A 54,322-nucleotide genomic window follows, 5' to 3' on the forward strand; every position below is an offset into this window, starting at 1 on the left:
TCCTCGCCCTGACGTATCGGCTGTTCCAGATCAACCAGGCCGCCGAAGAGGAAGAGCCGCTGCCCGGCCAGGAGATCGCCACCGACGACGAGGTCGGCGACGACGAGGAGGACATCAAGATCCTCACCGGGTCGTTCGAGTCGCTGCCCGACCGCGACCGCAGCGACGATCCGTCGACGGGCGCCGACACCGTGGTCGGCGACCTCTTCGACTCCCGCGGCAACCCGATCACCGCGGAGGAGTTCATCGCCTCGCACGTCAACGTCCACGAGCCGGACCTGATGCCGGAGGACGCCAACGTCCTCGATCATCTGCCCGACGACGGCGACGAGATGCCGTCCGACGCCGACAGCCCAGACGACCTCGACAACGACGATGCGGAGGTGAACCGATGAGCCCGCAACCCTCGTGGATCACGACGCTCATCGTCCTGCCGACGCTGGTCCCGTTGGTCGCCGCCGCCGTCACCCTGCTCGCCGGGCGGAGTCCGCGGGTGCAGCGGCTGGTGACCGTCGTCGCCCTCGGGATCGCGCTCACCGCGTCGTGCCTGATGATGTATCTGACCAGCGCCCACGGAACGTTCGCGGTCACCATCGGAGGCTGGGACGGGCACGGCCTGGTCGGCACACCGCTCGGCATCACGCTCGTCGTGGACCGACTGGCCGCGCTGATGCTGGTGATCTCGCTGACCGTGCTGCTGTGCGTGGTGGTCTACGCGATCGGGCAGGACGTCCGCGACGGCACCACCGAACAGCCGGTGTCGATCTTCCTGCCGAGTTACCTGGTGCTGACCGCGGGCGTCTGCAACTCGTTCCTCGCCGGCGACCTGTTCAACCTGTACGTCTCCTTCGAAGTCCTGCTGGCTGCGAGCTTCGTCCTGCTCACCCTGGGTGCGAGCACCGATCGCGTCCGCGCGGGCGCGTCGTACATCATGGTGTCGATGGTGTCGTCGCTGATCTTCCTGGCGGGCATCGCCTTCGCCTACGCGACCACCGGGACGCTCAACCTGGCCGAGATGGCGATCCGGCTCGACGAGGTCCCCGACGGCACGCGCAACGCCCTGTACGCCGTCCTGCTGGTCGCGTTCGGAATCAAGGCCGCCGTGTTCCCGCTCTCGACGTGGCTCCCCGACTCGTACCCCACCGCACCCGCACCGGTGACCGCGGTGTTCGCCGGCCTGCTGACCAAGGTCGGCGTGTACGCGCTGATCCGCACCCACACGCTGCTGTTCCCGGGCGGCACGATGGACAACGTCCTGATGGTGGCCGGCCTGCTGACGATGCTCGTCGGCATCTTCGGCGCCATCGCGCAGTCGGACATCAAACGACTGCTGTCGTTCACACTGGTCAGCCACATCGGCTACATGGTGTTCGGCATCGCCGTCGGTTCGCAGCTGTCGACGTCGGCGGCGATCTACTACGTCGCCCACCACATTCTGGTGCAGACCACGCTGTTCCTGGTGGTCGGCCTGATCGAACGACAAGCGGGCTCGGCGTCGCTGCGCCGCCTCGGCGGCCTCATCGCGAGTCCCCTGCTCGCGGTGCTGTTCCTCATCCCCGCGCTGAACCTGGGCGGCATTCCGCCGTTCTCCGGATTCATCGGCAAGGTGGCGCTGCTGGAGGCCGGCGCTCAGGACGGGTCGGCGCTGTCGTGGGTGTTGATCGCGGGCTCGGTCATCACCAGCCTGCTGACGCTGTACGTGATGGCCCGCATCTGGACCAAGGCGTTCTGGCGCGCGCGGGCCGACGCCCCCGAGGGCGCGATGGCCTCGAGCACCGCGTCGGCGCTGATCCTGGAGGGTGAGGACGTGCTGCTCTCCGAACGCGAGGACGTCGGCCGCATGCCGGTGACCATGGTGGTTCCCACCATGGCGATGGTCGCGGCCGGGTTGGCGCTGACCTTGTGGGGCGGCCCCATGTTCCACTTCACCGACGACGCCGCAGACGGCGTGATCGACCGCAGTCAGTACATCTCCACGGTCCTGCAGAAGTCCGAGGCAGCGATGCATCCGAGCGGAGGTCAGGGATGAGTCCGGCGCCGTTTCCCGATCGACCGCACGCCAAACCGGTGGGCAAACGCCCGGTGGCCGCGTTCTTCGGCAACCTGTGGCGGGTGGCTCTCGTCAACTTCGCGTGGCCGGTGGTGCGGCTCTACGTCTGGTTGAGCGCACGCCTACGCGCCCCCAGGTGGATGGGCGGCTCGCTCCGCGAGATCGGCTTGCGGCTGTGGGGGTTCGCGTGGCTGACCTCGGTCTGGGTGCTGCTGTGGGGCGACGTGACCTGGAGCAACATCGTGGCGGGCGCCGTGATCGCACTCCTGGTGATGGTCCTGCTGCCGCTGCCGCGCGTCGCCGTCGAAGGTCGGTTCCATCCGCTGTCGGCGCTGAAACTGGTCGCGACCATGCTCTACAACTTCTTCATCTCCAGCGCCCAGGTGGCGTGGGCCGCGGTCAAGCCCGGTGAGCCGCCGCTCGGCGTGGTGGTGCGCGTGCACATGGCGATCAAGTCCGACCTCACCCTCACCCTCGCCGTCGACTACATCAATCTGGTGCCGGGCACGATGGTCGTGGAGATCGATCAACCGGCGCGCATGCTCTACATCCACGTCTTCGACGCGCGCCAGCAGAAGCACGTCGACAGTTTCCTGAGCCAGGTGGCGTACATCGAGCGCGAGTTCATCCGGACCTTCGAGCGCGACGAGGAATGGCATCCCAGCCCGCTCCACGGCATCGACGACGACTACCACCACGTACCGTTCGCCGACCGTCAGCGCGTGGCCGAGCAGGACGCCTCCCGAAAGGAGAAGCGATGACCGTCGTCTGGATTCTCAGTGCAGCGATGGTGCTCACCGCCGCAGCGCTGACCGCGTACCGGACGCTCCGCGGACCGACGACGCTCGATCGGCTCGTCGGCGTCGACGCGCTGGTCGCGATCGCCATCTGCGGGCTGTCGGTGTGGGTCGCCTACACCTTCGACACCACGGTCGTCCCCGGCATCGTCGCCCTGAGCCTGGTCGGGTTCATCGGGTCGATCGCCGTCGCTCGGTTTCGTGTGCGGGATGATCAGCGATGATCATCGACGTGGTCTCCGCGGTCCTGATCCTGACCGGATCACTGCTGGCGCTCACCGCTGCGATCGGCATCGTCCGCTTCCCCGACACCCTCAGCCGCATGCACGCGGCCACCAAACCGCAGACGTTCGGGATGATCCTGGTCCTCACGGGCACCTTCATCCGCCTCAACGGTCACGTGGACGGTGGAATGCTGATCCTGACCGGCCTGTTCACGCTCATCACCGCCCCCGTCGTCGCCCAGCGCGTCGGCCGCCTGGTCTATCGCGAGCAGTCCCTGGGCGACGAGGTGATCGACGAAGGAGATTTCACGGCGCGGCGGGAATAGCCTTCGATGATTGATTCCCGGTGACGGTCGTCCCCGACACTGGTCGTGGGGTGGCTGCGGGCGGAGCGAGCACGCAGTTATCGAGACCGTGAGTTCGCTGGAACCGCGGGCCTTCCGCCGCCATCATGTGGTGATCCCGCCAGTGCTCCGACGGATCTTGGGCCGGCGCCTCCGTGGCGGGAAGCGGTGGTCTTCATCGGCGAGGCCTCGTCCGACTGACGATCCCTGCTGAGAACTGCCTGCTCAGGCGCTTCCGACGGAATATTGCCGCCGGAGGGCGCTGAGCAAGCAGTTCTCAGCACCATGTGACAGCAGGCGGCGCGGCGCCGACATCAGATCAAACGGAGGCCTCCCGCGACCACCGCGTGCGTGCTCGGCTCCGCTCGCAGGCAGCACTCGACCAGCGTGGAACGACCATCCCTGGGAATCAATCGTTCAGTGCAGTTCGCGAACCACCGAGTCGACGACGGCGCGGAGATCGCCGGATTCCTCGAACACGATCCGCTGACGCTGGTAACTGGCGGCGCCGTCGATGATCTCGTGCACCAGCCCCAACTCGTCCAGGCAGCCGAGCGACGCCGCGACCGGCTCCAACCGGACCAGCAGGTCGGCGAAGTCCTCGGTCACCAGTCGTTCGGAACACGCAGAGTCCTGGATGATGATCGCATCGAGTCCGTACCGCGCGGCGCGCCACTTGTTCTCCTGCACCAGCCAGGGGGCCATCTGCGGCAGGGTCTCCCCCGCCGATAGCCGCCGGTCCAAGTCCACGATCAGGCAGTGGGTGAGCGCCACGATTGCGGCCAGCTCTCGTCGATTCGAGACGCCGTCACACACCCGAACCTCGATGGTGCCCAGATGCGGCGACGGCCGGACGTCCCAGCGGATCTCGTTCAAGTGATCGATGATCCCGGTGGTCTTCTGGTCGTGGACAAAGCCCTCGAACTCCGACCAGGTCTCGAACTGGAACGGAAGGCCTGCGGTCGGCAGCTGCTGGAACATCATGGCGCGGTTGCTCGCATAACCGGTCGACCGACCGGCCCACATGGGCGACGACGCCGAAAGCGCCAGCAGATGCGGGTAGTACTTGAGCAGTGACGACTGGATCGGCAGCACCTTGTCACGGTCGTCGATGCCCACGTGCACGTGTACGCCCCAGATCAACATCTGCCGACCCCACCACTGGGTGCGCTCGATCAACTCGGCATACCGGCTGCCGTCCGACAACTGCTGGGCCGACCATTCGGCGAACGGATGCGTGCCCGCGCCGTAGAGATCCACGCCGATCTCGTCGGCGAGACCACGGACCACCTCCAGCGAACCGCCGAGATCGTCCATCGCCTCACCGACGGTCGTGCAGATGCCGGTGACGAGCTCGACCGTGTTGCGGAGGAGCTCCCGGTGGATTTTGCCCCGCTGGTCGCCTGCCCGTTCCTCGACGAGGTGGAACAGCTGGTCGGCCGCGTTCGAGAGGTCCCGTGTGGTCTGGTCGACCAGCGCCAGCTCCCACTCCACGCCCAGCGTCGGCCGCGGGGAGGCGCTGAAGGCGATGCCCGCCGGGGAGGTCATCGTCGTCCGAATCGCTAGCTGGTCTGGCGCAGGATGCCGCAGGCGAGGCGCGGAGCCTCGGTGCCGGTGCCCGCGAGGTCGTGCAGGATCAGGGCCTTGCCGCGGATCTGCTGCACCGTGAACGCATCGGTGGTGTAGGTGTTGCTGGCCGTTCCGTCCTTGAGGACGTTCATGCTCATCAGGTCACCGGACTCCGGCTTCTCCGTGCGGCCGTCCACCTGGAAGTGTCCGCCCGCGCTGGCGAAGGCGGTGGACGCCTCACACTTGCCGACCGTGTGGATGTGCAGCCCGTGCTCGCCCGGCTTGACCCCGGAGACGCGCGCCGCCACCTTCACGGCGTCGCCCTCCTGCGAGAGGCTCACGAACCCGACGCGGTGCCCGTCCTTGTCGACCAGCGTCGCGGACGCGGACTCGGCCGACGGGATCTGGTCCATGTTGACGACCTCGCCGGGAGCCACCTGATCGCCGGTCACGACGGCGGGCGTGGTGCCCTTCACGTCGGACGGGTGCTCATTCGGCGTACACGCCGACAGCGCCAGTACTGCGCCGCCCGCGGCGGCGACTGCTGCGATGGCCCGAACTGCCGAAGCGCGATTGGTGCTACGGACGGTCATGAGTGCTCCTTCGTCGGTCGGCAGGGGCGGACGCAGCTGTATCGCTTCGCTCGCACCGGGCTGATGCCGTGATCGGAATTGATTCTGTTCGCCAATGATTATGACCGGTCCGTCTGGGCCGCGCGCTACCGGCTCACCACGACGACCGCCAACTGCCCCAGGCACCGGGTGAAAGCATCGGGCCGCGGATTCAATTCGGCACCGCCCGGAACCTCCTCGGCGACCTTCTTGGCCGCGTCCTCCTGGTCCGGCGTGTAGAAGATGGTGTTCTCGCTCACGCTGGACGTGCTGAGGTTCGACGTCTCCTCGACGGTGAATCCCTGGTCGGTCAGGGTCTTGGCCACTTCGCCCGCCAGACCCGTCACCCGGCCCGCGTTGAGAACGCACAGGGCGGGCATATCGGCGGCGGCACCGGGCTTGGACGATTCGCTCGCTGCGGTGGTCGTGGTGGCCGACGGCGTCGGTGTCGCCGACTCTGCGGCCGCCGCACTCTCCGACGCCGCCTTAAGACCCGCTTCGGGATCGTCTCCGCCGGAGGTCAGCTGATGGATTCCGAGACCGATGCAGACCACGGCGATCGCCGCCAGCAACATGGCACCCGCACGGAACGGCAGTCGGTTGGATTCTTTTTCAGCATTCATCACGGCAACTCTAACTCACACCCAGCTCAGGCAGCTCGAGCGTCGCACTGCGGTCACTGGGTGATGTCGAAGCCGAGACGACGGGCCGCGCGCGCCTTCTGACGCGAGGCGCGCAGCCGGCGCAGACGCTTCACGAGCATGGGATCGGCGGCGAGTGCCTCCGGCCGATCGACGAGCGCACCGAGCACCTGGTAGTACCGGGTCGCCGAGAGATTGAAGAGTTCCTTGATCGCGTCCTCTTTGGAACCCGCGTACTTCCACCACTGTCGCTCGAAGCCGAGAATGTCGCGTTCACGGCGGGTCAGGCCGTCGTCACCGACCTCGTGCGGGTCGAGGTTCGCCTGGTCCTGGGCTCCATCGACCGCTGTGGGATCGTCGCCCTTCGGGCTCCGCGCCGTTGCGCCGCTCATTTCGCTCCTCAAACAGCTGAACCATGCATCCACACCACGTTCGCAGCAGTCCCCCGGCGAACGAATGACATCAGTGTGGTTCCGTCGAACATCTAACCACGATCGGTCGCCGCATCCGCGGTGACGCACCGCAGCACCGCACGACGTGTCGGGCAGTAGAATGCCGTCTCATGGCAATTCTCCCGATCTGCATCATCGGTGAACCCGTGCTCCATCAGCCGACGACGCCCGTCGAACTCGACGCGGACGGCAAGCCGTCGGACGAGATCGTCGCGCTGCTCGACGACATGTACGAGACGATGGACACCGCGAACGGCGTCGGCCTCGCCGCCAACCAGGTCGGCAAGGGCCTGCGGATGTTCGTCTACGACTGCCCCGACGCCCAGATGCATGCCAGGCGCCGCGGTGAGGTGATCAATCCGGTCCTGGAGACCTCAGAGATCCCCGAGACCATGCCCGATCCCGACGACAACGACGAGGGCTGCCTCTCCGTTCCGGGCGAGGGCTTTCCGACCGGACGCGCGGACTGGGCCAAGGTGGTCGGCACCGACCGGCACGGTGAGCGCGTGGAGATCGAGGGCACCGGATTCTTCGCCCGCATGCTGCAGCACGAGACCGGGCACCTCGACGGGTATCTGTACGTCGACGTGCTGATCGGCCGCAATGCGCGCGCTGCCAAGAAGGCCGTCAAGCGCAACGGCTGGGGCGTTCCCGGACTCACCTGGCTCCCCGGCGCAGTCACCGATCCCTTCGGCCACGACGACTGACATGCCGCCCGGTTCCTCTCCCGCTCAGCCCGCGGTCGGCGACCGCGTCGTCATCCGCTATCGACTCGGCGACGATGCCCCCGCGGACTGGCGGGACGCGCCCAATCCCCCGGTCGCGGACGGCCCCAGCCAGTCGGACATCACCGGGATCCTGCGGGAGCGGACCGACGACGCGTACGTGATCGAACGCGACGGTCGCCTGCACCGACTGCCCGTCACCGCCATCTCGTCGGTCCGACTGCTGTCGCGGCGGGTGGTGCGCAACTCCGAGATCCGCGAGGTGGAGCGCGCCTTGATGCTGGCCGCGCCTGCCGCCGAGCGGGACGAGATCGACGGTTGGCTCCTCAACGCGCCGGGCGACGACGCCGGGCACGTCCGCTCCGGAGTCGCCGCACCGATCGACTTCGGCTCCACGTCCGCCGGACTGCCGGGCGCCGTCGCCTGGCTCACCGTCCGCGGTCTGCCCGCCCGGGTGATGCTCGCCGAACGCCTGCTCCGCCCCTCGGCACTCGGTGCGGCCATCGGCGTCGACGCCGCCTACGAAGTGTTGATCGGGCCCGAACCCACCGGGCCGACGCCGACCGGCGACTGGTCGCTGATCGCCGACCGCGTGGCCGCCGCGACGGTGTCCACGGCCGACGACCCCGCTCGCGACGCCTGGCGCGCACGCGGATTCGAGCTCCATCACACCTGCCGACTGCTGACGCTGTAGCGCCGGCAGCATCAATTACGGTGGAGTGCGATGTCGAACTCCAGCACTGACCCCGATCTGACCAAACGGCGAATCGTCGCCGCCGTTCTGTCCGTCCTCGCACTGCTCGGGGTCCTGGCGTTCACCTGGTGGATCGACGGTCAGGACGGCCCCGACGAGACCTCGGCCGCCGCCTCGTCGACGGCCTCGGCCGCTGCAAGCGACTCCGCGCCGGCCAGTGACTCCGCGTCGACGACGGCATCACGAGCGACGACCTCCGCGCCGTCGTCGGCCCCCGACATTCCCGACCACGTCCTGGCGACCCTCGACGAGATCGACTCCGGCCGGTGGCCCGAGTCCGCGAACGCGCCGGGCACCCGCGGCGGCGACACCTTCCGGAACCGCGAAGGCAATCTCCCGACCAGGACGGCGACCGGCAAACGGGTGACCTACAAGGAATGGGATGTCAATCCCCGCAAGCGCGGCCAGGGGCGCGACGCGGAACGCATCGTCACCGGCAGCGACGGCTCGGCCTGGTACACGGCAGACCACTATCGCAGCTTCGACCAGATCCGAGGACCGTCCGCATGAAGCTCACCCTCCCCGCCGACTTCCTGACCGCGGTGCCCGGCGTCGCACTCGGCGTCGGCGACGTCGACACTTACCGCACCGGCGCCGCAGTCCGCAGGGTGTCCGGTGCCGCGATGCGGACTGTCGACGACCTCTATGACGCCTTCGCCGCGGCGTGGGACTTTCCCACCCATTTCGGCTACAACAAGGACGCCTTCGACGACGTGATCGGCGATCTCCCTCCCGGCCTGCGCACCGCGACGGGCGCCGTCGCCACCGGAGTCCTGACGATCATCACCGACGCCGATCGCCTGTTGGTCGACGCCACCGACGACGACCGCGAGTGGTTCGCCACCAGCCCGCCATTCTGGCAGGAGCGCTGCGCGCGCGATCACCGCGGGTTCGGCATCGTGCTGCTCGCCGATCAGGCCTCCGCGGGCGCCGTGGAGCACCGCTGGAGGGCCGCCGGTGGCGAGCTGATCCGTCTCCGGCAGGATTGACCGCATGCGCCTGGCGACGTGGAACGTGAACTCGATCCGCGCCCGATCCGAACAGGTCGTGGCATGGATGAACCGGCATGCGATCGATGTGCTCGCCATGCAGGAGACCAAGTGCTCCGACGATCAGTTCCCGGTGATGAGCTTCATCGCCCACGGATACGACGTCGCGTTCCATGGGACCGGCGGCTACAACGGCGTCGCGATCGCCTCACGGGTCGGGCTGCACGACGTCCACATCGGATTCGACGGCCAACCGCAGTACGACGGTGAGACGGAGGCCCGCGCCCTGTCCGCGACCTGCGGCGGCGTTCGGGTGTGGAGTCTCTACGTGCCCAACGGCCGCGAGCCCGGCCACCCACATCTCGACTACAAGCTGCGCTGGCTGAGCGCCCTGTCCGATGTGACATCGCTGGAGCTCTCCCACGACCCCGCCGCACAGGTAGCCCTGCTCGGCGACTGGAATGTGGCGCCCACCGACGACGACGTCTGGGATCCGGAGTATTTCACCGCGCGTACCCACACCTCGGAGGCGGAGCGGGCGGCGTTCGCGAAGTTCGTCGAAGGCGGCTTCGCCGACAGCGCGGGCCCGTACACGCCAGGGCCCAACACCTACACGTTCTGGGACTATCAATCCGGACGGTTCGCCCGCAACGAGGGCATGCGCATCGATTTCGGTCTCAGTTCCCCGGCGCTGGACGACCGGATCCACGACGCGTTCATCGACCGGAATGCGCGTGCGGCAGAAGGCGCCAGCGATCACGCACCGGTCGTCTTCGATCTGAGCTGAGGCGACACCCCCGCCGTCAGGCGGCGAGCAGCGGAGCCGTCGTGACCATGCCCGGGTGAGCGTCCAGGAAGTGCCTCGTGAACGTGCAGAGCGGCCGCACCTTCCGTCCATTCTCACGCATGTACTGCATCGTGACCCCGGTCAGCTTGGTGGCCAGCCCGTGCCCGCTGTACTCGTCGTACAGCACGGTGTGCAAGATAGTCACCACCTCGCCCTGCGGCTCGTCGTCGATCCGATAGCTGAGGACGCCGACGAGGTCGCCGGCCACCCAGAGCTCGAACCGATCACGGTCCGCGTTGTGCACCACCTCGGAGATCTGGTGCAGCAACGATCTCGCGGACTGCGGGGGATGATTCCGACGGGCCTTGCGATACATACAACCTCCTGTGACTAGCATCACACTTTAGGTCTGGACTGGCCGTCTGGCAAGCCTCATCAGTCGCAGGAGCATCACGATGCCGCGTCGATCCGGACGCCGGGTAGGGTGTGTTCTGCACAACTTCACACGCGGGGGCTCCCACGATCACCGGGGGCTGAGATGGCGACAGGCGGTCGTCGACCGCCTGAACCTGTCCGGATAATGCCGGCGTAGGGAGGATGATCATGGGTACTTCCATGCCTGAAAACACGCAGCCCAAGGGCAACGACGCCCCCGTCACCGAGATCACTCTCGGCCCCATCCAGGGAAGCGAGAAGACGTACGTCGACGTCGACGGGATGGCCGTCCCGTTCCGTCGCGTCAGCCTGACGAACGGCGAGCACCTCGACCTGTACGACACCTCGGGGCCGTACACCGACGCCTCGGCTGCGATCGATGTGGAAGCCGGTCTGCCGAAGACCCGCGACGCGTGGAACCGTCCCGAGCCGGTCCGCATCGAGGCCACCGGAACCGTCGCGGCCACCCAGCTCGCCTGGGCCCGCGCCGGCCTCGTCACACCCGAGATGGCGTTCATCGCGGCGCGCGAAGGCGTCCCGGAAGAACTGGTGCGCGACGAGGTCGCGGCCGGCCGCGCGGTGATCCCGGCCAACCATCGACACCCCGAGTCCGAACCGATGATCATCGGCAAGGCCTTCGCGGTGAAGGTCAACGCGAACATCGGCAACTCCGCGGTGACGTCGTCGATCGCCGAGGAGGTGGAGAAGATGGTGTGGGCCACCCGGTGGGGCGCCGACACCATCATGGACCTCTCCACCGGCAAGGACATCCATCTGACCCGCGAATGGATCATGCGGAACTCGCCTGCACCGGTCGGCACGGTCCCCATCTATCAAGCGCTGGAGAAGGTCGACGGCGACCCGACCCGACTCACCTGGGAGCTGTACCGCGACACCGTGATCGAGCAGGCCGAGCAGGGTGTGGACTACATGACGGTGCACGCGGGAGTGCTGCTACGGTACGTGCCGCTGGCCGCCAAGCGCGTCACCGGCATCGTCTCGCGCGGCGGGTCGATCATGGCGGCGTGGTGCCTGGCACACCACCGGGAGTCGTTCCTGTACACACACTTCACCGAGCTCTGCGAGATCCTCGCCCGCTACGACATCACCTTCTCGCTCGGTGACGGTCTGCGCCCCGGGTCGATCGCCGACGCGAACGACGAGGCGCAGTTCGCCGAACTCCGGACGCTGGGCGAGCTCACGAAGATCGCGAAGAGTCACGGCGTCCAGGTGATGATCGAAGGCCCCGGCCACGTGCCGATGCACAAGATCGCCGAGAACGTCCGCCTCGAGGAGCTCTGGTGCGAGGAGGCCCCGTTCTACACCCTCGGACCGCTCGCGACCGACATCGCACCCGCCTACGACCACATCACCTCGGCGATCGGCGCCGCGATGATCGCCCAGGCCGGCACGGCGATGCTCTGCTACGTGACCCCCAAGGAGCACCTCGGGCTCCCGAATCGGGACGATGTGAAGGTCGGCGTCATCACCTACAAGATCGCCGCCCACGCCGCCGACCTCGCCAAGGGCCACCCGCGCGCCCAGGAGCGCGACGACGCCCTGAGCAAGGCCCGATTCGAGTTCCGCTGGCACGACCAATTCAATCTCGCGCTCGACCCGGACACGGCCCGCGAATACCACGACGAGACCCTCCCCGCCGAGCCGGCGAAGACCGCGCACTTCTGCTCCATGTGCGGTCCCAAGTTCTGCTCGATGCGCATCTCGGCCGACGTCCGCGCCTATGCCGAGGAGCACGGTCTGGTCACCCAGGATGACATCGACGCACGCATCGCTGCGGAGATGGACGCGAAGTCCGCCGAGTTCGCCGCCGCGGGCAACCAGGTGTACCTGCCGATCGCGGAGGTCACGACGGAAGCTGCGGCCGCGCAGTGACCGGTCCCGCGGACACTCCGCTCCTGCCGCTGCCCGCCCCGGGCGCCACGCCCGAACGGGTGATGACGATTGCCGGTTCGGACTCCGGGGGCGGTGCGGGCATTCAGGCCGACATGCGCACCTTCGCGCTGCTCGGCGTGCACGCCTGCGTCGCCGTCACCGCCGTCACCGTGCAGAACACCACCGGCGTCACCGGGTTTCAGGAGATCTCCCCCGACATCGTCGCCGCCCAGATGCGGTCGGTGGTGCCGGACATCGAGGTGTCCGCGGTCAAGACGGGGATGCTGGCGTCCGACCCGATCATCACCGCGATCGCCGAGACGGCACCTGATCTCGGGATCGGACGCGACGCCGACGTGCCCCTCGTCGTCGACCCCGTCTGCGCGTCGATGCACGGCGACGCGCTCCTCGCGACCGAGGCGCTCGGCGCTCTGAAGGAACTGCTGTTCCCGCTCGCGACCGTGGTCACCCCGAACCTCGACGAGGTGCGGCTCCTGACCGGGATCGACGTCGTCGACGCTGCGAGCCAGCGGCAAGCGGCCGTCGCCCTCCACGCACTGGGACCGCAGTGGGCGCTGGTCAAGGGCGGGCACCTGCGCGGCAGCGATCTCAGCCCGGACCTGCTGTACGACGGCGACTCGTTCCTCGAGTTCCCCGCCCGACGCATCGACACCGCGCACGACCACGGCGCCGGTGACACCCTCGCCGCCGCCATCACCGCCGCCCTGGCACACGGCTACCCGCTGCCCGACGCCATCGCCTTCGCGAAGTCGTGGGTCACCCGCGGACTCGCGGCCGCGTATCCGCTTGGCGCGGGCCACGGCCCGGTGAACCCCCTGTGGCGGCTGACCGCAGACTGATCGCCCCCGAGTCCCGCGCCGCGGTGGTACACCCTGGTCGTTCGGCGGCGTGGCGCAGTTCTCACCGGCGCTGAGTTGATCTCCCGGTCTCGGTTGATCGCCCGGTTTCGGCGTTGAGCCGAGACCCGTCGGCGACACCGGGCAGTCGACAGCTCACGAAACGCGTGACGACACCGATCCGTGGTCACGGTATTCCACCGGGCCGACGCCGTAGCGCGCTTTGAAGCGGTTGCGGAACGTCGCGACGGTCGGGAAGCCGGAGGACAGCGCCACCGAGCTGATGGAGGCGGATGCGTTGCCGACAAGCACCTCGTGCGCGCTCTGCAGGCGACGGTCGGCGATCTGACCGGCGATCGAGTTCTCGCAGTTCTCGAAGTAGCGGTACAGCTGGCGGCGCGACAGGTGCAGATGCTCGGCGATCGAGTCGGGTGTGAAGGTCGCATCGCGGTGGTGCCGTTCGATGAGATCGCGCGTGGCCTCCTGCACGAAGAGCGCGTTGTCCTCCATCGCCGAGGGCACACCGTCCAGTTCGGACAGCACCGCGACGATCAGATCGACCGCCGCCTGCTCGGAGACGGCGCCGGGCGCCGTGTTGAGCGCCGAGGTCTCAGCCGCGAACCGCCGAACGAAGACCGACGCGGCTCGCGCGAGCGGAGTATTCGCCGCCACTGGCCGTTGCAGTCGTTCCGCCACGTGACGGTGCTTCCCAAGGCGACTGAACGGAATCCGCATGCCCGCCGGATCCGACACCGCCGACGAGACGACGCGGTACGGCGCGGCGTCGCTGATGAAGACCAGGTCGCCCGGTCCGTACGCGAACTCGCGACCGCCTTGGCTCACCAGCGACTGCCCGCGCATTCCGCTGACGCTGACCAGCAGGGTGTCGGACGGATCGCTGGCCACGCGCTCGGCGGTCCGCTCCAAGGTCACCGCGGGCTGCAATGCACAGTAGGTGACGATCGACGAGAGCCCTGCCGCGAAGCGCATCGCGTGGAAGTGCTCGGGTTCGGCGACGTGGACGTCGAGCTTCGGGGTGTAGGCGACGCTGCCTGCCTGTCCGGTGAACCGTTTCGGCCGGGTCCGCGTCGGCGAGTTCGCCACTCCGAGTCTGGCCTCCCACTCCGCGACCGCCCGCGGCGACAGGCGCGTGGCCAGTGCGGGACGGCGCGCGGCGGGAGCCGCCGCGCGAGAGCGGGACAACGCCGCAGTGGACGTCGCCGTGGGAGATATCGCTGTTGGGGGCATCAAAGACCTTCTACGCATGGGGACATGACAAGAGCGGCCTGGCTTTGGGAGGGAGCCGTGCAATCTCATCTGACATACTCGCACATCACATTTTCAGTGTCGAGTAGGTCACTCGAATCGCCCCGAGGACGCGGGATCACATCGCCGGCGCCGGCCGCCCTCGGACGCCGGAGGTTCATCGGTCACAGACAACGAAGGGCGAACACCGACCAGCGCGCCAAACCCGACGCGGTACTGTGACTTCAGCACTGCGGCACCGGGCGAGGGTCGCAGCACCATCGATTCTCGTCTGAGGAGTACCCCGTGACCCAGCCGCCGAACGACGGGCCGACGGTCCCGCCGCCAAGCGACCAGCCGCCCGGTTCTCCGACCAACGGCTCCAACGCCTACTCCGAGCAGCATCCGTATCCGGAAGCGAACATCTACGGCGTCTACCCGGACGGCACCGTCCAGCCGAACGCCGCCAACGCTGCCACCGCCACCGCAGCCGGTGAGTCTGCGGCCGTCCGCCGGTGGCGGATCATCACCGCGATCGCCTGCGCCGCCGCGGCGATCGTGATCGTCAGCTTCTTCCTCGTCGCCGAGAGCCGGTCCACCACCAGTCCGCCGGCCGCGGACACGGTCACCGAGACCACCACCGACGTCTCGACCGTCAACAAGACTGCGACGGAGACGAGGACCACGACCGAGACCGCGACGGCCACCAGCGTCGGCAGGCACACCGACACGCAGACCAGCATCCGAACCAAGACGGTCACGAAGACGGCGACCGAGACCGCGACGGTCACCGAGACCGCCGAGGTTCCCGTTCCGGGGCCGCCGTCGCAGGCGGGGAGCACCACCACCTCGTGGCACCCGCCCGGCATGCCCTGAATCACGGGCGACCCGATCCCCTGCCCTGACCCACGACCTCAGTGGTGGAAGTGCGACTCGGTCCCTTCCCGCGGCATCGGGGCGTCGAGACGTTCCAGGAAGTCCACCTCGGCGCGCAGATCCGTCAGCAGTCGCGACGCGAGGTCGTGACTCAGCCCGGAGCGGACCACGATGCGCTGCACCGTCAGGTCGGCGAGGTCGTCGGCCAACGGGTACGCGGGCACCTGCCAGCCCTTCATCCGTAGCCGGTCCTGAAGGTCGTAGAGATTCCAGTTCGGGTTGGCGTCGGGGCGCAGCCGCCACGCGAACACCGGGATGGTGTCGCCCCGGCTGATCAGCTCGAACGGCCCCATCTGTTCGATCGCCACGGCCAGGTACTGGGCGACGTCGAGCGAACCCTGCTGCACCGCGGTGTAGCCGTCACGCCCCAGGCGCAGGAACTGGTAGTACTGCAGCAGCACCTGCGCACCCGGTCGGGAGAAGTTCAGCGACAGCGTCGGCATGTCGCCGCCCAGATAGCTGGCGTGGAAGATCATGCTCTCGGGCAGCGCCTCGGCGTCGCGCCACACGATCCACCCGACGCCGGGATAGACCAGACCGTATTTGTGTCCGGAGGTGCTGACCGACGCCACCCGGTCGACGCGGAAGTCCCACTCCAGATCGGGCTGGCAGAACGGCGCGACCATGGCGCCGGATGCGCCGTCGACGTGAATCCGTACGTCCAGCCCGGTGTCCGCCTGAATCTGATCGAGCTTCGCGGCGATCTCCTTCACCGGCTCATAGGCGCCGGTGTAGGTCTGCCCCATGATCGCGACGACGCCGATGGTGTTCTCGTCGACGTACGCCTCCAGGTCGTGCCCGTCGAGGAACAGATGGTCCGGCGTGACCGGCACCCAGCGCGGCTCCACCTCGAAGTAGTTGGCGAACTTCTCCCAGCAGACCTGAACCGCCGTCGACATCACCAGGTTCGGACTCTCCGTCGACTTGCCCGCCGCCTTGCGGGCCGCCTGCCACCGCCGCTTGAGCGCGAGGCCGCCGAGCATGCACGCCTCTGACGAGCCGATGGTCGACGTCCCGATGGCCTGATCGACGTCCGGGTTGTGCCACAGGTTGCCGAGGATGCGCCAGCAGCGATCCTCGATCGCGGCCGTCGCCGGATACTCGTCCTTGTCGATCATGTTCTTGTCGACGGTCTGCATGTAGAGCTTCAGCGCCTCGTCGTCCATGTAGGTCGAGACGAACGTCGCCAGATTAAGGCGCGCATTGCCGTCGAGCATCGCCTGGTCGTGGACCAACTGGTAGGCGGTCCCGGGCAGCATCATCTCCTGCGGCATCTCGAACCGCGGGAGTTCGGTCGCCTCCCCGCCGCGCGTGAACACCGGACTCAGAATCAGCGAATCGTCAGAATCGAACTCGGTCATGCTCTCTCCTTCGGTGTTGCCGCGCGGCGGCGAGGGATCAGCCCAGCGCGCGGAGTTTGGGGACGACGTCTTCGGTGAAGGCTTCGAGGAAGCGGCGTTGGTCTTGGCCGGGGTTGTGGAAGACGAGATGGTTGAGACCTGCGTCGAGGTAGGCCTTGATCTGTTCGACGGCGTCGTCGGGGTCGGAGGCGACGATCCAGCGTTTGGCGACCTGTTCGATGGGGAGTTCGTCGGCCAGTCGTTCCATCTCAACGGAGCTGTTGACGGAGTGCTTCTGTTCGGGGGTCAGTGACAGCGGCGCCCAGAAGCGGGTGTTCTCCAGGGCGACGGCGGGGTCGCGGTCGTAGGAGATCTTGATCTCGATCATCCGGTCGATGTCCTCGAATTGCCGCTCAGTCTTGGCCGCGCCCTCGGTGACGGCGGGAATCAGTTTCTCGGTGTAGAGGTCCATGCCCTTGCCGGAGGTGCAGATGAAGCCGTCGCCGCTGCGTCCTGCGTAGCGGGCCACGACGGGGCCGCCTGCGGCGATGTAGACCGGGACGGGGGTGGCGGGGATGTCGTACATGTAGGCGTCTTGGGTGCGGTAGTACTCACCGTCGAAGTCGACTTTCTCGCCGGTCCACAGTTCGCGCATGAGGCGGACTGATTCGCGGAGGCGGGCGAAGCGTTCTTTGAAGGCCGGCCATTCGCCTTGGAAGCCGGTGGCGTATTCATTGAGGGCTTCGCCGGTGCCGACGCCGAGCATCACCCGGTCGGGGTAGAGGCAGGCCATGGTGGCGAAGGCCTGGGCGATGACGGCGGGGTTGTAGCGGAAGGTCGGTGTCATCACCGAGGTGCCCATCTGCAGGCGGGTGGTGCGTTCGCCGACGGCGGTCATCCAGGCGATGGAGAAGGGGGCGTGGCCGCCGTTGTGGCGCCAGGGTTGGAAGTGGTCGCTGACGGTCACCGAGTCGAGTCCGAACTCTTCTGCAGCCACGCCGAGTTCGACAAGATCACGCGGACCGAACTGTTCTGCGGAGGCCTTGAGTCCAAGCTTGAGAGGTGCTGCCATGTCTGTTCTCCTACACGTTGTCGCCGCGGGGCGTGGCGGGCGACCGACGCGCACACCTCACCCCGGGAATGTCGTGATCCACTTTACGTCGGAGCCCTCGCAGGGTGTCGTGCCGCAGACTTTCTGCGACTGTGAGTCCGCAGGCCCGACGAGGCGATAGTTCGCGCCTCACGCTGCAATACCTTCGGCTGTGTTGCACAATATCTGTCGACGTGCCGCGGTGGCGTGTCGTCTTTGCTGCACCCCGGAGGTCAATCGCTCGTGCCGACTTCGTCCGTGATGATCCCGGCCGAATACCTGCTCTCATCGCAGGCCCCAGCCCCGCGCACACTCTGCGACATCGTCTCCTCCACGGCACTCGCCCACCCGGACGCGACCGCCATCGACGACGGCGACCACCTCGTCAGCTATTCGGAGCTGACGGCCCTCGTCCGCCGCGTCGCAAGCCGACTGGCCGCACTCGGCATCGGGCGCGGTGATCGTGTCGGCATCCGCATGCCGTCCGGCGACCGGCACCTGTACATCGCCATCCTCGCCACGCTGCACGCCGGCGCGGCGTACGTCCCCGTCGACGCCGACGACCCGGATGAGCGAGCGCGTCTGGTGTTCGGCGAGGCCGACGTGGACGCGATCATCGACGCGGACGGGGTGCACCCGAACCCGGACAAGCCGCAGAAGCCGGCCCGCGAAGAGTCCCTCGCGGTCTCCCCCGCCACGCTGTCCGACGACGCCTGGATCATCTTCACCTCGGGCTCCACCGGCAAGCCGAAGGGTGTCGCCGTCACCCACCGCAACGCTGCCGCGTTCGTCGACGCCGAGGCGGAGCTCTTTCTGCAGAACGAGCCGCTCGGTCCCGGCGACCGGGTGCTCGCCGGCCTGTCCGTCGCCTTCGACGCCTCCTGCGAGGAGATGTGGCTGGCGTGGCGCAGCGGCGCCGCCCTAGTGCCCGCGCCGCGTGCGCTGGTGCGTTCCGGGATGGACCTGGGCCCGTGGCTGGTGAAGCGTGACATCAATGTGGTCTCCACGGTCCCGACGCTCGCGTCGTTGTGGCCTGCCGAGGCCCTCGAGGCGGTGCGCCTGCTGATCTTCGGCGGCGAAGCCTGCCCACCTGAGCTCGTCGACCGGCTGGCCACCGACGACCGCGAACTGTGGAACACCTACGGTCCCACCGAGGCGACCGTGGTGGCCTGCGCGGCGCAGATGCATCGCGGTGAGCCGGTCCGGATCGGACTGCCGCTCATCGGCTGGGACCTGGCCGTGGTCGGCCCGGACGAGCAGCCGGTCGCCGTCGGCGAGTCCGGCGAACTGGTGATCGGCGGCGTCGGCCTGGCCCGCTACCTGGACTTGGAGAAGGACGCCGAGAAGTATTCGCCGATGCCGTCGCTGGGCTGGGACCGCGCGTACCGCAGCGGCGACATGGTCCGCCTGCAATTGGAAGGCCTGGAGTTCGTCGGACGCGCCGACGATCAGGTGAAGATCGGCGGCCGACGCATCGAGCTCGGGGAGATCGACAACGCGCTGCAGAACCTGCCGGGCGTCAGTGCCGCCGCCGTCGCGGTGCGCAAGACGGCGACCGGCTCGTCGTTGCTCGTCGGCTACCTGGCGTCCACCGATCCGAGTTTCGACCTCGGCGAGGCGCAGACCCTGCTGCGCCGAGACCTGCCCGCGGCGATGGTGCCGCGACTGGCGCTGATGGATGAGCTCCCGACCCGAACGTCCGGCAAGGTGGACCGCAACGCGCTCCCCTGGCCGTTGCCCGGCGCCGAGTCCGCCGAGGACACCGGCGACCTGAGCGGCACCGAGGCCTGGCTCGCCGAGCAGTGGACCGCCGTGCTCGGCGCCACCGTCACCTCGGCCGAAGCCGACTTCTTCAACGAGGGCGGCGGCTCACTGTCCGCCGCGCAGTTGGTGACCGCCCTGCGCACCCGGTACCCGGAGATCACCGTCGCCGACCTGTACGACCACCCGCGGCTCGGCTCGCTGGCCGAGTTGCTGGACGGCCGGAGTCCGAACACCGAGGTGGTTCCCCGCGAGGTGAAGCCCGTACCGCGGGCCACCGGTTTCGCCCAGGCGGTCGCCTCGGTGCCGCTCGCCACGCTGACCGGCATCCAGTGGATCACCTGGCTGGGGATCGCCAACAACATCGGTATCGCGATCGGCGAGAGCCTCGGCTATACGCCGCCCTGGTTGGAGCGCATCGACTGGTGGGTGCTGCTGGTCGCGTTCATCGTCTTCGTCACCCCGTTCGGTCGACTCGTGATCGCGGCCGCGGGCGCCCGCACGCTCCTCGCAGGCGTCGGACCGGGCACCTATCCGCGTGGCGGCAACGTCCACATCCGTCTCTGGCTGGCCGAACGGCTGATGCAGGCCAGCGGTGCGTACAACCTGTCGGGAGCCCCGTGGCTGCCGACGCTCGCGCGTGTGCTCGGCGCCAAGATCGGCGAGGGCGTCGACCTGCACTCACTGCCACCGGTCACCGGCCTGCTCGAGATCGGCGAAGGCGCCGCGATCGAACCCGAGGTCGATCTCGCGGGCTGGTGGATCGACGGCGACGAGCTGATCATCGGATCCATCACCGTCAAGGCCGGCGCGACCGTCGGTGCTCGGTCCACCCTGCTGCCCGGAGCCAACATCGGTCGCGACGCGGTGATCGACCCCGGCTCGGCCGTGACCGGCAAGGTGAAACCCCGCCAGCAGTGGTCCGGATCCCCCGCCATCAAGATCGGCAAAGCGAAGAAGGAGTGGCCTGATCATCGGCCGCCGCAGCGCAAATGGTGGGTACCCATCTATGCGTTCTCCGCGCTGCTGATCTCCGGCATCCCCCTGGTCTCGTTGGCCGCAGGTCTGGTGGTGATCGGCACGTGGGCGCTGCCCGCAGAGCGGATGCGCGACGCGGCACTGCGCGGCATCGCGCTGGCTCCGGTGGCCGCCTTGGCCGCCATGGCCGTGTTCGCCCTGCTGGTCCTGATCTCGGTCCGCCTGCTGTCGATCGGCATGACCTCCGGCGTGTATCCGGTGCGCTCTCGGATCGGGTGGCAGGTGTGGGCCACGGAGCGGCTGATGGATGCCGCCCGCATCTACCTGTTCCCGCTGTACGCGAGCCTGCTGACGCCGTGGTGGTTCCGCGCGCTCGGCGCGTCCATCGGCAAGGGCACCGAGATCTCGACCGCCCTCGTGATTCCCAAGTTCACCAAGGTCGGCGACTACTCGTTCCTGGCCGACGACACGCTGATGGCGTCGTACGAACTGGGCGGCGGCTGGATGCGCATCGGCGACGCCAAGGTCGGCAAACGTGCCTTCCTCGGCAACTCCGGAATGGTGGCGCCCTCCCGCAAGCTCCCCAAGAACTCGCTGGTCGCCGTGCTGTCGTCCGCTCCGGTGAAGTCCAAGAGCGGATCCAGCTGGCTCGGCAGCCCGCCGGTCCGGCTGCGTCGCACCGCCTCCGAGTCCGACACCTCGCGCACCTTCGCGCCGTCGTTCGGGCTGCGCGCCGCGCGCAGCGCCGTCGAGACCCTGCGCCTCCTGGCGGTGATGGTGTCGTTCGGGATCGGCATCACCGTCCTGTTCGCCATGCAGACGTTCGCGATGAAGTGGGGGGTCGCGGTCGCCGCGCTGTGCAGTGGCCTCATCCTGCTCGCTGCGGGCCTGATCGCCGGACTGGTCGCCGCCCTCGCCAAGTGGACGGTGGTCGGCAGGATCCGAACCTCGGAGCACCCACTCTGGAGCTCGTTCGTCTGGCGCAACGAGCTGTCGGACGCCTTCGTCGAGACCGTCGCCGCACCCTGGTTCGCGAATGCGGCCGCGGGCACGCCGGTCCTCAACATGTGGCTGCGCGCGCTGGGCGCGAAGATCGGCCGCGGCGTGTGGTGCGAATCGTACTGGCTCCCCGAGGCCGACCTCGTGGAGTTGGGCGACGGCGCCACCGTCCAGCGCGGATGCGTGGTCCAGACGCACCTGTTCCACGATCGGGTGATGGCCATCGACTCCGTGGTCCTGGCCGACGGGGCCACGCTGGGACCGCACTGCGTGGCGCTGCCCGCTTCCGGCGTCGGCGAGTCCGCGACCGTCGGTCCGGCATCGCTGGTGATGCGCGGCGACGTGGTGCCCGCCCACACCCGCTGGCAGGGCAACCCGATCGCGCCCTGGAACCGCTGACCGGCGTCCACCCGACGCCCGGCACAATGGTGGCGAGCCCGCGACTCGGCGGTAGTCTCGACAAGCATTTGCAAACGACTCGAAAGGACGGCCGCTGGTGCCCGGCAAACTCGGGAAGACCGCGTGGCATACGCCGACCCTCAGCGCAGCCTCGCATGAACTCGACCCCTATCTGCCCGGCAGCGGCAACCTCGGTTATCGCGTCTCGCGGTACGACCTCGACCTGGAGTACCGGGTCAACAGCAATCGGCTGAACGGCACGGTGGTCGTCACCGCATCGTCGTACCAGCCCCTCGATCGCTTCAGCCTCGACCTCGCCTCCGGGATGCGCGTGGAACGAGTCATGATCAACGGGCGCCGCGTGCGGTATCGACACCGGACCGGGAAGTTGACGATCACACCGAACACGCCGATTCCCGCGGGCGGCGCGATGATGGTCGAAGTCCGTTACGGGGGCAACCCGCGCCCGGTGCGCACCGCCTGGGGAACCGTCGGCTGGGAGGAACTGGAGAACGGTGCGCTGTGCGCCAATCAGCCCAACGGCGCGCACTCCTGGTTCCCCTGCGACGATCACCCCGAGGCGAAGGCGCCGTTCCGCATCGAGGTCACGACCGACGCGCCGTACTATGTGCTCGCCAACGGCCGGTTGATCTCCCAGCGGCGTCGGGCCGGGCAGACCACCTGGGTCTACGAGCAGGTGGAGCCGATGGCCACGTACCTGGCGGCCGTGCAGATCGGCCAGTACGAACGTCGGACCATGGTCGACGGGCCGGTCCCCGTCCACGCGCTGTTTCCGCCCAAGTTGGCTCCCCGCCTCGAGGGCAGCTTCGGCAGGCAGCCGCAGATGGTTCAGGCCTTCACCGAGATGTTCGGCCCCTACCCGTTCCCGGCGTACACCTCGTTGATCACCGAGGACGATCTGGAGATCCCGCTCGAGTCCCAGGGCTTCTCGACCTTCGGCGCCAATCACTGCGACGGCACCCGCGACCACGAGCGGCTCGTCGCCCACGAACTCGCACACCAGTGGTTCGGCAACTCGGTCACCGTCGCCCGGTGGCGCGACATCTGGCTTCACGAAGGTTTCGCGTGTTACGCCGAGTGGCTGTGGAGTCAGCATTCAGGCGGCAAGTCGGCCGACGAGTGGGCGCGGCACTACTACGCCAAGCTCGCGGCGTCGCCCGTCCGGGTGCCTCTCGCCGATCCCGGGGCCCGCGACATGTTCGAGGACTGGGTGTACAAGCGCGGCGCGATGACCCTGCACGCGCTGCGGCTGCGGATCGGCGACGGCGACTTCTTCGCCCTCATCCGCCGGTGGACCGAGAAGTACGCCTACCGCTGCGTGACCACCGAGGACTTCATCGCTCTCGCCTCCACCTTCACCACGGCGCCGCTCGGCGACATCTGGCGGGACTGGCTGTTCACCCCCGCGCTGCCCCCCTTCCCGACCATGCGCTGACTCGACCGCACTCCTTCCACCGCCGTCCGTGACCCGCTGCGGGTCACGGACGACGGTGGAGGAAAGTGCGTGCGGAACTGCTGCGATGCCGTGTTCCAGTTCGGTTCTATCGCGATCTGACGTGCCCGCTTTCCGCCCCTGTCGGACGTGTGTTCGCGGCCATACGGTGAGTCGGTAAGACACATCCGAATCACCCGGAAGGACCCCACCGATGACACGCGTACTCATGGCAATCACCGGCTCTGACCACTGGACTCTCGCCGACGGAACTCCGCATGCGACCGGGTTCTGGCCCGAGGAGCTCATCGTGCCGCACCAGAAGTTCACCGACGCGGGCTACGACCTCGTGCTGGCCACGCCCGGGGGCGTCCGCCCCGTTCCAGACCAGGCCGGGTTCACGCCCGAGATGAACGGCGGCGACAGCGCAGCGGGAGAACGCTTTCGCGATTACCTCGCATCGATCGACGCGGTTCTCGCGGCGCCTGCCGACCTGCACGCCATGTCCGCCGACGACTTCGACGCCGTCTTCGTCCCCGGCGGCCACGGGCCGATGGAAGACCTCGCCGTCGACGCCGACTTCGGACGCCTGCTGAACCAGTTCGACGACGCGGGCAAGATCGTCTCGGCCGTCTGCCACGGCCCGGCCGCGCTGCTATCCGCCACCACCGACGACGGCGCCTGGACCTTCGCGGGTCGGCGTGTCACCGGCTTCGCGAACACCGAGGAGACGCAGATCGGTTTCGCCGAGTCGGCGCCGTGGCTGCTTCAGGACCGGCTCACCGACGCCGGCGGCTCCTACGAGAGCGCCGACGAGGCGTGGGCGCCGCACATCGTCGCCGACGGCAATCTGTTCACCGGTCAGAACCCCGGTTCCACGGGACCGTTGGCCGACGTCCTCGTCGAGGCGCTCGCCGACGTGGACTCGGCAGCAAACGTCGCATGAGCACCCTGCGGTCCTCGGTCCTGCTCCAGCACGACGCCGACACCGTGTGGGCGGTCGTCCGCGACACCTCGGCCGTCAGCCGCTGGTTCCCGGCCATCACCTCCTCGTCCGGCGAAGCGCATCGTCGCACGGTGGTTCTGGCCGACGGCAGCACGTTGGTCGAGGACATCGTGACCCTGGACGACGACCTGCGCCGGATGCAGTACAGCGCGGTCGACGGCGATCTGCCGATCGACCGGCACCTCGGCACCGTCGACGTCTTCGATCTCGGGGACGGGCGGTCGTTCCTGGTGTACAGCACCGAGATCACTCCGGACTCCTTTGCCGGAGCCTTCCACTCCGCCATCGACGAAGCCGTCGCTCACCTGCCCGCGCACCTGGGCTGAGCCCCAGGCAACGGGCCCACCCAGACGACGCCGGCGACCGTGCCATCACCCCGCGGTCGCCGGCGTTTTCCATGTCTGAGTTCGCTGTCTGAGTCTGAGTTCGCTGTCTGAGTTCGCCCGCAGTCGTCCCCGGCACCCGTATCCGCGGGCACACGCCCTACGACACGACGAGACCCCGGCGCTGCGCCGGGGTCTCGTCGGTCGTGGTCTGGTCCCGAACGCCGCTACTGCGCCCGCTTCATGCGCAGGTCGCCGGTGCTGAGCGCTTCGCCGCAGGCCCTCGGCGTCATGCCGTAGCGCTCTCGGAACTCATTGATGAAGTGCGACGTGCTCCGGTAGCCGACGGCATTCGAGATCTCGGTGACGTTGTGCACGTTCTCGATGAGCAGTTCGCGGGAGCGGTTGAGCCGCAGTTCCTTGACGAACTGATACGGAGACTTGCCCGTGACGTCGCGGAACAGATGCGAGAACGCGGACGGACTCATGAAGGCGCGTTCGGCCATGTCACTGACGGTCAGCGGCTCCGCCAGATGTTCCTGGACGTAGGCGATGACGGCGCTGACGGGGTTGCTGGCGCTCTCGCTCGCAGCCCGCTCCACGAGCAGTGCATACTGCTCCGCCTGGAGCGCGCGGTACACGATCTCCTTCAGATACGTCGGCGCCAACACCCGACGGTCGGTCGGCGTCTCGAGCGACCGGAGGAAGCGCAGAATCGCGTCCATCATGTGATGGTCGAGCGCCGAGACGAAGCCGTGCGTGGCCACCTCCGGGGCCGGCTCACGCATGAACGCCGCCGTCTCGCGCTCCAGCAGGATGTCGGACGACACCTGCCGGACCAGGTCCGGCTCGATCTGCAACCCGAACGAGAGGAACGGCTTCGCCGGACTGGCCTCGATGATCTCCGTGCGGAACGGCCGGTTGCCGCTGATCGCGAGATAGGTGAACGGATCGTAATAGAGTTCCCGATCGTTCTGCGTCACGCACTTGCGTCCCTGTGCGATCACACAGAGGTGCAGTTGCGAGACCTCTTCCCACAGTGGTTCGACGGGCTGATCGAATCGATAGACGGTCAGGCCCGGCCACTCGCACTCGATGATGCCGGGCTCGGGCGCCCTCGATTTCAGCTCGGCGATCAAATCGCCCGACGAGATCCGGAACTCGAGCGGACTGGCCATGGTCATCGGATCCTCCTACCGCGGGCGACAGCGCCGACCGGTCCGGGCCGGAACCCGGTCGACCGCCCCGTCGATTGCATGACACACATCACATCAACGTTCCACGATCCTCTCATGCCGGATCGACCGCTTTCCAGTACGAGTCCTTGCGGGCGATCTTCCCGTCGCGGAACTCCCAGAGATCACATCCGCGTGCACGCACCGCGACGCCGTCGACGGTGGTGCCGGACACCAGCCATTCGGACACCGCGAGATCCCCTGCCGCCCAGTGGCGATCGGCGTCGTACTGCACGTCGGGAATGCCGTCGAACCGCGCGGCCAGGCCGCTGCGGACCGCGGCCTTGCCGACCATGCGGAGCCCGTGCGGCTCCGGACCGCGCGAGGCGTCGAACACACAGTCCTCGGTGAAGAACTCCATGATCGCGTCCAAGTCGTGCGCGTTGAAGGCCTCCATGATCTGTTCGAGCGTCGCCACAGTCGCCGCATCGTCGGATGCGGTGTCCGGGCGGGAGAGATTTCCGGTGGTCATAAGGTCCCTTTCGAGGCAGGAGAAGCGATGAACGCTCAGAAGTTGGAGAAGCCGATGGCACGGAGTTGGTCGCGACCGTCTTCGGTGATGTCACTCGGTCGCCACGCGGGCACCCAGTCCCACTCGACCGCGAACTCCGTCCCGGCGTCGGCCAGCAGCGAGGCGATCTGGCCCTCCATCACCCCGGTCAGTGGGCAGGCAGGCGAGGTCAGGGTCATCGTGATGGTCGCGAATCCCGCGTCGTCGACGACGATCCGCCGGATGAATCCCAGGTCGACGACGTTCACGCCGAGGTCCGGGTCGATGACCTCGTACAGCGCTTCGCGAACGGCGGCCGCGGCTGCGGATTCGACTGCCGGCTCGGCGGCTGCGGGACCATCCGCGTCGACGTGCGCCACCGGCGGGTTCGGCACGACCTCCGGCAGGGACGCCATGCCCTGCGGCTGCAACACGATCGTCACGTCGCTGGTGGCCGTGGTGATCCAGTCGGCGACGCCGTGCGCCTTGCGGCGCACGCGCACGATGTCCTCCGCCGCGACCGCCGACGCCCGGCCCACGAGCAGGGCGTCGGGGTGCAGTCCGCGTTGTTCGGCACGGATCAGCGCCGTGTCGAGGATCCGCGCGAGGAGTTCGTAGGTCCGGCCGGGCCCGAAGCGCAGTCGGGTTCGGGCGTCCGCCGCCGATTCGCCGATCACCAGGTCGAGCGCGGACAGGGCGTCGTCCACCGCGATGCGGACCTGGTGTTCGGCCACCGTGATGACGGGTGAGCTCTCGAGTGTCGCGGTCATGCCGGAACCTCCGATCGATGCGGCCGCGCAGGTCGCGGCAGGAGTCGTTTGAGCGGCAACCCGTCGTCGGCGAGCTGGGCTGCCGTCACCTGATGGGGTACGCCGAGCAGCTTGCGCGCCTGCAGCACCTCGCCCGGCCGATTGAGCGCCACCATTCCGGTGACACGTCCGTCGACCAACGAGAACGCCGAGAAGGACCGTTCGTCCACCGATCCCCTGATGATCGGGTCTGCGGTGGCGTCGAACCGTCCGACGGACTGCAGTTTGCAGTCGTACTGGTCCGACCAGAAGAACTGCTGGTCGGTGAAGGGCTGCAGGTCTCCGACGAGGACGCGGGCGACGGAGGTCCCGTGACGCATCGCCGTGTCGTGATGTTCGACGCGGACCCCGACGCGCAGAGCCGGCTCGTATCGCCGTGCGACGTCGCCGATCGCGTACACATCGGGGGCACTGGTGCGGAAGTACTCGTCGGTCGCGATCCCGTTGTCCACCGCGATGCCCGCATCCGCGGCGAGTTCGAGGTTCGGCACCGCTCCGACGCCCACGACGAGGTGGTCCACGTCGAGCGTGTCACCGCCGTCGGTGGCGAGCCGCAGGCCCGTCGCGCTGTGCGTCATGCCGACGATCCCGCAGCCGACCCGGACGTCGACACCGCGCTCGGCGTGCACCGCACCCATCGTCGAGCCGATGTCGAGGCCGAGCGCACGCACCATCGGCGCCGGGCTGGGATCGAACAGCACCACCTCGGCGCCTTGCGCGATCGCGGTCGCGGCCACCTCGCAGCCGATGAAGCCCGCGCCAAGCACGGCGAGCCGGACTCCCGGCCGCAGGACCTCGCGCAACGCGACGGCGTCGGTGATGGTCCGCACCGTGTGCACTCGGTCGCCGGCGAAGCCGGGCAGCTCGCGCGCCCGCACGCCGGTCGCAAGGACCAGCGCGCGGTAGCCGAGCGAGGCGCCGTCGGACAGCGTGATGCGGTGATCGTCGGCGTCGATCCCGACCACCTCGGTGCCGAGGACCAGGTCGACGTCATGATCCGCATACCACCCGGCGGCGTTCACCTCGAGGTCCTCCGCGACGGCAGTTCCGGCGAGGAACTCCTTCGAGAGCGGCGGACGCTCGTAGGGCACGTGCGGTTCCTTCGACACCACGACGATGCGCCCGTCGAACCCGGAGTCGCGGAGCCCGGCCGCGGTCGCCGCAGCCGCGACGCCCCCGCCGACCAGCACATGCGCGTTCATCCGAAGCTCACCGAGATCGCGCCGTCCTCGTCGACCTTGCACTGGTAGGTCACCAGCGCGCAGTTGGCGGGGTTGATTCCCTTCCCTGTCGAGACGTCGAACTCCCAGAGGTGCTGTGCGCACGTGAGCTTCCGGTTGTCCAGGTCACCGTCGTCGAGCGGCCATTCCTGGTGGGGGCACTGGTTCCGATACGCGTACACCTCGCCGTCGAGGTTGACGAGAAGAACCTGTCTCCCCTCCACCTCGACCGACTCCATCTCGCCTTCCCACAGGTCGTCGAGATGGAACACCTCGTGCCAGGTCGGCACGTCGGTCCCTCGCGTGATCGTCTCGCTCATCGTGTGCCTCCTAGCCTGCTGTCGCCGCGACCGAGTCGCGGTCGAAGATCTCACTGTGGACGTCCGCGCGCGCGGCCCGTGCCTGCGCGACGATCTGGTCGGTGTCGCCGTCGAAGAACTCGGCGAGCCCGGCGACCGCGTTGTCGGCGATCGTCGACCACTTGGCGGTCCACTTCTGCAGGGCGTCCGCGTTCTCCGCACGCCCGTCGATCGCGAACTGGGCCAGGGCCGCCGACCAGCGGTTCCGTCGTCGACTGTCCTTCGCGAGCTGTTCGCAGACCAGCCAGGTGATCTCATCGCCTGCGGCCTTGCTCACAGCGCCGACTCGGTTGATCAGGACCTCGTCGAGCGTCGGCGCCAGCACCAGGTTCAGCGCCGTGAACGATTCGCCCCAGTCGTAGGCGACGAGCGCCCGTTCCACGGCTTCGCGAGCGGGCTGCCACGCCGGGCTCGTCTCCCAGACACGACGTTCGTTCTCCCCGATCCCGGACGAGGGATGCGCCAGCTGCAGCGATCGTGTGCGATACGCGATCATGGTGACCCGGCGGAGGAAGTCGGCGTTGGCGTAGCCGGCCGCGCTCGTGATGGACGAGCTCGGCCCGAGATAGGCGACGTACGCCTGCATCTGCTGGAAGCCGTGGACCGGATACCGCGACGGAGTCAGTACGTTGCCGAGCAGTGCCACGTGCTCGGCGGACAGCGAGGCGTCCATGCCCGCGTCGTCGAACGTGTCGAGCATGCCGTCGAGCTTGGTCTGCTCGTCGGCCTGCATGTTGACGTACGACCGGTACGCCACCTGATCGGGATCGCGGAAACCGTCCCAGTCGTCGAGGCGCAGCGGCGAGTTCTCACGGTAGGTGAGGAACCACAGGTTCAACGGCGACGAGGTGTTCTGCTCGAACGTCGACAACCGACCGTTGCGGGTGTTCCAGTTCTGCGCGTGCGTCACGATCTCGTACTCGCTCGGCATCCGTCGGACGTCGCCGAAGGCGCTGAACGTGCGCAGCTTGCGCTTGCGTGCCGGGGTGCTCATCGGACTGCTCCTTCCGCCGCGGCCGCACCTTCGCGGTCACGGATGCTCTTGCTCTCCCAGGTGATGGAGTCGCTGGACGTGATCGCGCGACCGGCGAACGACGACATCAGGTTCTCCAGCGAACGGATGCGGTACTCCGATCCGAGGTACGCCTGCAGCGACGCCTCGGTGAGGAGGACGCGGTCCTCGCCTTGAATGCGGACGTACGCACCACGATCGATCACCTCGATCGGCGTGTCCGGGTTGTCGTCCTCGATGGCGGCGATGATCTGGTCCACTTCATCGCCCATGCGCAGGACCGGTCCGACAGGATTCTTCATGACGCCTCTTCCGGGATCAGGTAGTCGACCGTGACGTGGTCGAGTGGTGCGATGCCCGCCTCGGCGACGGTCATGTCGCCCGGCAGGGTGCGGCCGTCGTGGATGACGACCTTCGGGTAGGGCAGGGCGCGCACGCGGCGTCCCTCGGAGTGCGAAGCGACGGCGGCGGCCACCTGGTCCATGGTGTCGGCAGTCGTCACCGGGACCAGGATCTGGACGAAGTCCGTCCAGAAGATCGCGTTCAGCGGAACCACCTCGGGTGCCCGGTCCTGCGCCTCGTTGTCAACCGGTGTGCTCATCCTCGATCTCCCACCACGATGAGGCCGCTGGCCTCGCGTCCGATGTATTCCTTCGTCCACGCCGCGTAGTCCGGGTCATCGCCCATGACGTCGGCGGTGACACCCATGTAGTCGAGCAGGCCGGGCACGGTCATCGGCTGGATCTGACCACCGAGGAAGCGGTCCACCAGGGTCTCGTGGTTGACGTTGTCCCGGTCCTTCCACCAGATCTGCCTGCAGCCGTTGGTGCAGAAGTGGTAGGTCTTCCCGTCGTACTTGAGGGAGTGGTCGCGGGTGCGCCACTGGCCGTTCCGCGACTGCGTCGGGTTGCAGGCCGGGAGGTGACAGGTGCTGCACAGCCACGGGAGCGTCTCGGGGAGCGTCGCCTCGACGTTGTTGGCGTTGATGTTGTCGATGATGACGTCCCACTTCTCGCCGTAGATCTTCTCCCAGGTGGGGTACTTCTCACGCAGCCAGTCGCGCTCGTCCTTCGAGACGCCGGCCTTCGGCTTCCACCACAGGGTGGGTCGCCACCACCACATGCCCATGTGCAGGCTGTGGTGCCAGGTGTCCAGACCGCGCATGAACTCGTCCCAGAACCACGGCTTCTTCAGCCCGTAATCGGAGATCGTCCGGATGAACTGATCGATGATCCATTCCTCCATGAACTCCCGGTACGACTGCTTCCGATGCTCGACCGGCGTGTAATAGTCCATCGGCAGGCCGGTCAGCGCGGCGAACAACCGCGCTGAGCCCCAGAAGGCCTTGTCGATGACCCACTGCGCGCGGGCCGGGTCGTGCTCGACCAGGATTTCGAGCGTGGCGACGCCCTGCTGCGAATGGCGCGCCTCGTCGGTCTGAATGGACGAGATCATGTTCGCGAAGTTGATGTCGCCCGATTCGAGGGCGTCGGCCGACAACGCGACGAACTGCAGGTTGGTGAATCCGGTCTCGAAGGTGAGCGGCACCTGCAACGCGCAGTCGACGGCGTTGGAGGTCGTCATGATTCCGTCGAAGTAGGTGCGCAGTGCGATCGGCACCCAGTCGTTGGTGCTGTACGTCTTCTGCGTCCAGTCGAACTGCGGGTCCTTCGCTACGAACTCGTGACCGAAGTAGGTGGTCAGCGCGTTGTGCCGCAGCTCGTCGAGCTGGCCGTACGTCGCCATGTTCCGCCAGGCGCCGTTGAGGCCGAAGCGGGCCATCTTCAGTTCGGCGAGCGTGGCCGTGTACTCGACCTGGGCGACGCCGCCGAAGTGCATCTTGGTCGACGACTTCCAGCCCTCGTCGAGGCCGTCGAAGACCGGTGAGCGCTGCAGCGCGGCCTTGACCGCGTAGGTCGACGCCTCCTTCTCCTTCTGCGTGTAGACGTACTCCTGGTACGAGACCTTGTAGTCCTCCTCCCAGTCCAGCCAGGCCTCACGCGGCACCTTTCCGGTGCCGCAGAACCACTCCGGGTACACGGCCTCGTCGTCGACATACCGCAGGGTCCAGTCCACGTCGCGGACGAAGTCCTGCCATTCTTCTCGCTTGAGCAATGCCATTTGTCTAGATTCCTGTTCGTTCCGGAGGGTCAGTCGACTTCGAGGTGGCCGAGCTGGCGGCACACCCCGGCGTTGTCCCAGTAGGCGCGGATGTTGTCGATCAGTCCGTCCTGATCGACGTGCATGATGAAGAGGTGGGGCTCCGAGAAGGGCTGGTTCTGCGGCGCGATGAAGGCCCAGGCCGACTGCTGTGTGCCTGCGATGTCGCAGGCGACGACCACGTCGCCCTCGTCGTTGCCGTCGATGTGGTGCACCACGTTGAAGAGGTTCGGGAAGGCGTTGATCAACCCGCTCCAGATCACCTTGCCGACGGTTCCGACCTTGCCGTCTCCGCGCATCACCCGCTGCTTGGCCCAGACCTCGAACGGAATGTACGAGAAGTCGGCGTTGGCGGTGCACAGATCCGTCATGGCCTCGACGTCGCGCGCTCGATAGGCGTCGAAGAACTCCGTGACCACCTCGGTCGGTGTGCGAGTCGCCGAGGCGGGTTCGTTCGCTAACAGATTCATCGGTTCTACGTCTCCTCGAGTTGTCAGATGATGGTGGTCTGGTCGGTTCGCTTCACCGCGAGGCGCCGAAGCAGCTGGTTCTGGCACCAGTAGGCGTCGATCGCCGTGATCTCGTCGCCCGTCACGGTGAATCGCCATGCGCTGTCGACGTCCAGGTGCTTCTCCTGGTTGACCACGCCCCGATAGTCGGCGGACTGCGTTCCCTCGATCTTGATCTCGGACACGAGCACCTGGCCCAGGTCGATGACGCTGCGCACGGTCAGGCGCAGGTCCGGGAATGCGGTGACGATCTCGTCGAGCACCGTGGAGATCACCTCCGCGCCCCTGCCCGCCAACTGCAGCGGATAGACGGTGACGTTCACATCCGACGCCACGGTCGACACCGCGGCAGCCACGTCGCGGTGGCGGAAGCCGGTGATGAACGCCTCCACCGTCTGGCGCGGGGTGGTCTGGGTCATTGCTGTCTCCTTGTCGCTGAGCGGCGTCCTGTCGTCGGTGTTCATCGGTCGAGTGCCTTGAGAAGCGCGTCGGCGGTCGCGTCGGCGGAGTTCGGGTTCTGACCGGTGATGAGGTTCCGGTCCACCACCACATGGGAAGCCCACGCGAACGGCGCGTCGTCGTACACGGCACCCGCGTTCTGGAGCGCCGAGGCGAGCAGCCACGGCATGCCGATCCGGCCGATCTTGTTCTGCTCCTCCTCCTCGTTGGTGAAGGCGGTGAGCCGGTACCCCTCGAACAGCCACTGCCCGTCCGCACGCTCCGGCGCCGACAGCAACATCGCCGGCGCGTGGCAGAGCGCGGTGATCGGCGCGCGCTTCTCGTGCAGGATCCCCAGCAGTCGACCCACGTCGGCGTTGTCCGCGAGGTCCACCATGGGTCCGTGCCCACCCGGCACGAAGACCGCGTCGAACTCTGCGAGATCGGCGTCGCTGAGGCTCGACAACGCGACCGGACTCCGGAAGCCGTCGATCGCCTGCAGTCGGGCCAGACGCTCGTCCGACAGCGCCTGCGCCGCGGCGTCCAGTTCGTTCACCGCGTCGCGCAACGCCTGCTCTGGCAGACCCCCGTCCAGACCTTCGGACAGCATCACGTCGACGAGCTTGCGATTGCCCGCCCAGGCGATCTTGGCCGCTTCACAGACCAGCGCATGGGCTTCGTCCTCAGTCTTGCCTGCGCCGATCAGGCGGAGGGTGATCCGCCGCGAGGCCATGAGTTCCTGCTGCGTGGTGTGGTCGAGCGTGATGCGGATGTCGTCGGGGTCCTGGTGGAAGGTCCGGTACACCGAGGCGAAGAAGTCGCGGTCCGCATCCGGGTAGTTGAAGATTCGCTCGAGGCTGTACGGATCCGGTACCGGGGCCTCGCCGTCGGCGGTGAGCACCACGACGTCGACGCCCGCGGCGATGAATCGCTCGTAGGGCTTGAGCGCTTCCTCTGCCCAGTAGCCGGTCGGATAACCGGGGTTGTCGTCGAGGTCGATCTCGCGCGCACTGGACACGAGGTAGGCGATGCGTGGCATGTTTCTCCTCTGCTTGAAGGGGCTGTGCTGTACTTCAAAACGTTGCCAGGATGTGTGCCGGATAACATCGAAGAATCCTGCTGCGGATTTGCGTATTCCTGCTCGCACCTGGGGAAATGCGTGGGCGCTCAGCGCGGGGAGGGCGGCTGGGTCATCTTCTCGAGCAGATAATGGGTCTCGAGGTAGGCGTCGATTCCCTCCGATCCGCCTTCGCGTCCGTGGCCGGACAGCTTGACGCCGCCGAACGGCACCGCGGCATTCGAGAGCAGGCCGGAGTTGATCGCGGTCATCCCGACTTCGAGTCGATTCGCCGCCCGTCGAGCACGGTCCAGATCGCGCGAGAAGATGTACGACGCGAGCCCCGACTCGGAGTCTGCGGCATCGGTGATGAGCCGCTCCTCGTCGTCGTACACCGTCACCGCGGCGACCGGCGCGAACCATTCGACGTCGGGACCGACCCGGGCGGGATCGGCGGCGCGGACGTCGCGCCGCAGCAGGGTCGCCGGGTGGAAGAAGCCGCCGGTGTCCGCCGTGTCGCCCTGCGCGAGCAGAGTGAAGCCGCTGTCGATGGCCGCCGCCACCCGTTGCCGTGTCCGCGTCAGCGCCCTGTCGTCGATGAGCGGTCCGACGCTCGACCTCGGATCGTCGCCGGGTCCGGAGTGCATCGCGGCGACCCGGGCTCCGAGCTCGCCGAGGAACTCCTCCGCCACCGAGGACGCGACGAGGATGCGGTTGGCCGCAGTGCACGCTTGACCGCTCCCGCGGAACTTCGCGTGCAGCACGCCGGTCACGGCGGCCTCCACCTCGGCGTCACCGAGGACGAGGAAGGGCGCATCACCGCCGAGCTCCATCGAGGTCCGGATCATGCGGTCGGCCGCCTGCCTGGTGAGTGTCCGCCCGACCGCCGTCGACCCGGTGAAGGTGACCTTGCGGAGCGCGGGGTCGGCGAGCAGTCGCTCACTCAGCGGTGCGGGCCTCGCGGTCGAGACCACGTTGACGACGCCGGGCGGAAGGCCCGCCTCGGCGAGCAGGTCGGTGAGCAGGAAGCACGTCAGCGGGGTGGCCTCGCTGGGCTTCACCACTGCGGTGCAGCCGGCGGCGAGTGCTGGTGCGAGTTTCCGGGTGATCATCGCGAGCGGGAAGTTCCACGGGGTCAGCACCAGACACGGCCCCACCGGGCGGCGGCTCACGTACATCGTCGCGCCGCCCTCCGGCAGGTCGCCGAACCGTCCGTGGAGGCGGACCGCCTCCTCGGCGTACCAGCGGAGGAAGTCGGCGGCGTACGAGACCTCCGCCCGTGCGTCCGCCACCCGCTTTCCGGCCTCGGCGACGATGAGCGCGGTGAACTCGGCGGCGCGCTCGCGGACCAGCGCGTCGAGACGATGCAGCACCTCGGCGCGGGTCCGCGACGGTGTCATCGCCCACGACGTCTGGACCGCGGCGGCGGCAGCGAGTGCGGCATCGGCCTCGTCGAGGGTGGATTCGGCGACGTGCGCCAGGTCCTTCCCGGTGGCCGGGTCGTGCACTGCGAAGCAGTCACTGCCGGTGGGCGTCCGCCAGCTGCCATCGATGAAGGTGCCCGGCCGGATCTGCTGTGGGGGTGTCGAGTCCATGGCGGAAAGTAAACGACCATGGCCGAACCGGTGGAAGGCTCCTCGGCCGACGAGCGACGATCCCGCTATTTGTCCACTGGAATCGGCAACTTCGCACTTGCGGACCGTGAGTGGGAGGGTGAACGCCGACGGATCAGTGCGACGGGCGGCTGGAGAAGTCGGGCCGCCGCGGCAGCGTGTCGATCACCGCGCGGATCGTCGGCCATCCGTCGACGAAGGCCGTCGACGGATCGTGCAGGACCCGTAGTCTCGCGCCACCGAGGAGCAGGGTGATCAACGCGGCGACGCCCTCCGGATTCAGGAACTCCCGCTCGATCAGCGGCCACAACTCACCGACCGTGCGGGCATTGCGCCGCGCGAAGTAGTCGTGCGCGGGATGCGAGGGATTCAGTGCTTCCCCCTCGAGGAGGTCGAAGGCGAGGGACCGCTCGGCCTGCGGGCGATAGTGGTCGAGGATCGAGTCGATCGCGGCGAGGAGCGAACTGGTGTCGACCGCGATGCGCGGCGCCTCGTGCGCGTCGCGCGTCTCCAGCACCGCGACGAGCAGGTCCTCCATCGTCGGGAAGTACCTGATCAGACCCGGCGTCGACATTCCGGCGCGGCGGGCCATCTCGCGGAGACTGAGCGAGGAGTAGCCGTCGGTGGCGATCGCTTCGGTGGCGACCGCGATGATCTCGGCTCGACGCTCGTCCACCGACAGTCGCCGTCGGGCCACGACGCACCTCACTCTCCTCGACGACGTCGCCGGTCCGCGCAGTGCGGACCGGCGACGTCGAGTGTAGTGACGACCTCACGTCACCGGGCGAGGAGCCGCGTCGCGCTCACAACTGACCGACGGCCTCGTCGACGACTGCCGCCATGTGGCGCTCACCGAGCGCGTTGGGGTGTAGGCCGACGGACTGGGCGGCCCCGAGAGCAGGCTCCACGTACCGGACACCGCGCGGCGTGCATGCTTCGTGCCCGACGGAACTCGCGGCCACATCGACGAAGGTGACGCCCGTGCGCTTCGCTGCTCGTTCGATGGCCGCTGACAGCTCGGTCTGGACCCGGTAGGCGGTCTTCAGGTCGCCTCGCGCGATCGGGACGCCGGGGCAGGCGACGGCACGGTTCGGCACCAGCCGCAGGTAGTTCAAGGCGAAGACCTTCGCATGCGGCGCCCGCTGGGTGACCGCCCGCATGGCCCGAACCAGGTTCGGATAGGTCCGTGTCCGGATCTGGCGGATCAGATCCTTCGCGAACAGATCGCCGCACGGTGTTCCCGATGCGGCGCCGAAAGCGCCGACCAGGGCGCACTTGGCGACCATCGACGCGAAGACGTCGCCGTCGTTGCCGCCGATCGAGAAGGTCACGAGATCGGTGTCTCGACTCAGTGCGTCGAGCTGAGGCCGGACACCGGCCTTCTGCGACGTGAAGAAGTCCGCCGACGTCGCTGCACCGCAGCTGACGTCGGTGAGCCGGTAGCCGTTCTTCTCCGCGAGCACGTGCGCGTAGTTGCGCGCTGATCGCAGGCACGGCTTTCCGCCTGGCACCACCGGCTCCACGCCTGCAGCGGACGAGAAGCTGTCGCCCATCGCCACATAGTCCACGACCGGCGCGGCATCCGCCTGCGCAGTCGGCACGAGCATCGCTCCCATCGCCGTCATCATCGCGGCAGCCACCGCCGCCACCCTCGTCAACCGACTCAGCCCCACGCCTTCTCCACACCTGCGAGACGCCCACCACTGCGATGGGCGATTGTGGCGTGAACACTAACTGACAGACGTCAGATAGTCCACTACTTGACGTCTGTCAGTTAGTCCGAGTCTCACCTCATATCGGCCGGGCGCACCCGCCTACGCGTCGTACCGCGGCAACAGGCCCGACTCGAGGGCCTGCGCCAACGACGGCGCCGCGAGGTCCTTGGCCGACAGTTCGTAGTCGAGGGACGCACCGTCCCGCGCCACGCGCGGCCACTGGATGTCGACTTCCGGGTCACGTGGGTTCACCCCGTGCTCGCCGTCCGGGCGATAGCCAGTGGAGCACAGGTAGGTGACCGTCGATCCGTCCACCAGGGAGCAGAAGCCGTGGCCGAGACCCTCGGAGAGGTAGACGGCCTTGCGGTCGACGTCGTCGAGCAGAACCGCGTCCCACTGCCCGAAGGTCGGCGATCCCACGCGGACGTCGACGATCACGTCGAGGATCGATCCCACAGTGCAGGTCACGTACTTCGCCTGACCGGGTGGGACGTCGGCGAAGTGAATGCCCCGGACCACCCCGGCCGCCGACACCGAGGTGTTGACCTGTGCGAGGTCGAAGCGGTGTCCGATGGTCTCGGCGAGGACGTCGGCCTTGAACGCCTCGAGGAAGACGCCGCGATCGTCGCCGTGCACGACGGGCGTGAACTCCCACGCCCCTGAGATCGTCAGTTCTCGGACCTTCATCTGCTCACAGCTCCCGTCCGCGCTCGACCAGGTCGAGCAGATAGTGTCCGTAACCCGACTTCGCCAGTCGCGTCGCGGCGTCGCGCAAATCCTCGTCTCCTAGGTACCCGAGCCGCCACGCGATCTCCTCCGGCACCCCGATCTTCAGCCCCTGACGCTGCTCCACGGTCCGAACGAAGTTGCCCGCGTCGAGGAGCGAGTCGAAGGTGCCGGTGTCGAGCCAGGCGGTGCCGCGCGGCAGCACGGTGACGTGCAGCTTCCCGCGGCGGAGGTATTCGGCGTTGACGTCGGTGATCTCGTACTCGCCACGCGCCGATGGCGTCAGACCGGCGGCGATCTCGACGACGTCGCTGTCGTAGAAGTACAGGCCGGGCACGGCGTAGCGGGACCGCGGGTTCGCGGGCTTCTCCTCCAGCGAGACCGCGTTGCCGTCGCCGTCGAACTCCACGACGCCGTACGCGGTGGGATCCGCGACGCGGTAGGCGAAGATCGCACCGCCGTCGATCCGGTCGAAGCCCTGCAACCGAGAACCGAGGCCCGGACCGTAGAAGATGTTGTCGCCCAACACCAGCGCGACGGAGTCGTCGCCAATGTGGTCGGCCCCGAGCACGAACGCCTGCGCCAGACCGTTCGGCTCGCTCTGCACCGTGTAGGTGAGGCGCACCCCGAACTGGGAGCCGTCGCCGAGCAGGTTCTCGAACGAAGCCCGGTCACCCGGCGTCGTGATGATCAGGATGTCGCGGATGCCCGCGAGCATCAAGGTGGAGAGCGGATAGTAGATCATCGGTTTGTCGTAGACCGGCACGAGCTGTTTGCTGACGCCCTGGGTGATCGGGTGCAGTCTGCTCCCGGTTCCGCCGGCGAGGATGATTCCGCGCATGTGCCAACCCTATCGGTACTGTTGAGAGACCATTCGATGTCATCAGACGGGAGTCCTCTTGCGCGTCCTCGTGACCGGCGGCGCCGGTTTCATCGGTGCCAACTTCACCCTGCGCACCCTCGCCGCCCGACCGGACGCCGAGGTCACCGTCCTGGACAAGTTCACCTACGCCGCCAACCCCGCGACGCTCGAGCCGGTCGCGGACCGCGTCCGCGTGGTTCGCGGCGACATCGCCGACGCCATCGTCCTCGATCCCCTGGTCGCCGACGCCGACGTGGTGGTGAACTTCGCCGCCGAATCACACAACGACAACTCGCTGGCCGACCCGTCGTCGTTCGTCCAGACCAATCTCGTCGGCACCTATACGCTGCTCGAAGCCGTTCGCCGCCACGGAGTGCGCCTGCACCACATCAGCACCGACGAGGTGTACGGCGACCTGGACCTCGACGATCCCGCCCGCTTCACCGAGGAGACGGCCTACCAGCCGTCGAGTCCGTACAGCGCCACCAAAGCGGGCAGCGATCTGCTGGTCCGCGCCTGGGTGCGGTCGTTCGGGGTCGCCGCGACCATCTCGAACTGCTCCAACAACTACGGCCCCTATCAGCATCTGGAGAAGTTCATCCCGCGGCAGATCACCAATGTGCTGACCGGAGTCCGACCCAAGCTGTACGGCGACGGCCGCAACGTTCGCGACTGGATCCACGTCGACGACCACAACGACGCCGTGTGGACCATCATCGACCGCGGACAGCTCGGTGAGACCTACCTCATCGGCGCCGACGGGGAAGTCGACAACCGGACCGTCGTCGAGTCGATCCTCACCGCGCTCGGGCAGCCGTCCGACGCCTTCGACTTCGTCACCGACCGCGCCGGGCACGACCGCCGGTACGCCATCGACGCCACTCGGCTCCGCACCGAACTGGGGTGGACCCCCACCTACACCGACTTCGCGTCCGGGCTGGCCGCGACCATCGACTGGTACCGCGACCACCGCGAGTGGTGGGCGCCCCACAAGGCCGCCGTCGAATCCGGCTACGCCCGCACCCAGCAGATCCTCGACTGATCGGAGACTTCTTCCCATGCACGTTCTCGTCACCGGCGGCGCCGGGTACATCGGCTCGCACACCGTCTTGCAACTGCTCACCGCAGGGCACGATGTGACGATCGCCGACGACTTCAGCAATGCGAAGCCGACGGTGCTCCCCCGCCTGGAGGAGCTCGCCGACCGGCCGATCAAACTCCACCGCATCGATCTGACCGACCAGGCGGCGACCGACGCGCTGTTCGCCGCCGAGGAGTTCGACGCCGTCATCCACTTCGCGGGGTTCAAGGCCGTCGGCGAGTCGGTCGCCAAACCGCTCAGTTACTACCAGAACAACCTGGACACCACCTTCTCCGTGCTCCGCGCAATGGATGCGCACGGCGTGCGACGGTTCGTGTTCTCGTCGTCGGCCACCGTGTACGGCGAGAATCCGGTGTTGGAGCGCACCGAGGACATGCCGACGTCGGCCACCAACCCGTACGGCTGGACCAAGGTGATGGTGGAGCAGGTGCTCCGCGACCTCGCGATCGCCGACGACTCCTGGCGCATCGCACTGCTTCGCTACTTCAATCCGGTCGGTGCGCACGTCAGCGGGCGGATCGGTGAGGACCCGAGCGGCCTGCCGAACAACCTCATGCCGTTCGTCGCACAGGTCGCCGTCGGCCGTCGGGACAAGCTGTCGGTCTTCGGCGACGACTACGACACCGTCGACGGCACCGGCGTGCGCGACTACATTCACGTCGAAGACCTGGCCGCGGGCCACGTCGCCGCGCTGGAGAAGATCGACGTCTCCGACGAGCCGCTCGCGGTCTGGAACCTCGGCAGCGGCGAACCGGTGTCGGTGCTGCAGGTGGTGCAGGCGTTCGCCCGTGCGAGCGAGCGCGAGATCCCCTACGAGGTGGTTCCGCGCCGCCCCGGCGATCTCCCCGCCTACTGGGCCGATCCGTCGAAGGCCAACCGCGAGCTCGGCTGGAAGGCCACTCGGGACATCGACGACATGTGCGCCGACACGTGGCGCTGGCAGTCGCAGAACCCGCAGGGGTACCCCGACGCTTAGTCGGTGTCGGCCGGCGGCGTCCGCACCACCTGGACCACCAGTGTCGCGACGACGACCACCGCCATGAACACGAACAGCCAGCCGATCGACGCGAACACCACGCCCAGGGCACCGAACGACGACCGCGCCGAGTGGAACACGCGCGCGTACCCCACCTCGGTCACGACCACGAACGCGGTGATCCCGGCGCCCGACGCCGCCCCGAGCCACCCGAGGTCGGCCGCTCGCAGCTGATTCCGCGTCAGGATCCGCGGTACCGCGGCCCAGGCGAGGGTCCAGATGGCGAAGGTCTCGACCAGGCTGAGGATCACGCGGCCGTCCGACTCGTTGACGTCGACCACGACCATCGCCTGCGCGACCGTGGCCAGCGCCAGCACCGCGATCACCAACAACCAGCGCCACCACCCGCGCAGTCCGGAATTCTGCACGCCCCACACGCCGACGTACAACCGGTCCAGCGCCCGCGCCATCGAGGTCGCCGAGATCAGTGTCATCAATGCGCCGATCACGCCGAACGACGCGTAGCTGCCGGGGTCGTCGCCCGGACCGATCCCCGCCGACACGTCGAACATGCTGAGCGTGCGGTCGAGCGCGCCGGAGCCGGGCAACGTCGTCAGCAGGAGCAGGACCGGGAGGATCGAGGTGAACGCCTGCGCGGCGAGCGTCATCGCCCGATCGCTGACGTTGCCCGCCACGACGGCCTTCACGATGCGGACGCCGAGCGGCACATGCCGCCCGACGCCTGCAGGCAGTCGTGCGACGACACCGTTCAGCCGCTCACGAACAGAGGTCGAGACCATGCCCGAATCATGTCATCCCGACCGGGCGCGTCGGGTCGCCCGGGTCAGACGTGTTGGGGCTCGCGCGCCAGGTCCACCTCGTGTTCGGCGGGAGGGACGGCGCCCGGCCCGGCGATCCGGGACCGATTGGCGACGACGACGGCGACCGCGCCCACGGCGATCATCACGATGCCGAACCCGAACAGCTCGGTGTGCGTGATGGACGGGAAGCGGGTCATGATCCACGACATCGCAGCGGGCGACCCGAAGCCCAGATAGGTGAGGGTGTAGAAGACGGCGGTCAGCCCGGCGAGGTCGTCGGGACCGGCGAGTCGCTGGACCTCCAGCAGGCCGGAGATCAAGGCCATCCCGTAGCCGCATCCCAGGACGATCGCCGCGACGAGGGCGAGCGGGACCGACGGCGCGACGACGACGCCGATCGCGAGCCCCATGCCGACGGCGACCAGCGCCATCGCGGCCAGGGGCGCGCGGGGCGAGCCGGGCCGATCGATCTTCTTGCCGAGCGTCTGAATGAAGAAGCCCGCGGCGAGGCCGACCACACAGCACAGGCCGGCGAAGACGATCGCCCACCGCGACGTCCGTTCCATCATCAGCGCGGGGATCACCGCGTAGGCCATGGCGCAGGCGCCGAAGACCCACGGTGCGACCGGTGCGACGACGAGCCAGAACCGCGGCGTCATCGCGGACGGGATCGTCATGGTGTCCAGCAGTCTGCCCTCGGTGGGCCGGTGGCGGGTCTCCGGAGTGGTCCAGATCAGTGCGAACGAGGCGATCGCGAGAGCGATGTTGACCAGGTACGTGACCTGGCCGGGCAGCGGCGCCCACTGCGCCAGAACCGCAGCCAGCCCGGCGCCGACACCGAAGCCCGCGGTGAGGCTGAGGGCGGCACGGCGGGCGCCGGACGACGGCGGATCCCCCGCGCGGTCGGACAGCTCCTTGATCCACGTCCCGCCGACGGCCATGGCCAGACCGAGCGCGATCCCACTCAAGACTCGACCTGCCGTCAGCAGCGGGACCGAGTGCTCGCCCGCCGCCAGCAGCATCGACCCGACCGCCGCGATGATCGGCGACGGCAGCATCAAGGCGCGCCGACCGTACCGATCCGACAGCGGACCGCCGATCAGCATCGCCGGAATGATGCCGAGGACGTACATGAACAGCAGGAGGTTCACGACGACGGCAGACATGTTCGACGTCGTCCGATACATCACCAGCAGCGGCGTGAACTCGTTGCCGCCCCACGCGGCGGTGAAGACGGCGAGCGACACCGCAGGCCAGCCGATCAGTGAGCGAAGACTCCCCGCTCGCCGGTCGAGCGCATCGAGACTCGTCATCGCAGTCCTCCTTCGGTTCCGTGCACCTGCGCCAGGTGGTCGGCCAGCATCGCGGCGAACTTCTCGGCGTCGCCCGCCCCGACCACCGCGGCGAGCGCAGTGTGATCGGCGACGATCCGTACGGTGACGGAGTGGTCGTCGCGCAGTCGTTCCGCAGTCATGCGACGGTGTCGTTCGCCGAGCGAGGCGTAGAAGTCCGAGAGCAGGCCGTTTCGGCCCGCGGCGACGATCAACTGGTGGAACTCGGCGTCGAGCCGGGCGAACTCCGCGGCGTCGGCGGTGTCGACGAGACGATGCCGCGCCACGTTGTCGGTCAGTCGCGCTGCGAGCGCCGCCACCGAGTCCGGATCTGTGGCCACCTGTGCCATCGCGTGGCTCTCCAGCAGCACCCGGGCGTCGAGCACGTCGCGCGCCTCGCTCTCACCGATCGGCACGATTAAGGCGCCGCGTTTCGGATAGAGCCGCATCCATCCCTCCGCGGACAGCCGCAGGAATGCTTCACGAACCGGGGTCCGACTGACCTCACAGCGGCTGGCGATCTCGCCTTCACTGATCATCTCCCCGCCGGGAAGCTCGCAGGTCAGGATGAGTTCCTTGACCTCGTCGTACACGCGATCCGCGGATGAATACGTCATAGACACAAGTTGTACTGTAGTCCTCGGAGAATGCTCCACCAACCGAATTTCTCTGTGACATGCACAACGGCACGGCGGTTCGGCAGGTTCGTCTCACATCGGGCGAATACGCTCCTCACCACGGTGCGGAGTTCGCTTTCCCCGCGCCGTTCGCTCGGCGTCGACAGCGTCGTCCATGCCGAGCGTCACAGTGACCACTACGGCAGTTGAGCAATCGCTGCATCGAGGGAGCCGGAGAGCACCGCATATGCCCATCACCGACGACGAGATCTTTGCCGCCCACGAAGGCGGAAAACTGTCTGTCGAACTGCGTTCGCCGATCGAGACTGCGCGCGACCTGTCGATCATCTACACCCCCGGCGTCGCGCAGGTCTCGCGTGCCATTCATTCCGAATCGGAGCTCGTCGACCGCTACACCTGGACCGAGCGCCTGGTGGCGGTGGTCTCCGACGGCACCGCGGTGCTCGGGCTCGGCAACATCGGTCCGCGCGCCTCCCTGCCCGTCATGGAGGGCAAGGCTGCGCTGTTCCGCGCCTTCGCCGGCCTGAACTCGATCCCGCTGGTCCTCGACACCACCGACCCGGACGCGATCGTCGAGACGCTCATCAATCTCCGTCCGAGCTTCGGCGCCGTGAACCTCGAGGACATCTCGGCACCGCGCTGCTTCGAGATCGAGCGACGGGTCATCGAGGCGCTCGACTGCCCGGTGATGCACGACGACCAGCACGGCACCGCCATCGTCGTCCTCGCCGCGCTCAAGGGCGCGGTCCGCTGCCTCGGCAGGGACCTGGCCGGCCTGCGGGTGGTCGTGTCCGGCGCCGGCGCCGCAGGCGTGGCGTGCGCCAAGATCCTCAAGGCGGCAGGCATCGACGACATCGTCGTCCTGGACTCCAAGGGCATCGTCCACTCCGGACGCACCGATCTGGTCGAGTACAAGACCGAACTCGCCGAATGGAGCAATCCGCGCGGGCTCACCGGTGGCATCGCCGAGGCGCTCGCCGGCGCCGACGTCTTCCTCGGCGTCTCCGCCGGAACCGTGGACGAGGACGTCGTCGCAACGATGGCCGACGACGCGATCGTGTTCGCGATGTCCAACCCGGATCCGGAGATCCACCCCGACGTCGCCGCCAAGCATGCGGCGATCGTCGCGACCGGTCGCAGCGACTTCCCCAACCAGATCAACAACGTCCTCGCGTTCCCCGGCGTCTTCGCCGGCGCACTCGACGCCGGTGCCCGCCGAATCACCGAGAACATGAAGATCGCGGCCGCCGACGCCATCCTGTCGGTGGTCGGCGACGAGCTCGCTGCCGACAAGATCGTCCCGAGCCCACTCGACGACCGCGTGGCCCCCGCTGTCGCGAAGGCCGTCGCCGAGGCGGCCCACGCGGACGGCGTCACCGGCTGACGTTCCGGCGCTCCGCTGACGCCGACAGCACCCGTTTTGCTTGCAGGCCAGACGACTCGGTACCATCATGAGCGCTGTCAGCGACAGCACGCCGCCTTAGCTCAGTCGGTAGAGCGATTCACTCGTAATGAATAGGTCAGGAGTTCGATTCTCCTAGGCGGCTCCGCAGGTCAGACACGGTTTCGACCTTGTCTCCCGATGGTCCCCGGCACGCTATGTGTCGGGGATGTGTCGTCTAGTTCGCCTTCTCTTGTCTCCGCTCACCACCGTTCTCATCGTTGAAGGTCAATGTCGCTTCGATCGCGGAGTCGAGCCGAGTGATCAGACCTTCGAATATGTCGGAGAACAGGCTCGCGTAGTGCGTGAGCGTCGTTGACGCGTTCTCGTGTCCGAGCATCCGCGAGACGGCCATCACCGAGGCCCCGGCATCGATTGCTAACGACGCGGCCGTGTCCCGCAGGTTGTGCGGCGTGACCTTTGATAATCCCGCACAAGCTGCAGCCGGCCGGAGCTTGCTCCGAGTCCAGTTGCCGTTGTAGTACGGCGTCTCCCGCGAGGTCGCGAACAGCAGATCACGACGTGAACGCGTGCCGGCCCACACAAGCAGTTCGTCACGCACTCGGGTGGGCAGCGGGACCGATCCAGCCTCATGGTCCTTCACGTCGCCGAGAATCAGTTTGCCGTCGACCTCTGAGTAGGCGTGAGTCACACGCAACCCACGCTCTGACACCTGCTCCGGCCACAGAGCCCTGATCTCACCCCAACGCAGACCCGAGTAGCCCATCGTGATGAATCATGATCCACGGGCGGCGGGTCAGTGCGTGTTCCCTGGCGCTGTCAGGAGTGGTGGCGGTGTCCAGGTCGGCCAGTCTGGCATTCCGACTAGGCGGCCGTGGTCGTAGCGGGCGCAGGCCCGGAATGGGTTGCTGGCTTTGCTGTTGTCGAAGACGCGGGTGGTGTCGGCGATGGCGATGGCGTGGGCGATGTGGTCCCAGAGTCGGGCGTAGCGCTCTCGGGTCTTCTGTTCGGGTACGTCGTGGCCTCCGCGTCGGACTCGTTCGGCGACGCGCAGGACGGTGAGTTCGACGGGGACGATGATCACGTGGAGGTGGACGAGATACCCGGCGGCTGATGCGTCGGCGACGAGCTGCACTTTGCTCGGGTGGGAGAACACGGTCTCGGTGATGAATGACTGACCGGCGGCAAGGGCTGCGCGGCGTTGCTGTTCGGCGATCTGCGCGGCCTCGTACGCGTGCGGTGCTTGGTCGTCGGGCCAGCATTCGGCGGCGATCACGTCTGCGTTGATGAACGGCAGGTGGGTGATCGGGGCCAGGACCGTGTTGACGTATGTCGACTTCCCTGCGCCGTTGGGACCGGCGAGCAGATGGAGGTCGGGCATCAGCGCGTGGACTCCACGGTGACGACGTTGCCGTCGTCATCGAGTTCGGAGTAGGACTCTCCGGCGGCGGCGAAGTCTGCAGCGAAGTCGAGGGACCGACGCACCTCGTCCATGCGCTCCTCCCACTGCTGGCGGACGATGGCCTGCTCGGTGTCATCGAGGGAGTCGTAGGCGTCGGCCCCTTCGAGGACGCGAGCGATCTTCCGGTGGTTGACGGTCGGCGATAATTCCACTTCCCGGCCGATCCGAGCCCAGTGTGCGATCTGCTGCGGCAGCGTCCGCGAGGTGACTCGGCTCGCGGCCAGGGCGGCTTCGTACACGTCTGCGGGAAGCCGCGTGGGCTGACTGGCTCTGCTCATACCTCACTGTAGCACCGTGCTACGGTCCGCTAGCCTGTGGTCCGCGGACTTCATCTCCTGACGAACTGCCACGTTGTACGCTGATTCGTAGACATATCAGTCTCCCTCTGACCGCTCGCGCCCTGCACGGCTCGGGCGGTCATCTCTTTGGGAGGCGAGGTTGATCCGTGTCGGTGACGTGTCGGCACAGTCACCGTTTCGCACCGACGCGAACCGTCGCTGACAGACTGTCTCAGCGATCACTCTCCGCCACTCTTCAGTCCTCGCCGTCGGTCGTCACGCCGAAGGCGTTGAGGAAATTGCAGACGAGCTGGTAAAAGCCAACGGTGAGCACGAAATCCGCCAGTTCGGTGACCGAGAACGTCTCGAGAGCCTCGTGCCGTGTGGCTGTGTCGAGTGTGTGCCCGTCTAAGAGCTGGTCAGTCCAGCGCAGCACCGCCGCCTCCACAGCACTGAGCCCGTCGCCGGTCCCGGTGGCCGCTGCTGTCATCGCGTCGTCACTGAGTCCGACCGCACGCGCTATCCGTTCGTGGTGGTGCACCTCGTACGCGGCGTCGTAAACGTAGCCGACGCGGAGGATCGCCAGTTCCCGCAGCGGGAACGGCACCGAGTTGGCCTGCAGCATCGCGTCGGCCATGCTCAGGAAGCTCTCCGCCATGCCGTGAGAATGGCCGATCATGCGGTACACGTTGGCAGTGTGAGTGGTCAGGGCCTCGCGCACAGCTGCGGGCAGCGTGTCGATGTCTGGATAATCGATGGTGGTCATAGAAACTCTCTCGTCGTGTGGCGGCAATGAGGTCAAGCGAGCTGGTCGACGTCGCCGCGGATGGGTTCGCTGCCGTCCCAGGTGGCGGCGACGTCCCGGATGTACCGGAAGAACTGGCCCTTGGGTCCGCTGACATCAGAGATCTCGATGACGTGTCCGAAGGTCGCCTCGGTGTCGAGATAGGCGAAGCGCCCTTGCTCGCCGCCGATCGATCCTTCGTGACCGACCTCGTAGCCCAGCGACAGCACCTCGTCGTACAGACCTTGGTAATCCTCGGTCCAATAGGCGATGTGCTGCAGCCCCTCACGGCCCGATTCGAGGAAATCCCGGTACAGCGAGGGTGCATCATTGCGAGGCGCGATCAGCTCGATCTGGACGTCGCCGGAGTTCGCGAGAGCAACGCTCATCCTCATCGGCGAAGCACTGCCGCGATAGGTGAAGTAGTCGGTCTGCACCTCGTGGGCATAGAACCACGGGCCGATACCGTGAGCGAGCCACCGCCGCATCTCTGCGTTGATGTCACGCACCACATAGCCCATCTGATTGATTTCTCCGAAGATTCGGCTCATTCTTCACTTCCTCATGTCGTCATCCGATTCCGCAGACTCGCGGAACAGACAGTGCTGGACGAGCGTTCGCTCGCGATAGGTCAGATCCCTCCGAGTGCGCGGTCAAGAAGGTACGGGTCGTGCGCATTGACCAGCAGCAGATCCGGTTCCTCTGCACCCCACAGTTCCGTGAGACGTTGATGGTTGGCCTTGACCTGCGTCCAGTCGTAGGCCATCACCCGCTCCATCGCAGTCAGTGCCCGTGGCGCGGAGTGCGATCCGTCGAGTTGTCCACGGTGATAGAACGCGTCTCCGACATGCAGCACCCATCGGTTCCCGGCGTCAACGGCGACCGCGGCGTGACCACGACTGTGGCCGGGCAGGTTGATCAAAACGATGCCGGGCGCGATATCGGTGAGTTCCTCGGCGCTGGGGAACCCACGCCATCCTTCGCCCGCGGAGGGCAGATGCTCGACGAGCCTCGGCCCATGGGCGCGTTGGGCCGGAAGATATCGCCGGCGTTCCGTCATGGTGTCGGGGTGCCGCGCCGCGAGAGCCTCCGCGCTGGTGAGATGGACCTGAGCCCACGGGAAGTCCGACAGACCACCGGCATGGTCGGCATCGAAATGAGTGAGCACGATGTGGCGCACGTCCTCGGGCGCGAAGCCCAGAGCGTGGATCTGGGAGATCGCCGCTTCGGACTGATCGAAGTCTGGTCGGACGTAGAAACGCCCCGGGCCGAACCGCTCCCCCGGAAACTGGGCATCGAGCAGGCCCAGGCCCGAATCAACGAGGACGAGCCCGCAAGGCGCCTCGACCAGTAGGACATGGCAAACCAGGCCGCCCGGCGTCCCAGGTGGGTGCATGGTCCCGCAATTCAGATGATGGACCTTCATGTGCAGAACGCCCCGAAACGCTGACGCCGAGATGCGTGCATCGATGCCGCCTCCTTCATTTTTCCACAGCGTGGGATAATTGACAGATTAAATCCCCGCTGTGGAAAAATGCAAGAGTGGGATCCATGAGCGCCGCGTCGAACCCGACACCAAGACAGGTGCCGCCGACGGCACCCCGACGCGGTCGGCCGCTGAAGACGTCGACAGCACAACTCTCGCGCGATGCGATCCGCAAGGCGGCGCTGTCGGTGATCGACGACCAGGGCGTCGACGCCGTGACGATGCGCTCAGTCGGGCGCGTGCTCAAAGTGGATGCCAAGAGCCTTTACTACTACGTCGACGACAAGGACGACCTCCTCGACGCAGTCGCCGAGTACCTCCTCGAACAGCTCCGTCCGCCAGAATCGACCGACTCCATCACGCACGATCTCCGCGCCTGGGCGTACGAGTTCCGCCGAATCGCCGTCGCCCACCCCAAGGCCACGACATTGGTACTGACCCGTCAACTCTCGTCGACCGCGGGCCTCGCTCCGATCGAAGCAGCACTGGCGCTGCTCCGTCGCGTCGGGTGCGATACCGAGGAGGCCGTCCACCTGATGCGGACGCTGCTGGCGACGTTGATCGGAACATTGTTACGTGAGGCGTCGGCCGGACCGACGTTCGGAACAACCGACCCCGCAGGCATCGCCGAACGGCAACGGACGCTGGAGACGTCCGGATTCTCGGAGGTCGGCCGGGCTGCGCCCCATCTGGCACGGTTCGATCGACAACTCGAGTTCGAGTACGCCGTCGACATGATCATCCCCCTCATCACCACCCGCTTCACCCCTGTCCAGCCCCCATGCGCTGACGGTTAGGCACCACCATCCGATCACCGACCTCAACGGGTTCGATCACGTCGCGCTTCGTCACGCTCAGGAAGGCCACCAGGACCACGATGACCGTCAGGAAGATCGTCGAGGTCAGCGAGGTGCCGAGACCGAATCCGCCGCTGTCGCGCGGTTGTGACAGGAGGTCGCCGATGGACGCGCCGAGCGGGCGAGTCAGGACGTACGCCGCCCAGAAGGCGACGACGGCATTCAGGTGCAACTTCCAGTAGGCCAGCGCGATCGCCGCGATGACGGCGGCGAAGATCAGCAGGGAGACCACGTAGCCGAGGTTCAACTTCTCCGCCAGCAGATCACCCGCGGCGGTACCGAGCGCGAACGTGACCAGGATCGTCAGCCAGTAGAACGCTTCGCGGCGGCGCGTGGTGATCGTGTGGATCGACAAGGTCCGCTCGCTCAGGTACCAGCCGGCGAAGACGACCACCAGCGCGATCGCGAACACCGCCGTCGTCACCTGGAGCGGCACGCCGCGATTGTCGGTGAGGTTGTCGGTGATGAGGGTGCCCACCACGCTGATCAGCGCGACGGCCGGCCAGTAGACCCACGCCGTGTAGCCGCCCCGACTGAACTGGACCACCAGGACAGCGACCAGCAGCACCGCCATGAACAGCGTCGTCGCAGTCAGCCCCCAACCGAGCCGACCGTTGAGGTCGTCCGCATAGGTCTCGCCGACGGTGGTGGCCATGATCTTGATGGTCCAGAAATAGCCGGTGACCAGCGGCACGCGGACCAACGCACGTCGTCCGGCGTCGGACCACGCATGCCTGCCCGATGCCGGGGCCAGCCAGGTCGCTACTCCGGGCGAGAGACGATCGCTGAACCGTTCGAATACGGTCGTGACGATCCTCGGCACGAGCACCACCGCGACGACCGCCGTCGCCGCACCCACCACGCATCCGGCGATCACGTCGCTGAACCAATGAACGCCGAGGTACAGGCGCGTCCAGGCGACGAAGGCCGTCGTGACCACCCCCATGCTGACCGCCGCGACGCGCGCGGCACGACTGGCCCCGATGGTCCCGACCAGCGCAACCGAGACCACGAGTGCGGCCGTCCCGGTGACATGCCCCGACGGATACGACATCGCCGCCTCGTACGCCGGAATCTGATCGACGGCGGGCGGACGCGGACGCTCCACGATCACCTTGACCACTTCCGCGACGACACCCGCACCGGCCACCGCAGCGAGGACGGTGACGGCTCGGTGCACGCGGCGATCACGAAACAGCAGGTATGCGGCAGCGGCCAGGGCCCAGACCGGGACCAGCATGGGGCTGTACAGGTCGCTCAGCACTGAGACCGCCCGTGCCATGCCTGTGGCACGCGTACCCTCGACCGCGTTCAGCACGGCGCTGTCCAGTCCCGTCGGTCCGTGTCTCACGAACAGTCCGAACCCGACGACCATCACGATGAGCACGGAGTAGGCCAGTACCCATGACTTCTGATTCTGCTTCACCCCCACAGCGTGGCGATCAGTCGCTTACCGGAGCCTTAACCCTTCGTCGACGCCTGGCTCGTGCGGTGCGTCCGATGCGGAGCCGGCTGACTCTGCTCGCCACCGCGTTGGTGACGATCGCGCTCGTGATCGCAGGCGCCGTACTGATTCTGGTGCTGCACACCGTCCTCCTGAACAAGGCCGACGACGCTAATTCCGCGCGGGTGAGCACTATCGCGGAGGCACTCGCCGAACGCGGTCCGAGCGAACTCGACGACTCGTTGTTCAGCACCGATCAGAACGTCGACCTCGTACAGGTGGTCGACGCGTCCGGACAGGTCGTCCGCTCGAGTCGAGCCCGTCCCGGCGGTCCGCTCGGCGCCCCGTTGCAGCCGGGCCGACGCGTCGAGATCGACGGCGCCCAGTCCGCGCCGTCCGACGCCGAGTACCGCGCCACTCGGGTCGGCGTCCGTGCCGCCGACGGTACCGCGCTCACGGTGGAGGCCGGCACCGCCGAGGCGGGCATCAACACCCTCGTCCTGCTGGTCGCGGCGCTCTGCGCTGCGGTGTTCCCCCTCATCGTGGCCGCGATGGCGACGCTGACCTACTTCTTCGTCGGCCGTGCCCTGCGCCCGGTGGAACAGATCCGACGCCGTGTGTCCGAGATCAGCGCCGCCGATCTCGCCGATCTCGTCCCCGTTCCCGGGACCCGCGACGAGATCGAACTGCTGGCCCGAACCATGAACGCGATGCTGACCCGACTGAAGACCGCACAGACCACGCAACGACAATTCGTCGGCGACGCCTCGCACGAGCTCAACAGCCCGCTGACGTCGATCTACGGACTCCTCGATCTCGCCGATCACACCGGCGAGCCGATCGACGTCGAGACCGTGCGGACCCTGCTGCTGCCTGAGGCCGCACGCATGCGAACCCTGGTCGCCGACCTCGCGCTGCTGGCTCGCGGGGACGAGGGCGCGGCTCCGGTACGCCACGAACGGGTCGATCTCGAAGCACTCGTCACCGCCGAGGCGGACCTGGTCACGGCGACCCGGGCCGTCTCCGTGCACTGCACCACGGTGCCCGCGTTCGTCGACGGTGACGCCGCCCGCTTGGCGCGTGCCATCCGGAACTTGACCGACAACGCCGCCCGCTATGCGGCGAGTCGGCTGACGATCACGATGGCGTCCACCGCCGAGTCCGTCACGGTCGCCGTCAGCGACGACGGCCCCGGTGTCTCCGCGGCCGACCGCGAGCGCGTGTTCGATCGCTTCGTCCGCCTCGACGACGCCCGCGACCGGGCGGCCGGCGGGTCCGGGTTGGGCCTGGCGATCGTCGCCGAGATCGTGAACGCGCACAGCGGCTTGGTCGGCGTCGACGCCGCACCCGACGGCGGCGCTCGATTCTGGTTCAGTCTTCCGCTGGCACGATCCGATAGCCGACGCCCCTGACGGTCTCCAGCGACTTTCGTCCGAACGGTGCGTCGATGTGTTTTCGCAGGTGGTGAATATAGACCTCGACGACATTATCCGGGCCGTCGTAGTTCACATCCCACACCGATTCGAGGATCCGCTGTTTGGAGAGCGGCACCCCCGCGTGTCCCATCAACAGGTTGAGCAGCGCGAACTCCCGCGGCGACAGGTCGATCGGCGCGTCGCCGCGGTGCACGGTGTGTTTGGCGGGATCGAGTCGCAGATCACCGACTTCGAGCACCGTCGGACGTTCCGGTGCACCTCGCCGCACCAGCGCGCGTAGTCGTGCCACCAACACCGCCACCGAGAACGGCTTAGTCAGGTAGTCGTCAGCACCGAAGTCGAGGGCGTCCACCTGGTCGTACTCACCGTCCTTGGCGGTCAGCATCAGGATCGGCGTCCATACCCCGGCCTTGCGCAGGTCGCGCACCACCTCGTACCCGTTGCGGCCCGGCATCATGATGTCGAGGACGACGACGTCGAACGTCCCGGCGCATGCCTCGTCAAACCCGTCGATCCCGTTGTCGGCGACGGCGGCCGTCCATCCCTGGGCGGTCATCGTCCGGCGGACGGTCTCTGCGATGGCCGCGTCGTCGTCGACCACGAGGACTCTCATCTCGCCGATGATACGGACGACCGGACCGAACTACGCCCCGCATCTTGCGAGAACATCACTACGATGGTCGGCATGGCGTCCTCGCGCACCGACCGCATGCCCGCACTGTTCATCAGTCATGGAGCCCCGCCGTTGGTGGACGACGTTCGGTGGGTCGCCGAGTTGAAGCAACTCGCCGTCGATCTCCCGCGTCCCAAACAGATCCTCGTCGTGTCCGCGCACTGGGAGGCGGCGCCGCTGACGATCGGTTCCACCGATCCACGGGTGCCGCTCACCTACGACTTCTGGGGCTTCCCCGACCGGTTCTACGACACGGTGTACAACGCGCCCGGCGCCACGGCGCTCGCCGAGCAGATCGCCGCGCTGATGCCCGCCGGAGAGGTGCACCACGATGCGGAGCGCCGCCTCGACCACGGCGCCTACGTGCCGTTGACCGTGATGTACCCCGACGCCGACATTCCCGTGGTCCAGATGTCGATGCCGACGCTCGCACCCGACGCGCTGATGACGCTCGGCGCTCGCCTGACCGAACTCCGCGACGAGGGCGTCATGATCATCGGCTCCGGATTCACCACGCACGGGTTGCCCTACCTCACCGATCCCTCCCCCGATGCGGTGCCGCCGCAGTGGTCGGTGGAGTTCGACGAGTGGGCGCGGGAACGGTTCGACGCCGGCGACGTCGACGGTCTCCTCGACTTCGCACACCGGGCGCCCGGGATGCCGTACGCGCACCCGCGCACCGAGCACTTCGCTCCGCTGTTCGTGACACTGGGCGCCGCGACGGTCGCCGACGCCGTCCCCGAGCAGCCGATCGACGGCTTCTGGATGG

59 protein-coding genes, 1 tRNA gene and 1 riboswitch (2 of these 61 running past the window's edge) are annotated in these 54,322 nt (G+C 67.6%); of the genes, 24 read left to right on the forward strand and 36 right to left on the reverse strand.

Going from position 1 to position 54,322, the window contains the following annotated elements; genetic code table 11:
* The 5 genes in view from GH2_RS13600 to mnhG are tightly spaced (each overlapping or abutting the next) and all read left to right on the forward strand, a layout consistent with a single transcriptional unit that may run on beyond the window.
* Positions 1 to 395, forward strand: partial view of a Na(+)/H(+) antiporter subunit C gene (locus tag GH2_RS13600; RefSeq protein WP_066169005.1) — the 3' portion only. The gene continues 271 nt to the left of window position 1, outside the view; the window shows 395 of its 666 coding nt (coding positions 272-666); its start codon lies beyond the left edge, outside the window; its stop codon occupies positions 393 to 395.
* A complete protein-coding gene (locus GH2_RS13605) occupies positions 392 to 2,029 on the forward strand; it encodes a Na+/H+ antiporter subunit D (RefSeq protein WP_066169007.1) in 1,638 nt (545 codons plus the stop codon). Before GH2_RS13600 ends, GH2_RS13605 begins: the two co-directional genes overlap by 4 nt.
* Complete coding sequence (locus GH2_RS13610; RefSeq protein ID WP_066169010.1) at positions 2,026 to 2,811, forward strand: Na+/H+ antiporter subunit E; 786 nt, start codon at positions 2,026 to 2,028, stop codon at positions 2,809 to 2,811. The genes GH2_RS13605 and GH2_RS13610 overlap by 4 nt, the downstream gene beginning before the upstream one ends.
* The gene (locus GH2_RS13615; protein WP_066169014.1) at positions 2,808 to 3,071 is read left to right on the forward strand and encodes a monovalent cation/H+ antiporter complex subunit F; all 264 of its coding nucleotides are present in this window, start codon (positions 2,808 to 2,810) and stop codon (positions 3,069 to 3,071) included. The genes GH2_RS13610 and GH2_RS13615 overlap by 4 nt, the downstream gene beginning before the upstream one ends.
* Positions 3,068 to 3,397 carry a monovalent cation/H(+) antiporter subunit G gene (mnhG, locus tag GH2_RS13620; protein ID WP_066169017.1) on the forward strand — a complete coding sequence of 110 codons (330 nt, stop codon included), beginning with the start codon at positions 3,068 to 3,070 and terminating at the stop codon, positions 3,395 to 3,397. The genes GH2_RS13615 and mnhG overlap by 4 nt, the downstream gene beginning before the upstream one ends.
* Positions 3,398 to 3,832: 435 nt before the next feature.
* Here the strand turns inward: mnhG and GH2_RS13625 are convergent, their stop codons facing one another.
* From GH2_RS13625 to napA, 4 genes are all read right to left on the reverse strand, one after another.
* Complete coding sequence (locus tag GH2_RS13625; RefSeq protein ID WP_066169020.1) at positions 3,833 to 4,963, reverse strand: glutamate--cysteine ligase; 1,131 nt, start codon at positions 4,961 to 4,963, stop codon at positions 3,833 to 3,835.
* Between the two features lie 14 nt (positions 4,964 to 4,977).
* Positions 4,978 to 5,577, reverse strand: a complete 600-nt coding sequence (locus GH2_RS13630; RefSeq protein WP_066169024.1) for a superoxide dismutase family protein — start codon at positions 5,575 to 5,577, stop codon at positions 4,978 to 4,980.
* 125 nt (positions 5,578 to 5,702) lie between these two features.
* Positions 5,703 to 6,218 carry a LytR C-terminal domain-containing protein gene (locus tag GH2_RS13635; RefSeq protein WP_066169027.1) on the reverse strand — a complete coding sequence of 172 codons (516 nt, stop codon included), beginning with the start codon at positions 6,216 to 6,218 and terminating at the stop codon, positions 5,703 to 5,705.
* A 53-nt stretch (positions 6,219 to 6,271) separates the two neighbouring features.
* A complete protein-coding gene (napA, locus tag GH2_RS13640) occupies positions 6,272 to 6,628 on the reverse strand; it encodes a nucleoid-associated protein NapA (protein WP_066169030.1) in 357 nt (118 codons plus the stop codon).
* Between the two features lie 170 nt (positions 6,629 to 6,798).
* On the opposite strand from napA, the gene GH2_RS13645 reads away from it, so the two are divergent.
* The 5 genes from GH2_RS13645 to GH2_RS13665 are packed head-to-tail and all read left to right on the forward strand — an operon-like array spanning position 6,799 to position 9,943.
* Positions 6,799 to 7,395, forward strand: a complete 597-nt coding sequence (locus GH2_RS13645) for a peptide deformylase (RefSeq protein ID WP_066169033.1) — start codon at positions 6,799 to 6,801, stop codon at positions 7,393 to 7,395.
* Between the two features lies 1 nt (position 7,396).
* Positions 7,397 to 8,107, forward strand: a complete 711-nt coding sequence (locus GH2_RS13650) for a GNAT family N-acetyltransferase, cg3035/Rv0428c family (protein WP_066169037.1) — start codon at positions 7,397 to 7,399, stop codon at positions 8,105 to 8,107.
* Positions 8,108 to 8,137: 30 nt separating this feature from the next.
* Positions 8,138 to 8,677: a guanyl-specific ribonuclease gene (locus tag GH2_RS13655; protein ID WP_066169040.1), complete on the forward strand. Its 540-nt coding sequence runs from the start codon at positions 8,138 to 8,140 to the stop codon at positions 8,675 to 8,677.
* The gene (locus GH2_RS13660) at positions 8,674 to 9,156 is read left to right on the forward strand and encodes a barstar family protein (RefSeq protein WP_066169043.1); all 483 of its coding nucleotides are present in this window, start codon (positions 8,674 to 8,676) and stop codon (positions 9,154 to 9,156) included. Before GH2_RS13655 ends, GH2_RS13660 begins: the two co-directional genes overlap by 4 nt.
* Before the next feature lie 4 nt (positions 9,157 to 9,160).
* Entirely contained in the window at positions 9,161 to 9,943 is a 783-nt protein-coding gene (locus tag GH2_RS13665; RefSeq protein WP_066169046.1) for an exodeoxyribonuclease III, read from the forward strand.
* A 16-nt stretch (positions 9,944 to 9,959) separates the two neighbouring features.
* On the opposite strand, the gene GH2_RS13670 is transcribed toward GH2_RS13665, so the two are convergent.
* Positions 9,960 to 10,319, reverse strand: coding sequence for a GNAT family N-acetyltransferase (locus tag GH2_RS13670; protein ID WP_066169049.1), 360 nt, complete (start codon positions 10,317 to 10,319; stop codon positions 9,960 to 9,962).
* Between the two features lie 121 nt (positions 10,320 to 10,440).
* Positions 10,441 to 10,555: riboswitch (TPP riboswitch) on the forward strand.
* Between the two features lie 3 nt (positions 10,556 to 10,558).
* Here GH2_RS13670 and thiC point away from each other — a divergent pair.
* Positions 10,559 to 12,271: a phosphomethylpyrimidine synthase ThiC gene (gene thiC, locus GH2_RS13675; protein WP_239588879.1), complete on the forward strand. Its 1,713-nt coding sequence runs from the start codon at positions 10,559 to 10,561 to the stop codon at positions 12,269 to 12,271.
* Between the two features lie 62 nt (positions 12,272 to 12,333).
* Positions 12,334 to 13,131, forward strand: a complete 798-nt coding sequence (gene thiD / locus GH2_RS13680; protein ID WP_066169218.1) for a bifunctional hydroxymethylpyrimidine kinase/phosphomethylpyrimidine kinase — start codon at positions 12,334 to 12,336, stop codon at positions 13,129 to 13,131.
* A gap of 153 nt (positions 13,132 to 13,284) precedes the next feature.
* Here the strand turns inward: thiD and GH2_RS13685 are convergent, their stop codons facing one another.
* Positions 13,285 to 14,331 carry a helix-turn-helix domain-containing protein gene (locus GH2_RS13685; protein WP_239588880.1) on the reverse strand — a complete coding sequence of 349 codons (1,047 nt, stop codon included), beginning with the start codon at positions 14,329 to 14,331 and terminating at the stop codon, positions 13,285 to 13,287.
* A gap of 348 nt (positions 14,332 to 14,679) precedes the next feature.
* Between GH2_RS13685 and GH2_RS13690 the strand changes: the two genes are divergently transcribed.
* The gene (locus GH2_RS13690; protein WP_066169054.1) at positions 14,680 to 15,249 is read left to right on the forward strand and encodes a hypothetical protein; all 570 of its coding nucleotides are present in this window, start codon (positions 14,680 to 14,682) and stop codon (positions 15,247 to 15,249) included.
* A gap of 38 nt (positions 15,250 to 15,287) precedes the next feature.
* Here the strand turns inward: GH2_RS13690 and gad are convergent, their stop codons facing one another.
* Together gad and fgd are read right to left on the reverse strand one after the other, a co-directional pair.
* Positions 15,288 to 16,670, reverse strand: a complete 1,383-nt coding sequence (gene gad / locus GH2_RS13695; RefSeq protein WP_066169056.1) for a glutamate decarboxylase — start codon at positions 16,668 to 16,670, stop codon at positions 15,288 to 15,290.
* 37 nt (positions 16,671 to 16,707) lie between these two features.
* Positions 16,708 to 17,721, reverse strand: coding sequence for a glucose-6-phosphate dehydrogenase (coenzyme-F420) (fgd, locus tag GH2_RS13700; RefSeq protein WP_066169059.1), 1,014 nt, complete (start codon positions 17,719 to 17,721; stop codon positions 16,708 to 16,710).
* A gap of 279 nt (positions 17,722 to 18,000) precedes the next feature.
* Here fgd and GH2_RS13705 point away from each other — a divergent pair, with 279 nt between their 5' ends.
* From GH2_RS13705 to GH2_RS13720, 4 genes are all read left to right on the forward strand, one after another.
* Positions 18,001 to 21,876 (forward strand): Pls/PosA family non-ribosomal peptide synthetase, encoded by a 3,876-nt coding sequence (locus GH2_RS13705; protein ID WP_239588914.1) that lies wholly within the window; start codon positions 18,001 to 18,003, stop codon positions 21,874 to 21,876.
* Positions 21,877 to 21,973: 97 nt separating this feature from the next.
* On the forward strand, positions 21,974 to 23,332 hold the full coding sequence (locus GH2_RS13710; protein ID WP_066169062.1) for a M1 family metallopeptidase: 1,359 nt from the start codon (positions 21,974 to 21,976) through the stop codon (positions 23,330 to 23,332).
* 211 nt (positions 23,333 to 23,543) lie between these two features.
* Positions 23,544 to 24,275 (forward strand): type 1 glutamine amidotransferase domain-containing protein, encoded by a 732-nt coding sequence (locus GH2_RS13715; RefSeq protein WP_066169065.1) that lies wholly within the window; start codon positions 23,544 to 23,546, stop codon positions 24,273 to 24,275.
* On the forward strand, positions 24,272 to 24,661 hold the full coding sequence (locus GH2_RS13720) for an SRPBCC family protein (protein WP_066169068.1): 390 nt from the start codon (positions 24,272 to 24,274) through the stop codon (positions 24,659 to 24,661). The genes GH2_RS13715 and GH2_RS13720 overlap by 4 nt, the downstream gene beginning before the upstream one ends.
* Positions 24,662 to 24,885: 224 nt before the next feature.
* On the opposite strand, the gene GH2_RS13725 is transcribed toward GH2_RS13720, so the two are convergent.
* The 17 genes from GH2_RS13725 to rfbA form a co-directional block, all read right to left on the reverse strand.
* Positions 24,886 to 25,842, reverse strand: a complete 957-nt coding sequence (locus GH2_RS13725; RefSeq protein ID WP_066169071.1) for an AraC family transcriptional regulator — start codon at positions 25,840 to 25,842, stop codon at positions 24,886 to 24,888.
* Between the two features lie 106 nt (positions 25,843 to 25,948).
* Positions 25,949 to 26,365 carry a nuclear transport factor 2 family protein gene (locus GH2_RS13730; protein ID WP_066169072.1) on the reverse strand — a complete coding sequence of 139 codons (417 nt, stop codon included), beginning with the start codon at positions 26,363 to 26,365 and terminating at the stop codon, positions 25,949 to 25,951.
* A 35-nt stretch (positions 26,366 to 26,400) separates the two neighbouring features.
* Positions 26,401 to 27,153: an iron-sulfur cluster assembly protein gene (locus GH2_RS21310; protein WP_084247488.1), complete on the reverse strand. Its 753-nt coding sequence runs from the start codon at positions 27,151 to 27,153 to the stop codon at positions 26,401 to 26,403.
* A complete protein-coding gene (locus GH2_RS13740) occupies positions 27,150 to 28,394 on the reverse strand; it encodes an NAD(P)/FAD-dependent oxidoreductase (RefSeq protein WP_066169075.1) in 1,245 nt (414 codons plus the stop codon). The genes GH2_RS21310 and GH2_RS13740 overlap by 4 nt, the downstream gene beginning before the upstream one ends.
* On the reverse strand, positions 28,391 to 28,732 hold the full coding sequence (locus GH2_RS13745) for a Rieske 2Fe-2S domain-containing protein (RefSeq protein WP_066169077.1): 342 nt from the start codon (positions 28,730 to 28,732) through the stop codon (positions 28,391 to 28,393). The genes GH2_RS13740 and GH2_RS13745 overlap by 4 nt, the downstream gene beginning before the upstream one ends.
* Positions 28,733 to 28,742: 10 nt before the next feature.
* Positions 28,743 to 29,765, reverse strand: a complete 1,023-nt coding sequence (locus tag GH2_RS13750; protein ID WP_066169080.1) for a ferritin family protein — start codon at positions 29,763 to 29,765, stop codon at positions 28,743 to 28,745.
* Positions 29,762 to 30,085 (reverse strand): MmoB/DmpM family protein, encoded by a 324-nt coding sequence (locus tag GH2_RS13755; protein WP_066169083.1) that lies wholly within the window; start codon positions 30,083 to 30,085, stop codon positions 29,762 to 29,764. Before GH2_RS13755 ends, GH2_RS13750 begins: the two co-directional genes overlap by 4 nt.
* Complete coding sequence (locus tag GH2_RS13760; RefSeq protein ID WP_066169085.1) at positions 30,082 to 30,384, reverse strand: toluene-4-monooxygenase system B family protein; 303 nt, start codon at positions 30,382 to 30,384, stop codon at positions 30,082 to 30,084. Before GH2_RS13760 ends, GH2_RS13755 begins: the two co-directional genes overlap by 4 nt.
* Entirely contained in the window at positions 30,381 to 31,904 is a 1,524-nt protein-coding gene (locus GH2_RS13765) for a ferritin family protein (protein WP_066169087.1), read from the reverse strand. The genes GH2_RS13760 and GH2_RS13765 overlap by 4 nt, the downstream gene beginning before the upstream one ends.
* Positions 31,905 to 31,933: 29 nt before the next feature.
* On the reverse strand, positions 31,934 to 32,413 hold the full coding sequence (locus GH2_RS13770) for a nuclear transport factor 2 family protein (RefSeq protein WP_066169089.1): 480 nt from the start codon (positions 32,411 to 32,413) through the stop codon (positions 31,934 to 31,936).
* 23 nt (positions 32,414 to 32,436) lie between these two features.
* Positions 32,437 to 32,871 carry a nuclear transport factor 2 family protein gene (locus GH2_RS13775; RefSeq protein WP_066169224.1) on the reverse strand — a complete coding sequence of 145 codons (435 nt, stop codon included), beginning with the start codon at positions 32,869 to 32,871 and terminating at the stop codon, positions 32,437 to 32,439.
* A gap of 41 nt (positions 32,872 to 32,912) precedes the next feature.
* Positions 32,913 to 33,929, reverse strand: coding sequence for a DJ-1/PfpI family protein (locus GH2_RS13780; RefSeq protein WP_066169091.1), 1,017 nt, complete (start codon positions 33,927 to 33,929; stop codon positions 32,913 to 32,915).
* 128 nt (positions 33,930 to 34,057) lie between these two features.
* Positions 34,058 to 35,542 (reverse strand): NAD-dependent succinate-semialdehyde dehydrogenase, encoded by a 1,485-nt coding sequence (locus GH2_RS13785; RefSeq protein WP_066169093.1) that lies wholly within the window; start codon positions 35,540 to 35,542, stop codon positions 34,058 to 34,060.
* 133 nt (positions 35,543 to 35,675) lie between these two features.
* A complete protein-coding gene (locus GH2_RS13790) occupies positions 35,676 to 36,257 on the reverse strand; it encodes a TetR/AcrR family transcriptional regulator (protein ID WP_066169095.1) in 582 nt (193 codons plus the stop codon).
* A gap of 106 nt (positions 36,258 to 36,363) precedes the next feature.
* Positions 36,364 to 37,233, reverse strand: coding sequence for an SGNH/GDSL hydrolase family protein (locus GH2_RS13795; RefSeq protein ID WP_244885389.1), 870 nt, complete (start codon positions 37,231 to 37,233; stop codon positions 36,364 to 36,366).
* Between the two features lie 141 nt (positions 37,234 to 37,374).
* Positions 37,375 to 37,962 (reverse strand): dTDP-4-dehydrorhamnose 3,5-epimerase family protein, encoded by a 588-nt coding sequence (locus GH2_RS13800; protein WP_066169100.1) that lies wholly within the window; start codon positions 37,960 to 37,962, stop codon positions 37,375 to 37,377.
* Positions 37,963 to 37,966: 4 nt separating this feature from the next.
* A complete protein-coding gene (gene rfbA, locus GH2_RS13805; protein ID WP_066169102.1) occupies positions 37,967 to 38,842 on the reverse strand; it encodes a glucose-1-phosphate thymidylyltransferase RfbA in 876 nt (291 codons plus the stop codon).
* A 58-nt stretch (positions 38,843 to 38,900) separates the two neighbouring features.
* On the opposite strand from rfbA, the gene rfbB reads away from it, so the two are divergent.
* The gene (rfbB, locus tag GH2_RS13810; RefSeq protein WP_066169104.1) at positions 38,901 to 39,905 is read left to right on the forward strand and encodes a dTDP-glucose 4,6-dehydratase; all 1,005 of its coding nucleotides are present in this window, start codon (positions 38,901 to 38,903) and stop codon (positions 39,903 to 39,905) included.
* Positions 39,906 to 39,921: 16 nt separating this feature from the next.
* On the forward strand, positions 39,922 to 40,941 hold the full coding sequence (gene galE, locus GH2_RS13815) for a UDP-glucose 4-epimerase GalE (RefSeq protein ID WP_066169107.1): 1,020 nt from the start codon (positions 39,922 to 39,924) through the stop codon (positions 40,939 to 40,941).
* Here the strand turns inward: galE and GH2_RS13820 are convergent.
* From GH2_RS13820 to GH2_RS13830, 3 genes are read right to left on the reverse strand one after another with little or no spacing between them, the layout of a single operon-like run.
* The gene (locus GH2_RS13820) at positions 40,938 to 41,741 is read right to left on the reverse strand and encodes a hypothetical protein (RefSeq protein ID WP_066169109.1); all 804 of its coding nucleotides are present in this window, start codon (positions 41,739 to 41,741) and stop codon (positions 40,938 to 40,940) included. The two genes, galE and GH2_RS13820, sit on opposite strands and share 4 nt — an antisense overlap.
* Before the next feature lie 44 nt (positions 41,742 to 41,785).
* The gene (locus GH2_RS13825) at positions 41,786 to 43,075 is read right to left on the reverse strand and encodes an MFS transporter (protein ID WP_066169112.1); all 1,290 of its coding nucleotides are present in this window, start codon (positions 43,073 to 43,075) and stop codon (positions 41,786 to 41,788) included.
* Positions 43,072 to 43,710, reverse strand: a complete 639-nt coding sequence (locus tag GH2_RS13830; protein ID WP_066169115.1) for a GntR family transcriptional regulator — start codon at positions 43,708 to 43,710, stop codon at positions 43,072 to 43,074. Before GH2_RS13830 ends, GH2_RS13825 begins: the two co-directional genes overlap by 4 nt.
* A gap of 247 nt (positions 43,711 to 43,957) precedes the next feature.
* Between GH2_RS13830 and GH2_RS13835 the strand changes: the two genes are divergently transcribed.
* Together GH2_RS13835 and GH2_RS13840 are read left to right on the forward strand one after the other, a co-directional pair.
* Positions 43,958 to 45,115, forward strand: coding sequence for an NAD(P)-dependent malic enzyme (locus tag GH2_RS13835; RefSeq protein WP_372434564.1), 1,158 nt, complete (start codon positions 43,958 to 43,960; stop codon positions 45,113 to 45,115).
* A 90-nt stretch (positions 45,116 to 45,205) separates the two neighbouring features.
* Positions 45,206 to 45,278 (forward strand) — tRNA-Thr (locus tag GH2_RS13840).
* Positions 45,279 to 45,350: 72 nt separating this feature from the next.
* On the opposite strand, the gene GH2_RS13845 is transcribed toward GH2_RS13840, so the two are convergent.
* From GH2_RS13845 to GH2_RS13870, 6 genes are all read right to left on the reverse strand, one after another.
* Entirely contained in the window at positions 45,351 to 45,899 is a 549-nt protein-coding gene (locus GH2_RS13845) for a tyrosine-type recombinase/integrase (protein ID WP_066169119.1), read from the reverse strand.
* A gap of 30 nt (positions 45,900 to 45,929) precedes the next feature.
* Positions 45,930 to 46,514, reverse strand: coding sequence for an ATPase (locus GH2_RS13850; protein WP_066169121.1), 585 nt, complete (start codon positions 46,512 to 46,514; stop codon positions 45,930 to 45,932).
* Entirely contained in the window at positions 46,514 to 46,873 is a 360-nt protein-coding gene (locus GH2_RS13855; protein ID WP_066169124.1) for a TA system antitoxin ParD family protein, read from the reverse strand. Before GH2_RS13855 ends, GH2_RS13850 begins: the two co-directional genes overlap by 1 nt.
* A 256-nt stretch (positions 46,874 to 47,129) precedes the next feature.
* A complete protein-coding gene (locus GH2_RS13860) occupies positions 47,130 to 47,639 on the reverse strand; it encodes a carboxymuconolactone decarboxylase family protein (RefSeq protein WP_204700991.1) in 510 nt (169 codons plus the stop codon).
* A gap of 32 nt (positions 47,640 to 47,671) precedes the next feature.
* Positions 47,672 to 48,208 (reverse strand): VOC family protein, encoded by a 537-nt coding sequence (locus GH2_RS13865; RefSeq protein ID WP_066169126.1) that lies wholly within the window; start codon positions 48,206 to 48,208, stop codon positions 47,672 to 47,674.
* 80 nt (positions 48,209 to 48,288) lie between these two features.
* On the reverse strand, positions 48,289 to 49,083 hold the full coding sequence (locus GH2_RS13870; RefSeq protein WP_066169128.1) for an MBL fold metallo-hydrolase: 795 nt from the start codon (positions 49,081 to 49,083) through the stop codon (positions 48,289 to 48,291).
* Between the two features lie 125 nt (positions 49,084 to 49,208).
* Between GH2_RS13870 and GH2_RS13875 the strand changes: the two genes are divergently transcribed.
* On the forward strand, positions 49,209 to 49,940 hold the full coding sequence (locus GH2_RS13875; RefSeq protein ID WP_066169130.1) for a TetR/AcrR family transcriptional regulator: 732 nt from the start codon (positions 49,209 to 49,211) through the stop codon (positions 49,938 to 49,940).
* Here the strand turns inward: GH2_RS13875 and GH2_RS22180 are convergent.
* Positions 49,906 to 51,426: a phosphatase PAP2 family protein gene (locus GH2_RS22180; RefSeq protein ID WP_084247490.1), complete on the reverse strand. Its 1,521-nt coding sequence runs from the start codon at positions 51,424 to 51,426 to the stop codon at positions 49,906 to 49,908. The two genes, GH2_RS13875 and GH2_RS22180, sit on opposite strands and share 35 nt — an antisense overlap.
* 74 nt (positions 51,427 to 51,500) lie before the next feature.
* On the opposite strand from GH2_RS22180, the gene GH2_RS13885 reads away from it, so the two are divergent.
* Positions 51,501 to 52,856, forward strand: a complete 1,356-nt coding sequence (locus GH2_RS13885) for a sensor histidine kinase (RefSeq protein ID WP_239588881.1) — start codon at positions 51,501 to 51,503, stop codon at positions 52,854 to 52,856.
* On the opposite strand, the gene GH2_RS13890 is transcribed toward GH2_RS13885, so the two are convergent.
* Positions 52,816 to 53,493 (reverse strand): response regulator transcription factor, encoded by a 678-nt coding sequence (locus GH2_RS13890; RefSeq protein WP_066169134.1) that lies wholly within the window; start codon positions 53,491 to 53,493, stop codon positions 52,816 to 52,818. The genes GH2_RS13885 and GH2_RS13890 overlap by 41 nt on opposite strands.
* A gap of 72 nt (positions 53,494 to 53,565) precedes the next feature.
* Here GH2_RS13890 and GH2_RS13895 point away from each other — a divergent pair, with 72 nt between their 5' ends.
* On the forward strand, positions 53,566 to 54,322 hold the 5' portion of the coding sequence (locus GH2_RS13895; RefSeq protein WP_066169231.1) for a dioxygenase family protein. It continues 32 nt past the right edge of the window; the window shows 757 of its 789 coding nt (coding positions 1-757); the start codon lies at positions 53,566 to 53,568; its stop codon lies off the right edge, out of view.

The organism is Gordonia hydrophobica NBRC 16057, from assembly GCF_001592365.1.
Classification (GTDB): Bacteria; Actinomycetota; Actinomycetes; order Mycobacteriales; family Mycobacteriaceae; genus Gordonia; species Gordonia hydrophobica.

Coding starts and splice junctions, on each gene's coding strand:
- GH2_RS13725 (WP_066169071.1), bottom strand. CDS start 25,842: ATGACCATGGCCAGTCCGCTCGAGTTCCGGATCTCGTCGGGCGATTTG.
- GH2_RS13720 (WP_066169068.1), top strand. CDS start 24,272: ATGAGCACCCTGCGGTCCTCGGTCCTGCTCCAGCACGACGCCGACACC.
- GH2_RS13855 (WP_066169124.1), bottom strand. CDS start 46,873: ATGAGCAGAGCCAGTCAGCCCACGCGGCTTCCCGCAGACGTGTACGAA.
- GH2_RS13665 (WP_066169046.1), top strand. CDS start 9,161: ATGCGCCTGGCGACGTGGAACGTGAACTCGATCCGCGCCCGATCCGAA.
- GH2_RS13785 (WP_066169093.1), bottom strand. CDS start 35,542: ATGGACTCGACACCCCCACAGCAGATCCGGCCGGGCACCTTCATCGAT.
- GH2_RS13850 (WP_066169121.1), bottom strand. CDS start 46,514: ATGCCCGACCTCCATCTGCTCGCCGGTCCCAACGGCGCAGGGAAGTCG.
- GH2_RS13820 (WP_066169109.1), bottom strand. CDS start 41,741: ATGGTCTCGACCTCTGTTCGTGAGCGGCTGAACGGTGTCGTCGCACGA.
- GH2_RS13890 (WP_066169134.1), bottom strand. CDS start 53,493: ATGAGAGTCCTCGTGGTCGACGACGACGCGGCCATCGCAGAGACCGTC.
- GH2_RS13740 (WP_066169075.1), bottom strand. CDS start 28,394: ATGAACGCGCATGTGCTGGTCGGCGGGGGCGTCGCGGCTGCGGCGACC.
- GH2_RS13775 (WP_066169224.1), bottom strand. CDS start 32,871: ATGACCCAGACCACCCCGCGCCAGACGGTGGAGGCGTTCATCACCGGC.
- GH2_RS13875 (WP_066169130.1), top strand. CDS start 49,209: ATGAGCGCCGCGTCGAACCCGACACCAAGACAGGTGCCGCCGACGGCA.
- GH2_RS13865 (WP_066169126.1), bottom strand. CDS start 48,208: ATGAGCCGAATCTTCGGAGAAATCAATCAGATGGGCTATGTGGTGCGT.
- thiD (WP_066169218.1), top strand. CDS start 12,334: ATGACGATTGCCGGTTCGGACTCCGGGGGCGGTGCGGGCATTCAGGCC.
- GH2_RS13650 (WP_066169037.1), top strand. CDS start 7,397: ATGCCGCCCGGTTCCTCTCCCGCTCAGCCCGCGGTCGGCGACCGCGTC.
- gad (WP_066169056.1), bottom strand. CDS start 16,670: ATGACCGAGTTCGATTCTGACGATTCGCTGATTCTGAGTCCGGTGTTC.
- mnhG (WP_066169017.1), top strand. CDS start 3,068: ATGATCATCGACGTGGTCTCCGCGGTCCTGATCCTGACCGGATCACTG.
- GH2_RS13605 (WP_066169007.1), top strand. CDS start 392: ATGAGCCCGCAACCCTCGTGGATCACGACGCTCATCGTCCTGCCGACG.
- GH2_RS13825 (WP_066169112.1), bottom strand. CDS start 43,075: ATGACGAGTCTCGATGCGCTCGACCGGCGAGCGGGGAGTCTTCGCTCA.
- GH2_RS13870 (WP_066169128.1), bottom strand. CDS start 49,083: ATGAAGGTCCATCATCTGAATTGCGGGACCATGCACCCACCTGGGACG.
- GH2_RS13780 (WP_066169091.1), bottom strand. CDS start 33,929: ATGCCACGCATCGCCTACCTCGTGTCCAGTGCGCGCGAGATCGACCTC.
- GH2_RS13655 (WP_066169040.1), top strand. CDS start 8,138: ATGTCGAACTCCAGCACTGACCCCGATCTGACCAAACGGCGAATCGTC.
- GH2_RS13760 (WP_066169085.1), bottom strand. CDS start 30,384: ATGAGCACACCGGTTGACAACGAGGCGCAGGACCGGGCACCCGAGGTG.
- GH2_RS13660 (WP_066169043.1), top strand. CDS start 8,674: ATGAAGCTCACCCTCCCCGCCGACTTCCTGACCGCGGTGCCCGGCGTC.
- GH2_RS13745 (WP_066169077.1), bottom strand. CDS start 28,732: ATGAGCGAGACGATCACGCGAGGGACCGACGTGCCGACCTGGCACGAG.
- GH2_RS13705 (WP_239588914.1), top strand. CDS start 18,001: ATGATCCCGGCCGAATACCTGCTCTCATCGCAGGCCCCAGCCCCGCGC.
- GH2_RS13830 (WP_066169115.1), bottom strand. CDS start 43,710: ATGACGTATTCATCCGCGGATCGCGTGTACGACGAGGTCAAGGAACTC.
- GH2_RS13765 (WP_066169087.1), bottom strand. CDS start 31,904: ATGGCATTGCTCAAGCGAGAAGAATGGCAGGACTTCGTCCGCGACGTG.
- GH2_RS13800 (WP_066169100.1), bottom strand. CDS start 37,962: ATGAAGGTCCGAGAACTGACGATCTCAGGGGCGTGGGAGTTCACGCCC.
- GH2_RS13635 (WP_066169027.1), bottom strand. CDS start 6,218: ATGAATGCTGAAAAAGAATCCAACCGACTGCCGTTCCGTGCGGGTGCC.
- GH2_RS13625 (WP_066169020.1), bottom strand. CDS start 4,963: ATGACCTCCCCGGCGGGCATCGCCTTCAGCGCCTCCCCGCGGCCGACG.
- GH2_RS13770 (WP_066169089.1), bottom strand. CDS start 32,413: ATGAATCTGTTAGCGAACGAACCCGCCTCGGCGACTCGCACACCGACC.
- GH2_RS13610 (WP_066169010.1), top strand. CDS start 2,026: ATGAGTCCGGCGCCGTTTCCCGATCGACCGCACGCCAAACCGGTGGGC.
- GH2_RS13835 (WP_372434564.1), top strand. CDS start 43,958: ATGCCCATCACCGACGACGAGATCTTTGCCGCCCACGAAGGCGGAAAA.
- napA (WP_066169030.1), bottom strand. CDS start 6,628: ATGAGCGGCGCAACGGCGCGGAGCCCGAAGGGCGACGATCCCACAGCG.
- fgd (WP_066169059.1), bottom strand. CDS start 17,721: ATGGCAGCACCTCTCAAGCTTGGACTCAAGGCCTCCGCAGAACAGTTC.
- GH2_RS13755 (WP_066169083.1), bottom strand. CDS start 30,085: ATGAAGAATCCTGTCGGACCGGTCCTGCGCATGGGCGATGAAGTGGAC.
- GH2_RS21310 (WP_084247488.1), bottom strand. CDS start 27,153: ATGACCGCGACACTCGAGAGCTCACCCGTCATCACGGTGGCCGAACAC.
- GH2_RS13860 (WP_204700991.1), bottom strand. CDS start 47,639: ATGACCACCATCGATTATCCAGACATCGACACGCTGCCCGCAGCTGTG.
- GH2_RS13715 (WP_066169065.1), top strand. CDS start 23,544: ATGACACGCGTACTCATGGCAATCACCGGCTCTGACCACTGGACTCTC.
- rfbA (WP_066169102.1), bottom strand. CDS start 38,842: ATGCGCGGAATCATCCTCGCCGGCGGAACCGGGAGCAGACTGCACCCG.
- galE (WP_066169107.1), top strand. CDS start 39,922: ATGCACGTTCTCGTCACCGGCGGCGCCGGGTACATCGGCTCGCACACC.
- GH2_RS13730 (WP_066169072.1), bottom strand. CDS start 26,365: ATGACCACCGGAAATCTCTCCCGCCCGGACACCGCATCCGACGATGCG.
- GH2_RS13630 (WP_066169024.1), bottom strand. CDS start 5,577: ATGACCGTCCGTAGCACCAATCGCGCTTCGGCAGTTCGGGCCATCGCA.
- GH2_RS13845 (WP_066169119.1), bottom strand. CDS start 45,899: ATGGGCTACTCGGGTCTGCGTTGGGGTGAGATCAGGGCTCTGTGGCCG.
- GH2_RS13885 (WP_239588881.1), top strand. CDS start 51,501: ATGCGGAGCCGGCTGACTCTGCTCGCCACCGCGTTGGTGACGATCGCG.
- thiC (WP_239588879.1), top strand. CDS start 10,559: ATGCCTGAAAACACGCAGCCCAAGGGCAACGACGCCCCCGTCACCGAG.
- GH2_RS13670 (WP_066169049.1), bottom strand. CDS start 10,319: ATGTATCGCAAGGCCCGTCGGAATCATCCCCCGCAGTCCGCGAGATCG.
- GH2_RS13750 (WP_066169080.1), bottom strand. CDS start 29,765: ATGAGCACCCCGGCACGCAAGCGCAAGCTGCGCACGTTCAGCGCCTTC.
- GH2_RS13645 (WP_066169033.1), top strand. CDS start 6,799: ATGGCAATTCTCCCGATCTGCATCATCGGTGAACCCGTGCTCCATCAG.
- GH2_RS13615 (WP_066169014.1), top strand. CDS start 2,808: ATGACCGTCGTCTGGATTCTCAGTGCAGCGATGGTGCTCACCGCCGCA.